At 58.2% G+C, this 54,640-nt stretch carries 57 protein-coding genes and 7 pseudogenes (1 of these 64 cut by a window edge); 23 read left to right on the top strand and 41 right to left on the bottom strand.

From position 1 onward, the window contains the following. Positions 1-479 carry the 3' portion of an LTA synthase family protein gene (locus ACIO0C_RS23800; RefSeq protein ID WP_401315657.1) on the top strand. Its footprint begins 1,555 nt before the window's first position, so 479 of the gene's 2,034 nt are visible here — the last part of the coding sequence; its start codon lies off the left edge, out of view; its stop codon occupies positions 477-479. Between the two features lie 11 nt (positions 480-490). Here the strand turns inward: ACIO0C_RS23800 and ACIO0C_RS23795 are convergent, their stop codons facing one another. From ACIO0C_RS23795 to ACIO0C_RS23780, 4 genes are all read right to left on the bottom strand, one after another. Next, positions 491-970 (bottom strand): DUF6130 family protein, encoded by a 480-nt coding sequence (locus ACIO0C_RS23795; protein WP_401315656.1) that lies wholly within the window; start codon positions 968-970, stop codon positions 491-493. 11 nt (positions 971-981) lie between these two features. Further along, complete coding sequence (locus tag ACIO0C_RS23790) at positions 982-1,656, bottom strand: NADPH-dependent F420 reductase (RefSeq protein WP_401315655.1); 675 nt, start codon at positions 1,654-1,656, stop codon at positions 982-984. Positions 1,657-1,870: 214 nt separating this feature from the next. Further along, positions 1,871-2,350, bottom strand: coding sequence for a hypothetical protein (locus ACIO0C_RS23785; protein ID WP_401315654.1), 480 nt, complete (start codon positions 2,348-2,350; stop codon positions 1,871-1,873). A gap of 95 nt (positions 2,351-2,445) precedes the next feature. After that, entirely contained in the window at positions 2,446-2,907 is a 462-nt protein-coding gene (locus ACIO0C_RS23780) for an anti-virulence regulator CigR family protein (protein WP_401315652.1), read from the bottom strand. Positions 2,908-3,074: 167 nt separating this feature from the next. Here ACIO0C_RS23780 and ACIO0C_RS23775 point away from each other — a divergent pair, with 167 nt between their 5' ends. Next, positions 3,075-3,812 carry a metallophosphoesterase gene (locus tag ACIO0C_RS23775; protein ID WP_401315650.1) on the top strand — a complete coding sequence of 246 codons (738 nt, stop codon included), beginning with the start codon at positions 3,075-3,077 and terminating at the stop codon, positions 3,810-3,812. A gap of 114 nt (positions 3,813-3,926) precedes the next feature. Then, a complete protein-coding gene (locus ACIO0C_RS23770; RefSeq protein WP_401315648.1) occupies positions 3,927-4,235 on the top strand; it encodes a hypothetical protein in 309 nt (102 codons plus the stop codon). A 66-nt stretch (positions 4,236-4,301) separates the two neighbouring features. Here the strand turns inward: ACIO0C_RS23770 and ACIO0C_RS23765 are convergent, their stop codons facing one another. After that, positions 4,302-4,484, bottom strand: a complete 183-nt coding sequence (locus ACIO0C_RS23765) for a hypothetical protein (RefSeq protein ID WP_401315647.1) — start codon at positions 4,482-4,484, stop codon at positions 4,302-4,304. A 243-nt stretch (positions 4,485-4,727) separates the two neighbouring features. Between ACIO0C_RS23765 and ACIO0C_RS23760 the strand changes: the two genes are divergently transcribed. Both ACIO0C_RS23760 and ACIO0C_RS23755 read left to right on the top strand, forming a co-directional pair. Continuing rightward, positions 4,728-4,931, top strand: a complete 204-nt coding sequence (locus ACIO0C_RS23760; protein WP_401315646.1) for a hypothetical protein — start codon at positions 4,728-4,730, stop codon at positions 4,929-4,931. A 259-nt stretch (positions 4,932-5,190) separates the two neighbouring features. Further along, positions 5,191-5,427 carry a hypothetical protein gene (locus tag ACIO0C_RS23755; RefSeq protein ID WP_401315645.1) on the top strand — a complete coding sequence of 79 codons (237 nt, stop codon included), beginning with the start codon at positions 5,191-5,193 and terminating at the stop codon, positions 5,425-5,427. 39 nt (positions 5,428-5,466) lie between these two features. On the opposite strand, the gene ACIO0C_RS23750 is transcribed toward ACIO0C_RS23755, so the two are convergent. Next, the gene (locus ACIO0C_RS23750; protein ID WP_401315644.1) at positions 5,467-6,318 is read right to left on the bottom strand and encodes a sugar phosphate isomerase/epimerase family protein; all 852 of its coding nucleotides are present in this window, start codon (positions 6,316-6,318) and stop codon (positions 5,467-5,469) included. 1 nt (position 6,319) lies between these two features. Continuing rightward, positions 6,320-7,396, bottom strand: coding sequence for an NAD(P)/FAD-dependent oxidoreductase (locus tag ACIO0C_RS23745; protein ID WP_401315642.1), 1,077 nt, complete (start codon positions 7,394-7,396; stop codon positions 6,320-6,322). On the opposite strand from ACIO0C_RS23745, the pseudogene ACIO0C_RS23740 reads away from it, so the two are divergent. After that, a pseudogene (locus ACIO0C_RS23740) lies at positions 7,350-8,291 on the top strand (Gfo/Idh/MocA family protein); the annotation flags it as partial. The gene ACIO0C_RS23745 and the pseudogene ACIO0C_RS23740 overlap by 47 nt on opposite strands. A gap of 139 nt (positions 8,292-8,430) precedes the next feature. Here the strand turns inward: ACIO0C_RS23740 and pobA are convergent. Beyond that, on the bottom strand, positions 8,431-9,618 hold the full coding sequence (gene pobA, locus ACIO0C_RS23735) for a 4-hydroxybenzoate 3-monooxygenase (protein ID WP_401315641.1): 1,188 nt from the start codon (positions 9,616-9,618) through the stop codon (positions 8,431-8,433). A gap of 202 nt (positions 9,619-9,820) precedes the next feature. Here pobA and ACIO0C_RS23730 point away from each other — a divergent pair, with 202 nt between their 5' ends. Together ACIO0C_RS23730 and ACIO0C_RS23725 are read left to right on the top strand one after the other, a co-directional pair. Then, positions 9,821-10,702 carry a helix-turn-helix domain-containing protein gene (locus ACIO0C_RS23730; RefSeq protein ID WP_401315639.1) on the top strand — a complete coding sequence of 294 codons (882 nt, stop codon included), beginning with the start codon at positions 9,821-9,823 and terminating at the stop codon, positions 10,700-10,702. A gap of 15 nt (positions 10,703-10,717) precedes the next feature. Continuing rightward, positions 10,718-10,857, top strand: a pseudogene (locus ACIO0C_RS23725) (DNA cytosine methyltransferase); the annotation flags it as partial. Here ACIO0C_RS23725 and ACIO0C_RS23720 read toward each other — a convergent pair. The 6 genes from ACIO0C_RS23720 to ACIO0C_RS23695 all read right to left on the bottom strand — a co-directional run bounded on the left by ACIO0C_RS23720 (position 10,854) and on the right by ACIO0C_RS23695 (position 15,782). Then, entirely contained in the window at positions 10,854-11,093 is a 240-nt protein-coding gene (locus ACIO0C_RS23720) for a hypothetical protein (RefSeq protein ID WP_401315638.1), read from the bottom strand. The pseudogene ACIO0C_RS23725 and the gene ACIO0C_RS23720 overlap by 4 nt on opposite strands. A gap of 106 nt (positions 11,094-11,199) precedes the next feature. Continuing rightward, positions 11,200-11,439, bottom strand: coding sequence for a hypothetical protein (locus ACIO0C_RS23715; RefSeq protein WP_401315637.1), 240 nt, complete (start codon positions 11,437-11,439; stop codon positions 11,200-11,202). A 120-nt stretch (positions 11,440-11,559) separates the two neighbouring features. After that, the gene (locus tag ACIO0C_RS23710; protein ID WP_401315636.1) at positions 11,560-12,369 is read right to left on the bottom strand and encodes a helix-turn-helix transcriptional regulator; all 810 of its coding nucleotides are present in this window, start codon (positions 12,367-12,369) and stop codon (positions 11,560-11,562) included. A 76-nt stretch (positions 12,370-12,445) separates the two neighbouring features. Then, positions 12,446-13,795: an MFS transporter gene (locus tag ACIO0C_RS23705; protein WP_401315635.1), complete on the bottom strand. Its 1,350-nt coding sequence runs from the start codon at positions 13,793-13,795 to the stop codon at positions 12,446-12,448. An 87-nt stretch (positions 13,796-13,882) separates the two neighbouring features. Further along, positions 13,883-14,071, bottom strand: a complete 189-nt coding sequence (locus ACIO0C_RS23700) for a DUF2783 domain-containing protein (protein ID WP_401315634.1) — start codon at positions 14,069-14,071, stop codon at positions 13,883-13,885. A gap of 10 nt (positions 14,072-14,081) precedes the next feature. Continuing rightward, positions 14,082-15,782, bottom strand: a complete 1,701-nt coding sequence (locus tag ACIO0C_RS23695) for an FAD-dependent monooxygenase (protein ID WP_401315633.1) — start codon at positions 15,780-15,782, stop codon at positions 14,082-14,084. A 255-nt stretch (positions 15,783-16,037) separates the two neighbouring features. Here ACIO0C_RS23695 and hisN point away from each other — a divergent pair, with 255 nt between their 5' ends. Then, a complete protein-coding gene (hisN, locus tag ACIO0C_RS23690; RefSeq protein ID WP_401315632.1) occupies positions 16,038-16,829 on the top strand; it encodes a histidinol-phosphatase in 792 nt (263 codons plus the stop codon). A 152-nt stretch (positions 16,830-16,981) separates the two neighbouring features. Here hisN and ACIO0C_RS23685 read toward each other — a convergent pair whose 3' ends face one another. From ACIO0C_RS23685 to ACIO0C_RS23675, 3 genes are all read right to left on the bottom strand, one after another. After that, positions 16,982-17,431 (bottom strand): hypothetical protein, encoded by a 450-nt coding sequence (locus ACIO0C_RS23685; protein ID WP_401315630.1) that lies wholly within the window; start codon positions 17,429-17,431, stop codon positions 16,982-16,984. A 91-nt stretch (positions 17,432-17,522) separates the two neighbouring features. Continuing rightward, a complete protein-coding gene (locus ACIO0C_RS23680; protein WP_401315628.1) occupies positions 17,523-18,812 on the bottom strand; it encodes an ATP-binding protein in 1,290 nt (429 codons plus the stop codon). Next, positions 18,809-19,492, bottom strand: a complete 684-nt coding sequence (locus tag ACIO0C_RS23675; protein ID WP_401315626.1) for a response regulator — start codon at positions 19,490-19,492, stop codon at positions 18,809-18,811. The genes ACIO0C_RS23680 and ACIO0C_RS23675 overlap by 4 nt, the downstream gene beginning before the upstream one ends. Before the next feature lie 225 nt (positions 19,493-19,717). Here ACIO0C_RS23675 and bamA point away from each other — a divergent pair, with 225 nt between their 5' ends. Together bamA and ACIO0C_RS23665 are read left to right on the top strand one after the other, a co-directional pair. Beyond that, positions 19,718-22,084 carry an outer membrane protein assembly factor BamA gene (gene bamA / locus ACIO0C_RS23670; protein WP_401315624.1) on the top strand — a complete coding sequence of 789 codons (2,367 nt, stop codon included), beginning with the start codon at positions 19,718-19,720 and terminating at the stop codon, positions 22,082-22,084. A 238-nt stretch (positions 22,085-22,322) separates the two neighbouring features. Further along, positions 22,323-22,452 (top strand): annotated as a pseudogene (locus ACIO0C_RS23665) (erythromycin esterase family protein); the annotation flags it as partial. Positions 22,453-22,508: 56 nt separating this feature from the next. Here ACIO0C_RS23665 and ACIO0C_RS23660 read toward each other — a convergent pair. Then, the gene (locus ACIO0C_RS23660) at positions 22,509-23,399 is read right to left on the bottom strand and encodes a universal stress protein (protein ID WP_401315623.1); all 891 of its coding nucleotides are present in this window, start codon (positions 23,397-23,399) and stop codon (positions 22,509-22,511) included. Between the two features lie 345 nt (positions 23,400-23,744). Between ACIO0C_RS23660 and ACIO0C_RS23655 the strand changes: the two genes are divergently transcribed. After that, positions 23,745-24,311 (top strand): phosphoribosyltransferase family protein, encoded by a 567-nt coding sequence (locus tag ACIO0C_RS23655; protein ID WP_401315621.1) that lies wholly within the window; start codon positions 23,745-23,747, stop codon positions 24,309-24,311. A 123-nt stretch (positions 24,312-24,434) separates the two neighbouring features. Further along, positions 24,435-25,400, top strand: a complete 966-nt coding sequence (locus ACIO0C_RS23650; protein WP_401315620.1) for a ribose-phosphate diphosphokinase — start codon at positions 24,435-24,437, stop codon at positions 25,398-25,400. 34 nt (positions 25,401-25,434) lie between these two features. Here the strand turns inward: ACIO0C_RS23650 and ACIO0C_RS23645 are convergent, their stop codons facing one another. The 3 genes from ACIO0C_RS23645 to ACIO0C_RS23635 form a co-directional block, all read right to left on the bottom strand. Beyond that, a complete protein-coding gene (locus tag ACIO0C_RS23645) occupies positions 25,435-26,322 on the bottom strand; it encodes a universal stress protein (protein ID WP_401315618.1) in 888 nt (295 codons plus the stop codon). A gap of 335 nt (positions 26,323-26,657) precedes the next feature. Continuing rightward, the gene (locus ACIO0C_RS23640; protein WP_401315616.1) at positions 26,658-28,046 is read right to left on the bottom strand and encodes an MBL fold metallo-hydrolase RNA specificity domain-containing protein; all 1,389 of its coding nucleotides are present in this window, start codon (positions 28,044-28,046) and stop codon (positions 26,658-26,660) included. Between the two features lie 97 nt (positions 28,047-28,143). Further along, positions 28,144-29,064 carry a universal stress protein gene (locus tag ACIO0C_RS23635; protein ID WP_401315614.1) on the bottom strand — a complete coding sequence of 307 codons (921 nt, stop codon included), beginning with the start codon at positions 29,062-29,064 and terminating at the stop codon, positions 28,144-28,146. A 440-nt stretch (positions 29,065-29,504) separates the two neighbouring features. On the opposite strand from ACIO0C_RS23635, the gene ftsH reads away from it, so the two are divergent. After that, positions 29,505-31,310: an ATP-dependent zinc metalloprotease FtsH gene (gene ftsH / locus ACIO0C_RS23630; RefSeq protein WP_401315612.1), complete on the top strand. Its 1,806-nt coding sequence runs from the start codon at positions 29,505-29,507 to the stop codon at positions 31,308-31,310. Between the two features lie 55 nt (positions 31,311-31,365). Here the strand turns inward: ftsH and ACIO0C_RS23625 are convergent. Further along, a pseudogene (locus ACIO0C_RS23625) lies at positions 31,366-31,759 on the bottom strand (hypothetical protein); the annotation flags it as partial. On the opposite strand from ACIO0C_RS23625, the pseudogene ACIO0C_RS23620 reads away from it, so the two are divergent. Next, a pseudogene (locus ACIO0C_RS23620) lies at positions 31,754-31,894 on the top strand (alcohol dehydrogenase); the annotation flags it as partial. The pseudogenes ACIO0C_RS23625 and ACIO0C_RS23620 overlap by 6 nt on opposite strands. Here ACIO0C_RS23620 and ACIO0C_RS23615 read toward each other — a convergent pair. Beyond that, on the bottom strand, positions 31,884-32,795 hold the full coding sequence (locus ACIO0C_RS23615; RefSeq protein WP_401315610.1) for a universal stress protein: 912 nt from the start codon (positions 32,793-32,795) through the stop codon (positions 31,884-31,886). The pseudogene ACIO0C_RS23620 and the gene ACIO0C_RS23615 overlap by 11 nt on opposite strands. Positions 32,796-33,020: 225 nt before the next feature. On the opposite strand from ACIO0C_RS23615, the pseudogene ACIO0C_RS23610 reads away from it, so the two are divergent. Further along, positions 33,021-33,131: pseudogene (locus ACIO0C_RS23610) on the top strand (GNAT family N-acetyltransferase); the annotation flags it as partial. A gap of 27 nt (positions 33,132-33,158) precedes the next feature. On the opposite strand, the gene ACIO0C_RS23605 reads toward ACIO0C_RS23610, so the two are convergent. The 4 genes from ACIO0C_RS23605 to ACIO0C_RS23590 all read right to left on the bottom strand — a co-directional run bounded on the left by ACIO0C_RS23605 (position 33,159) and on the right by ACIO0C_RS23590 (position 36,823). Next, on the bottom strand, positions 33,159-34,082 hold the full coding sequence (locus ACIO0C_RS23605) for a universal stress protein (protein ID WP_401315608.1): 924 nt from the start codon (positions 34,080-34,082) through the stop codon (positions 33,159-33,161). Positions 34,083-34,182: 100 nt separating this feature from the next. After that, positions 34,183-35,421 (bottom strand): MgtC/SapB family protein, encoded by a 1,239-nt coding sequence (locus ACIO0C_RS23600; RefSeq protein WP_401315607.1) that lies wholly within the window; start codon positions 35,419-35,421, stop codon positions 34,183-34,185. Between the two features lie 45 nt (positions 35,422-35,466). Further along, complete coding sequence (locus ACIO0C_RS23595; protein ID WP_401315606.1) at positions 35,467-35,709, bottom strand: hypothetical protein; 243 nt, start codon at positions 35,707-35,709, stop codon at positions 35,467-35,469. A 40-nt stretch (positions 35,710-35,749) separates the two neighbouring features. Continuing rightward, a complete protein-coding gene (locus ACIO0C_RS23590; protein ID WP_401315604.1) occupies positions 35,750-36,823 on the bottom strand; it encodes an NAD(P)-dependent alcohol dehydrogenase in 1,074 nt (357 codons plus the stop codon). Between the two features lie 273 nt (positions 36,824-37,096). Here ACIO0C_RS23590 and ACIO0C_RS23585 point away from each other — a divergent pair, with 273 nt between their 5' ends. Further along, on the top strand, positions 37,097-38,017 hold the full coding sequence (locus tag ACIO0C_RS23585) for a universal stress protein (protein WP_401315696.1): 921 nt from the start codon (positions 37,097-37,099) through the stop codon (positions 38,015-38,017). Positions 38,018-38,750: 733 nt separating this feature from the next. Here the strand turns inward: ACIO0C_RS23585 and ACIO0C_RS23580 are convergent. Both ACIO0C_RS23580 and ACIO0C_RS23575 read right to left on the bottom strand, forming a co-directional pair. After that, positions 38,751-39,047: a hypothetical protein gene (locus ACIO0C_RS23580; RefSeq protein WP_401315694.1), complete on the bottom strand. Its 297-nt coding sequence runs from the start codon at positions 39,045-39,047 to the stop codon at positions 38,751-38,753. 857 nt (positions 39,048-39,904) lie between these two features. Beyond that, positions 39,905-40,879 (bottom strand): TerC family protein, encoded by a 975-nt coding sequence (locus tag ACIO0C_RS23575; protein ID WP_401315602.1) that lies wholly within the window; start codon positions 40,877-40,879, stop codon positions 39,905-39,907. A gap of 385 nt (positions 40,880-41,264) precedes the next feature. Here ACIO0C_RS23575 and ACIO0C_RS23570 point away from each other — a divergent pair, with 385 nt between their 5' ends. The 5 genes and pseudogenes from ACIO0C_RS23570 to ACIO0C_RS23550 all read left to right on the top strand — a co-directional run bounded on the left by ACIO0C_RS23570 (position 41,265) and on the right by ACIO0C_RS23550 (position 44,650). Continuing rightward, complete coding sequence (locus ACIO0C_RS23570; RefSeq protein ID WP_401315600.1) at positions 41,265-42,167, top strand: universal stress protein; 903 nt, start codon at positions 41,265-41,267, stop codon at positions 42,165-42,167. A gap of 234 nt (positions 42,168-42,401) precedes the next feature. Beyond that, positions 42,402-42,685, top strand: a pseudogene (locus ACIO0C_RS23565) (pyridine nucleotide-disulfide oxidoreductase); the annotation flags it as partial. Beyond that, complete coding sequence (locus ACIO0C_RS23560) at positions 42,609-42,914, top strand: cation transporting ATPase C-terminal domain-containing protein (protein ID WP_401315693.1); 306 nt, start codon at positions 42,609-42,611, stop codon at positions 42,912-42,914. The pseudogene ACIO0C_RS23565 and the gene ACIO0C_RS23560, both read left to right, overlap by 77 nt. A 28-nt stretch (positions 42,915-42,942) precedes the next feature. After that, a complete protein-coding gene (locus ACIO0C_RS23555; RefSeq protein WP_401315598.1) occupies positions 42,943-44,385 on the top strand; it encodes a permease in 1,443 nt (480 codons plus the stop codon). A gap of 22 nt (positions 44,386-44,407) precedes the next feature. Continuing rightward, positions 44,408-44,650, top strand: a complete 243-nt coding sequence (locus tag ACIO0C_RS23550; protein WP_401315596.1) for a thioredoxin family protein — start codon at positions 44,408-44,410, stop codon at positions 44,648-44,650. 42 nt (positions 44,651-44,692) lie between these two features. On the opposite strand, the gene ACIO0C_RS23545 is transcribed toward ACIO0C_RS23550, so the two are convergent. The 12 genes from ACIO0C_RS23545 to ACIO0C_RS23490 all read right to left on the bottom strand — a co-directional run bounded on the left by ACIO0C_RS23545 (position 44,693) and on the right by ACIO0C_RS23490 (position 53,242). Then, positions 44,693-44,911 carry a hypothetical protein gene (locus ACIO0C_RS23545; RefSeq protein WP_401315595.1) on the bottom strand — a complete coding sequence of 73 codons (219 nt, stop codon included), beginning with the start codon at positions 44,909-44,911 and terminating at the stop codon, positions 44,693-44,695. After that, positions 44,908-46,128 carry an organoarsenical effux MFS transporter ArsJ gene (arsJ, locus tag ACIO0C_RS23540; protein ID WP_401315594.1) on the bottom strand — a complete coding sequence of 407 codons (1,221 nt, stop codon included), beginning with the start codon at positions 46,126-46,128 and terminating at the stop codon, positions 44,908-44,910. Before arsJ ends, ACIO0C_RS23545 begins: the two co-directional genes overlap by 4 nt. A gap of 9 nt (positions 46,129-46,137) precedes the next feature. Continuing rightward, a complete protein-coding gene (locus tag ACIO0C_RS23535) occupies positions 46,138-47,142 on the bottom strand; it encodes an ArsJ-associated glyceraldehyde-3-phosphate dehydrogenase (RefSeq protein WP_401315593.1) in 1,005 nt (334 codons plus the stop codon). Between the two features lie 23 nt (positions 47,143-47,165). Next, complete coding sequence (locus ACIO0C_RS23530) at positions 47,166-47,480, bottom strand: tyrosine-protein phosphatase (RefSeq protein WP_401315592.1); 315 nt, start codon at positions 47,478-47,480, stop codon at positions 47,166-47,168. A 12-nt stretch (positions 47,481-47,492) separates the two neighbouring features. Beyond that, the gene (arsH, locus tag ACIO0C_RS23525; protein ID WP_401315591.1) at positions 47,493-48,209 is read right to left on the bottom strand and encodes an arsenical resistance protein ArsH; all 717 of its coding nucleotides are present in this window, start codon (positions 48,207-48,209) and stop codon (positions 47,493-47,495) included. Beyond that, positions 48,202-49,275 carry an ACR3 family arsenite efflux transporter gene (arsB, locus tag ACIO0C_RS23520; RefSeq protein ID WP_401315589.1) on the bottom strand — a complete coding sequence of 358 codons (1,074 nt, stop codon included), beginning with the start codon at positions 49,273-49,275 and terminating at the stop codon, positions 48,202-48,204. Before arsB ends, arsH begins: the two co-directional genes overlap by 8 nt. 17 nt (positions 49,276-49,292) lie before the next feature. Further along, complete coding sequence (locus ACIO0C_RS23515) at positions 49,293-49,763, bottom strand: arsenate reductase ArsC (RefSeq protein WP_401315588.1); 471 nt, start codon at positions 49,761-49,763, stop codon at positions 49,293-49,295. A gap of 36 nt (positions 49,764-49,799) precedes the next feature. After that, positions 49,800-50,162 carry a metalloregulator ArsR/SmtB family transcription factor gene (locus tag ACIO0C_RS23510; RefSeq protein WP_401315586.1) on the bottom strand — a complete coding sequence of 121 codons (363 nt, stop codon included), beginning with the start codon at positions 50,160-50,162 and terminating at the stop codon, positions 49,800-49,802. 8 nt (positions 50,163-50,170) lie between these two features. Then, a complete protein-coding gene (locus ACIO0C_RS23505) occupies positions 50,171-50,584 on the bottom strand; it encodes an arsenate reductase ArsC (protein WP_401315584.1) in 414 nt (137 codons plus the stop codon). Positions 50,585-50,808: 224 nt separating this feature from the next. Continuing rightward, complete coding sequence (locus ACIO0C_RS23500) at positions 50,809-52,164, bottom strand: NAD(P)-binding domain-containing protein (protein ID WP_401315582.1); 1,356 nt, start codon at positions 52,162-52,164, stop codon at positions 50,809-50,811. A gap of 11 nt (positions 52,165-52,175) precedes the next feature. Then, complete coding sequence (locus ACIO0C_RS23495; protein ID WP_401315580.1) at positions 52,176-52,679, bottom strand: arsinothricin resistance N-acetyltransferase ArsN1 family A; 504 nt, start codon at positions 52,677-52,679, stop codon at positions 52,176-52,178. A 65-nt stretch (positions 52,680-52,744) separates the two neighbouring features. Further along, positions 52,745-53,242 (bottom strand): MarR family winged helix-turn-helix transcriptional regulator, encoded by a 498-nt coding sequence (locus ACIO0C_RS23490; protein WP_401315579.1) that lies wholly within the window; start codon positions 53,240-53,242, stop codon positions 52,745-52,747. A gap of 194 nt (positions 53,243-53,436) precedes the next feature. Here ACIO0C_RS23490 and ACIO0C_RS23485 point away from each other — a divergent pair. Beyond that, positions 53,437-54,640 (top strand): MFS transporter (locus ACIO0C_RS23485; protein ID WP_401315577.1); only part of this gene is annotated, 1,204 nt, incomplete at its 3' end.

The raw sequence follows: 54,640 nt of genomic DNA, 5'->3' as shown, positions 1-54,640 counted from the left end.
GCGACCACAACACCCGTATCGCCCAGATCCCCTTCCTCGCACCGGCCTACGAGCAACTGGGCCTGGAAAGCAACGCGGTACCGATGATCATCCACGCGCCAGGCCTGATCGGAACGCGCAAGGTCGAGGAAGCCGTCGGCCTGGTGGACCTGCTGCCAACCGTAGCGGGAATGGCCGGCCTGGAGTTTCGCAACAGCGGCATGGGCCGCGATATCCAGCAGCCCGCGCCCGAAGGCGAACGTGTGGTGCCACTGGTGTTGCGTGAAGGCACCTTCCCGCTGATTGCCGGTGTGACGCAACACTACATGGTGCAGATGGAGCACGACGGCAGCTCGCCAACCCTGCATGACCTGGCCTCTGCGACGCCGCTGGACAACGTCGCCGAGCAAAACCCCGAGGAGTTCAAGCGACTGTCACGGTTGACCCGCGCCATGCATGAAACCTCGCGGTTGATGCTGTACCAGAACGTACGCGAGTAACCCGTCGACGATTACGGTTTTACCGCATGACCATCGTCAGTGTGAGGGGTGGCAGCGAGTTGCTTGTCCGGAACCGTAAAACTCACTGTCGTGCTGGTGAGGATCTTGTGCGTCGGGTCAGCCACTTCGAGCAGTACCTTGTGGGTGCCGGGCGTCAGTCCGACCAGGATGATCGGGTCTTCACTGGTGTGCGCCCATGTACCCTTCCAGTCGTCGACGGTCACGTGAAGGTGACCCAGGCGTGGGGACACATCGGCAGCTGCCTTACCGAATACCGGCATGATCCTGGCGTGCTCTGTTCGATACTGGATAATGACGACGCCGCGGGCGAGCGGCTCGGCAAGCGGCGCATAGGCAATGAGTCTTGGGGCCGTCTCGGATTCCAGTGGCAGTATTGCCGGTGGGTGATCGGTGTCTGCCGCCCCTTGGCCGAACGCTGTCGTGCAAAAGAACACTCCCCAGGCAAGGGCCAACAGGTTTGCGGGAGCCATGGTGTTTCCTCCTAAGGGTCCAGCCTGCGCTTGAGTTCGTCTTCGTTCCAAAGGCCGCTGAGCGGGCCGCCCGGTAAACCTTCATTGGCTCGCGCCAGCGGGAAAATAACCGGTAAAAACCCGGCGTCGCGCACCAACCGTGCGCCGATGTCCCGGGCCTGGGCGTCGTCAGCGAAAACCGCAATCGCCTGGTCTTTACCGGACTGGTCTTTCATCGATGCATAGCCTATGGCGTTGAACGCCCGCACCAGGCGTATGCCGGGCAGATATTGCTGGTCCGCCGAGGCGACGCCCATCTCCAGCGCCTTGCGCCCGACCTCTGCGTCACGGCCGCTGAACGGGTTGCTGGTACTCAACACCACCTTGCCGTCCAGCTTGCCCTGGAGCTGCTCGGACAACTCTGGCATCGCGCCATAGGGAACACTCAACACGATCACATCGCCCCATGCCGCGGCATCAATCACCGAGCCCGCCTGGGCGTTGGGGCCGGCGCTCTTGACCAGATCCGTCAGCTCCTCGGGGTGGCGTGAGGAAAACATGACCGAGTGCCCGGCCTTTACCCAGAGCGTACCCAGCGTACCGCCGACGTTACCGGAGCCGATGACGCCGATCTTGAGGGTGTCCGCCATTGCCTGGCTGGCGCAAATGACCATGCCGGCGAACATCAAAATGAGGATTCTGGACATACGCTGCGCTCCTGCGTTGGAAAGCAGCCTCCTGTCCACACGACAGGAGCCTGCAACACCAAGGTGAAGACTAGCTGCTTATTGCTGATCCTCGAGGACGCTGGGTAAAACGCTTACCGATCTGCATTACAAAAAAAAATCCCGGAAACAGACGTCTCCGGGATTTTTTTGGAAAGCCTGGCCGCTAAAAAGTCGCTTGCCTGGCCGTTTCCGCTCAATGGGATTTTTTTGGCGCGCCGGCTTTACTCAATCCCTTCGAGTTGTGATCGCCCGGCGTCGACGTTGAAATAGCCCTGGCCTTATCCAGGCCGCGCGTATCTTTGGACTGGGCAATGCCTGAAGTCGTGGTGCCGTGACCCTTGTCACTATTACGATCACTGCCGTAATGGTTGCCACTTATGCCGTGGTCGCGAACCGACTTGCCGGCATGATCACTGCTCAAACCCTCGCCGCGGCCGTTACTGCCAGAGTGACCGGAACCGCTGTGACCGCCACCATTACCGCCGCCATGACCACCACCGCTTCCGCCGCCATGGCCACCGCCATTTCCGCCACCACCACCACCACCACCACCACCACCTTCTTTCGCATAGGCGGCGTTCATGATGGACAGGTCAGCAGGGAGTAACGGGGCGGCTGCAAGCATCATGGCAAATGACATTACAGCTACGAGACTCTTGTTTTTAAAAAGCATGATAGCTTCCGTGAGGGTTGATTTCGCATTCCTTACGACGCGTAACCCCCCTGACAGTTCAACTCCGACGACGGACGGAATGCCCCCAGTCATCATCAATCGAAAGCGCCGTTGAGCACTTCATAGATAAGACCGGTAGCGATCGCCACCAATATCAAGTCGGTGCCCGCCTGCTGCCATTCATACCCGTCATAATGAGGCAGACTGCCGATCAGCCGGCCATCGAGCTTTTTGGCAATCCCCGGCGGAAGCGGTTTACCTCGGGCAAGGTTCTTTTGAATACCGGGTGGTAACGCAGGTCCGGGGCTCCAGTAGTCCCGATGCCCATCGACAATGCCAATAATGCTTCCCCGATTGATGCTTGGACCATTATCCCAATCACCGCCTCCTGAATGCTTTCCTTTGCTGCCCTGGTTGCCATGCTCCTGGCTGTTTGGCGAATTGCCCTTTGCATTTCCCTGCCCCTTGCCATTACCTGGATCGGCCAATGCCGGCGCGGAGCCAGAAACCAATGCAACACAGGCAATAGCGGCAATCAACGAGCGTTTTCTGAACATATCCGTTCTCTCAGAAAGGGAGTATCCCTTGGAATGTAGACGCTTCGAGGCGAAGCCATGGCAACATTTCAAGAAACATCTGTGACATGGGCCACACCCCTGGCGCATGCTTAAGCGGTGATCGACCAGTAACAAAAGCAACGCCTTCTGCCGTACCGGAGTGCCCCATGATCGCAACCATCGAGGTGCCGCGCATCCAGCGCTTCGCTGCAAACACCGCTGGTCGGGATTTCGCGGTAGGTGACATTCACGGTCACTTCACCCGATTGCAGGCCGCACTGGATGCGGCCGGTTTCGATCCTGTCGTCGACCGCCTGTTCAGTGTCGGAGATCTGATCGATCGTGGACCCGAGTGCCGAGGCACCCTGGGCTGGCTTGCCAAGTCATGGTTTCACCCGGTGTGCGGCAACCATGACGACTTCGTGGTCCACTTCGACACGTGCGACATCGTCAGCTGGATCTGCAACGGCGGGTCATGGTTCACCCAACTTTCGCCGTTCGAGCAACAAGCGTTCGCGCTGCAGTTCACTGAGCTGCCGATTGCCATCGAGATCGAGACGCCTGGCGGATTGGTCGGGATCATCCACGCCGATTGCCCCGTGCCATCATGGGATCAACTGCGCACCGAACTCCAATCACCTGAAAGCGACAAGCAGCTGCGACTCGTGCAGCTGCGCTGCATGTGGTCACGCACCCGGATTCTCGCCGGTGATACCGGCGGCGTCGAAGGACTTCGCGCCCTGGTGGTCGGCCATACACCACTTAAGCAAGCTGTAGTGCTGGGCAACGTGTACCACATCGACACAGGCGGCTGGATGGACGGTCATTTCACACTGCTGGATCTCGCAACCCTGCAGTGCTACCCGCCGATTGATCCTGAGCCGGGTTTCGATTGGGAGCGTTGAAAGCCTTCCGGTCTAGACCAGACTCGCCGTTCGTCCAAAGCCCGGCACTCGCAATGCGCCGCGATCTCTCATGTACAGGCACGGACATCCCGCGCATCAGAACGGAGAACCAGCATGGACATTGACGAGAATGCACTGGGCAACAGGTCGCAACAGGACGTGACGCGAACAACGGACAACGAAACCGGCCATGACCCAAGGAAGGATGAGCCCGAGGTGCCATTGCCGCCGGACGATGAAGCGCCTGTCGATGAAGAGATGACAGATGTGAATGCCAATGACTCAGTGTCGAGTGAGCATCCGGTCGCAGGACAAAGCGGTCGCGTCGACGATCCTGACGCCGCCCCACAAATGAACGATCAGGACGAAAATGACAAGGAGGCTCGCGGCTTGCCCGCGAGCGATCCTGAATCAGGTGCCTGAATCGGTTCGGAACATTCAGATGCCCGCTCAGCGCGGGCTTTTTTAAATCCCGGATTCATCAAACTGTTAGATATTGTCGTCCTGGTCTTCTTGATCAATCGAATCAAGGTAGTCCAGGTCATCATCTTCTTCGTCTTCATCGTCAAGAATGCCTTGAGCGTCTACTTCAACCCAGGGTTCCTCATCGTGGAATTCGTGATCGAGCAGATGGTCGTGCTCGGGCTCTGGAATATCAATCTCATCGCTCATTTACATTTCCTGCATTGACTAAATTGCGCATAGGGCACCGGAGCGCCTTTTGCCAAACTCTACAAACCGAATCACCCCTTATCTTGCTAGCAACTATGCCACGTGGCGGCCTTGCAAGGCATCATGAAGATTCAAAGATGAATTCGGCAACACCAGACAGCAACCCAGCTTATCCTTATGGGATGTGCGCCGAAAATTCCGGATCGTCGGCGTTGTCGATCCCTTACTACAGAAATTTTGACTATGTCAAAGAAGCGCCAGGCAGAAACTCCAACAGCAACCGCTGCGGACATTGAACGAGCTATCCAGGCCCTGAACAAAATGGCTGAACGACTATGGGGGGATGACAGGGAAGCTGAGGCCAAAGCCCTCCTCGATGCCTTGGACGCATTAAACCGGGCGCTTGACCGGATCAGGATTGGAGAGAGTCGCAAGACTCTCCATTGAGACAAAATCGGGCCTGCACGTGATGTGCGCACTCCCGTCACGCCTTCGTCACACTGGCCATGCACACTGCAGTCAGCCAAAGGGATTTGGCTACGTGATTGGAAAGCCCGACCCAGTGTCGGGCTTTTTCTTTTGCGGTCAGATCCACCCATGCACTGCACAGTGCTGTTTGCGTTGGATCCTTCGCCCAGGTTATGCGAGACATTTGCCTGCTAAGCTTTCTTCACTAAAGCAGACCCCACCCGCTGGAGGAACGGCCATGCCTGACGATCCCACCCCCGCCCTGCTCTATCGCCTCAACCAGAACATCATGGCCTTAAGCTGCGCCGTTGAGGAGATCAGCATCTGGATTGATCAGCGCGGCGCTTCGCAAGTGTCCAACCGTATTGAGGAACATCTGGCGGTGATTACCGGAAACGCGGACTTCATTGCCGAAACCCTCGCAGAGCTGATTGCCCGGTGTAAACCTGAAGAAGAGACTGACCCTGAAGACTGAAGCCCATGCTCGCGGCAATCGATGATCTGATCAGTGAAATCAAACTTTTGACGTGGCCGATCTCACTTGGCAATCGTTCCAGACCCCACGCATCAGCGCCTTCAACATCAATGCCTCTGCCCAGCGATCCGTGATGTCATGCCCATCAGCCCCCGTGATCGCATAAGGCGGCGGACCGAGTTCGCAGGTGAAGGACAGGCTGGCGGGTGTATCCGGGCGGGCCAGCCAATGTTCGATCCCGTAGCGCCACCAGCCCAGGAACCGGTCCAGCCAGGGTCGATGCTGGGCGAAGCTCAAGGGCACCTGGACCTGCTCGCCGTTGGCGACCCGACCGTGAAAACCCCAACTGTGGTGCAAGATGGCAAGGATCTGTTCCTCGTCTTCAGGGGTAGCCGACTCAGGCAATTCCCGGCCCACGACGTAGTGGGACAAGTCGGCCAACAGCTTGAGATCAGGCATTTGCGCGAGAATGTCGAGGGTGAACAACAGGTCGCTGGTGAGGCGATAACGGTGGGTCTCCAACAGGATTGGAAAGTCCACCTGCTCGGCCAGACGTTGCCAGCCTTCGATCAGCTCGATGGCTTGGTCCAGCGAACGCGGCCGGACGTCTGCCTGTAACGTGAGGTGGTGACAGCCGTAGCGGGAGGCGACATCGAGCGCGGCTGCCAGATCATCCACGGTCCGGGGGAACAGCTGACCTTCGATTTGCAGGCCTTGCGCCTTGGCCGCGGCGCTCAGGCGTGCCACCTGTGGTGCCACCCAGAAATGGTCGGTGATCCCGTCGAAACCGGCGGCGGCGATTTTCTCCAGTTGCGTTTCAAGGGAAAGGTCGCATTGGCCACGGTGATCCTGCATGGCCCACAGGGACTGAAATACCAGGAATTCGCGCATGTCAGTTCCTCAACAAATGCTTGAGCGAAACATCGGCATCGGCTAAAGCGACCACGGAGAGCGCGGTTTGGCTGGCGATCAGCCGTTCGCACAATTTGATGTCCTTGGCCACGCTATTGCCCTGACCCCAGCCGCAAGCCCCTAGCAGGCGTTGTTCGGCATCGAGGTAGAACAACAGGAAACCACCACCCGGGGTTTCCCGGCTCGCCGTCGGTTCAGTGTTGGCGATGGCGCCTACGGTTTGCAGCCCCCAGTCGTACTGATCGGACCAAAAGCCGGGAATGACGTCGAAGGGCCGCTCGCCCCCCAGCAGGTTCAGCGCGGCGTGACGGCCCTGGATTTCGGCGTTACGCCAGGTTTCCTGACGCTGGAACCCCCCTTGCGGGTGCAGAGGAAATTCACAGACATCGCCTGCCGCAAAGATGTCCGGCGCACTGGTGCGCAGCTGCGCATCGACGCGAATGCCCTGACCCACTTGCAGCCCGGCGGCCACGGCCAACTCGGTGTTGGGTTGCATGCCGATGCCCACCACGACCAGGTCGCAGGGCAACAACTGGCCGTCGACCAGCTGCACCGCTTCAGCGCGGATTGCGCCCTGCACCGTTTCAATCGCCACGTTCAGCCGGACATCCACGCCCTGACGGCGATGCAGTTCCAGCAGGACATTGGACAATCGCTCCGGCAGGACGCGACCTGCCAGGCGCGGCCCGGCTTCGAGCAAGGTCACCGTGCAACCCAGGGCACGGGCCGTCGCGGCGACCTCGAGGCCGATAAAGCCACCGCCGATGACCACCAATCGGGCGCCTGGCCGCAGCGAATCGCGCAGTGCGATGGCCTCGTCATGGGTGCGCAGATAAAGTACGTTGGGCAGATGCCCGGGCACCGAGGGCAGCAGCCGCGCCCTGCCCCCGGTCGCGAGCAACAGGCGGGCGTAATGCAACCAACTGCCGTCGGCCAACTGCAATCGATGTCGCTGCGGGTCGAGGTTTTTCACCGGGTTGCCGGCCAGGTGCTCGATGCCCAGTTCGGGCAACTGGCAGCAATTGATCGACGACCCCAAGGTCACCTTGATCGCCATCACCACCCCCAACCACCTGCACTACCCCATGGCCATGGCCGCCATTGCCGCTGGCAAGGGGGTGTACTGCGAAAAACCGCTGGCGGTGAGCCTTGAACAGGCCAACGCCATGCACCTGGCAGCCAAGGATGCCGGTGTGGTCACCCGTGTGGGCTACAACTACCAGCACAACCCGATCATCGGCTTGGCGCGGGAGTTGATTCAGAGCGGCAGTCTCGGTGAGATCATCAGCTTTCAAGGCGAATTCAGCGAAGACTTCATGGCCGATCCAGCGTCCCCCTGGTCATGGCGCTGTGAGGCCGAACATGCCGGTGGCGCGCTGGCGGACCTGGGCAGCCACTTGCTGGGCATGGCGCGCTATCTGCTCGGTAATGTCGAAGCGGTATGCGCCGATTCCCAGACCGTACACCGCCAGCGCCCGGCCACCGCCGGTAGCCAGGAACAACGCAGCATTGGCGTCGACGATCAGGTCCATGCGTTGCTGCGCTTCGCCAGCGGCGCGCGCGGCACCTTCAGCAGCAGTTGGCTCAAGCACGGCTACAAGAATCATCTGAGTTTCGAGATCAGTGGCACCCAAGGGACCCTGTCATTCGATCAGGAGCGTCTGAATGAGTTACGCCTGTGCCGCGTTGGCCAGGATGGTTTCCAGCGTTTACTGGCCGGGCCGAACCTGCCCGGGTATGCCGCGTTCAGTCCAGCGCCGGGGCATCAGCTGGGCTACAACGAGTTGAAGACGCTGGAAGTGCATGAGTTGATCATGGCCCTGGCCGGCCGCGGACAAGCCGGCACCGATTTCGAGCAAGCCCTGGAAGTGGAGCGGCTGGCGACGGCGATTCGATTGGCGGCGCGGGAACAGCGCTGGGTCAACGTCAGCGAGGTGAGTACGGCAGATTGAACGGTGTGACGGCCTGACCTTCCACAGCCGATGAAATAGCAGGCTATGCAGGAACACGTGGCGAGCATCGATCAGCAGGTTGTGATCGATGCGCGGCGTATTCACTTCACAACCTGGCGGCGGGTGATGTAGAAGCGGATTACTCGATCGCTTCGTAGGGCAGCCCCACGTAGTTTTCGGCAATGTTGACCAAACCTGCATGCGAGTTGAAGAAATATTCGCGGTCGGCTCGCTGCATCTTCTGGTCCCACGCGTCCTTGTGCTCGCCGAAGTCGTGTAGCAGGTTGGTCATGAACCAACTGAAACGCTCACCCTTCCAGACACGGCGCAATGCCAGTTCGGAGTATTTCTCCAACAAGTCGGTACGACCCTCCTGGTAAACCTTGACCAGGATGCGATACAGGTAGCACACGTCCGAGGCGGCCAGGTTCAAGCCCTTGGCGCCGGTTGGCGGTACGATGTGGGCGGCGTCGCCGAGCAGGAACAATTTTCCGTACTGCATCGGCTCGACCACGTAGCTGCGCAGCGGCGCGATGCTCTTCTCCAGCGAAGGACCGGTCACCAGTTTGTCCACCACCTCGTGTGGCAGGCGTGCCTTGAGTTCTCCCCAGAAACGCTCATCGGACCACTCCTCGACCTTGTCGGTCAGCGGCACTTGCAGGTAGTAACGGCTACGGGTCAGCGAGCGCTGGCTGCACAACACGAAACCACGGTCGTGGTGGGCATAGATCAATTCGTGGTTGACCGGAGGAGTGTCGGACAGCAAGCCCAGCCAGCCGAATGGATACACGCGCTCGTAGTGGGTGAGAACCTCGTCGGGAATGCTCTTGCGGGCGACACCGTGGAAGCCGTCGCACCCGGCGATGTAATCGCAGTCGATCCGGTGGGTCTGGCCATCTTTCTCGTAGGTGACGTAGGGGTTGGCGCCCTTCATGTCGTGGGGCTGCACGTTTTCGACCGAATAGATGATCGGCGCACCCTGGGCGCTGCGGGCTTCCATCAAATCGCGTGTGACTTCGGTCTGCCCATAGACCATGACGGTCTTGCCACCGGTCAGCGCCTTGAGGTCGACATGAATACGCTTGCCGGCCACCAGCAACTCGACGCCCTCGTGGACCAGGCCTTCGGCATCCATGCGTTCAGATACACCTGCTTCGCGCAGCAGGTCTACGGTGCCTTGCTCCAGCACCCCGGCACGAATGCGGCTGAGGACGTAATCGGGTGTCTGGCGTTCGAGGATGACGTTGTCGATGCCGGCGTTATGCAGCAATTGGCCGAGCAGGAGTCCGGAAGGGCCGGCGCCGATAATAGCAACCTGAGTTTTCATTATTTTTAATCTCTGATGTGCGCTCCAACCGCTGGCAAACCGCGACCGGATTTAGTTGTTATATTTCTCTCCTGCATTTTTACTGACAAAATCTGGAATAAAAGGTGATTTTCCAGAGGAAAATTGCACTTTTACAAATCCGGTTCGATTATCGAACGACTCGACACACGATGCATTTCCACTCTCAAGGTCGCCGAGCACGATGAAAACCAGCGTCAATAACATCCCGGTCTTCAAGCTGTATGGTGAAAACAAGGCGTGGTCCACCCCGGACTTGCTGCACTGTGAATCCATACCCAAACGCAGCAGCCTGCACCATTGGGAGATCAAGCCTCACCGTCACGCCGACCTGTTCCAGCTGCTCTATGTGCAACGCGGCCAGGCGGTGGTCGAGATCGAGGGCAAGCGCAGTGACGTGCTGGAAGCGGCCATCCAGGTCATTCCCCCGCTGACCGTGCATGGTTTTCAGTTCTCGGAAAAAATCGAGGGTTATGTGCTCACCCTCGCCGCGCCGCTGGTGGCCCGGCTGGAGTCGCAACTGGGCGCACCGCTGACCGTCCTGGCGTCTTGCGGGTGCTACCCGGTCGGGCGTGATCGCCGCTATATCAACACCCTGTTTGCCGCTCTGCTTCAGGAATACGAAAGCAGCGCACCGGCGCGCGACGTGCTCATGCACTCGCTGGTCAGTGTGCTGATGGTCTGGACCAGTCGCCATCGTCAACTCAGCACGCCGCCGAGCAATCGGGGCGAACGCGACCAGCACTTGCTCAGCCACTTCATCAAGTTGGTAGAGCAACACTACCGCGAACACCTGTCGGTGGAAGTGTTCGCCCAGCGCATCGGTGTTTCCAGCGTGCACCTGAATACCCTGTGCCGCGAACTGGCCGGGCAGACCGCGCTGCAGATCATTCACCAACGCCTGCTGCTGGAAGCCAAGCGCAATCTGACTTACACCAACATGAGCATCAACCAGTTGTCCGACAGCCTGGGCTTCAGCGACCCGACTTATTTTTCACGTTTCTTTCGCCGCCTCGCTGGCCAGTCACCGAATGCCTTTCGCAGCGTCGGGCAAAGCGGCACGTGAGTCTTCAGCTTCACCAGCGAGGCCCTTGCCGCTGTGTCGTTTCCCGCTGACTCGAAGCGACCGGGAAACCACCGACTGACTATGTACATGGCTGGCAACGCATGCCGCCGTTAGCCGGGCAACGGATCATCGAGGCAGTGATGGCGACAGCTTAAACCTGGATCAGAACGCTCGCCTGCTGCGAGTCAATAGTCGGGATCAGCCCCGAGCCCTGTTGATGTGCGAGCCATTCCCGAGTCAACTTCACGTTGAATCGCCAGCCATGGGTATCCATCCACACTAGTGCTGTATGAGTAATTCGATAGTGGCCGCACTTCGCGCAGGCTCTTTCCTGGTAATCATCACCCACATCGACGTTCGAAGCAGGCTCATCGCAAATCAGGCACTCCATATCGACCTCCATTGGCTCAACACCTAACTTTAGACGATTCCCCCCCCCCCTCCACCGCCGAGGCTTGACCCCGTCTTTCGCCAAACCGCCGCAGCACCATGAAACGCTAAACGTCGATCAAGCGAGCCGCCTGGTGCGAATCGATGGTTGGAATCATTACAGAACCTCGTTGATCCGCGAGCCACTTGCGAGTCAGTGCTACGTCGAAGCGCCAGCCATGGGCTTTCATTAAAACAATTGCCGCACCGGTGATCCGATAGTGTCCGCAGTTTTGGCACACCCTTTCCAGATAGTCAGCATCCACATCAATTGCCACTGCGGGGTCGTTGCAAATCAAGCAAGTCATGAACCTCCCCCTTTTTGGCTGATTGCTCAACTGTAGATGATACCAACAGTCCCTTCACTGAACAGGAAAGCGGCCAGCGTATCCACGAACCGCAAAAAAACGTGGCCCGTGTCAGCGGGTTCAGGCCCACTCCGCCCGAGTGGCCAGCCCAAACAATTCACGCAGGCCATTGATGCCCAGCTTGCGGTACAGGCGTTTGGCATAGGTCGCGGCGCTGACGGGACGAACGCCCAGTTGTTCGGCGATGTCTTCCACAGCGAGACCGCTCAACATCAGGCGCAGCAACTCCTGCTCACGAACGGTCAGCGCCACGTGCTGCTGCCTGATCACCCGCTCGGCCAACAACAGGGGCATTTCGTTGGCCTGGAGGTACGCGTGGTAATGCAGGCGCACGGACTGAATCAATAGCGGTGCGATGGTTTCCAGGTAGTTCATTTCCCGTTCGGAAAAACGTCCATGCTCACGGCCACGGTAGAAGTTCACCGACAGCCAGCGGTTACTTTCGCAGTGCGTCAGCAAGGCCACCCGCTCGGAAATCTGCGGCTGCTCGTAACAGATGCGCCGGTACTCGCCATGGGTGATGTCATCGATGGACTGGCGCTGCACGATGGTGCTGTGCCCGCCGTTGCTCTGGCTCATGGCCAGCTGGTTGCCATCCTGGCCAAAGAAGCGCTGCACATATTTGTTGGAAATCACTGGCAGCGACACTTCCCGCGCCCGATCCGCGAACGAGAACACCTGCGGGTTACGGCGCTTGGGATAAGCGAAGATGGTGCACTGGGCCAACGGTACAGCGGGGCCGATGACCTGCAGCAGATCAGCCGCCAGGAATCTGCTGCGGTTCAGGCCAATCCTGGCGAGCAGATTGGCCGTGTGGCCAATATTGAGGCTGTGTTCACTGCTGCCGGGGCGTAACGGCCAGTACTGCATGACGAATACTCTCTGAGTGTCGGGCACAGGTTTTGTCGTGATTGCCAAAAGCTCGTGCCCGGTACTTTATCATCCTTCAGCGTTCAGGCTCTGGCGCCTCTGGCGTTGCAATGGGCAGGCGCAAGGCCAGCAGCGCCCCGAGTATCATCAGAATAGCCGCATAGGCAAAGCCTGAGCCGAAACTCTGGGTCAGGTCTTTCAACCAGCCCACCACCAGCGGATTGACCGCCGAGCCAATATTGCCCACGGCATTGATGACGGCGATGCCCACGGCACGGGCACGGAAACTCAACGCCTGGTCGGGCGTGGTCCAGAATATCGACATGGCGCTGTATGAGCCGCTGGCGGCCATGCACACACCCAGCAGTTGCAAGGGCGCTGCGCTCGACAGCGCCGTGAGTATCCAGCCGGCCCCGGCCAGCAGCATGGGCAGCACCAGGTGCCAGCGTCGCTCACGGGTACGGTCCGAATGCAGGCCCCAGACGATCATCAGGATGATGGTGCAGACTTGTGGGATCGCCGCCAGAAAGCCAATCAGCTCGTTGCTGTTGGCGGTGTTGAAGCTTTTTACGATCAACGGCGTCCATACCGCAATCATTGCCAGGGTGTTGACCAGGCAAAAATAGACCAGGCAGAACAGCAGGATTGGCGGTGAAACCAGTTCGGCCCACACACTGCGAGTATCTCCCGAGACGGCGGCCGGTGCAGCGTTACGATCCGCCTCCAGTGCGTGGTGCAGCAGTTTTTGTTCTTCGCTATCGAGCCACTTCGCCTGTTGCGGACGGTCATCCAGGTAACTGAACACCACGCACCCCATCAGCACCGAGGGCAGGCCTTCGAGCAGAAACAGCCATTGCCAGCCCTTCAACCCCCATGTGCCATCCAACCCCAGGATCAGCCCCGACAATGCCGCGCTGAAACCCGCGGTAAACGGCATCGCGATCATGAAAAGCGCATTGGCGCGGGCCCGATAGGCGGCGGGAAACCAGAAGGTCAGGTACAGCAACACGCCAGGCAGGAAACCCGCTTCGGTCACCCCGACCAGAATGCGCAGCAGGTAGAGCGAGGTGGCGTCCGTGGCGAACAGGGTGCAAGTGGACGCCAGCCCCCAGGCAATCATCAGGCTGCCGATCCAGCGGCGCGCACCGATGCGCGCCAGGGCGATGTTGCTGGGGATGCCACAGGCAATGTAAGCGATGTAGAAGAAGGTGGAGGCCAGGCCGAACTGAGTGCCACTCAGGCCCAGGTCGCCCATCATGGTCAGGCCGGCGAAACCGATATTGATGCGATCCAGAAACGACAGCACGAAGCAGACGAATAAAAAGCCGATCAGTCTTTTCGAGACCTTTTTACAGACCTGCTGGTAGCGGTCTTGAGCACTCGCAACCGCCGAGGGGGTCGCGCTGACACTATGACTGCGAGTCATTGGGGGACTTCCCGATTTTTGTTATAGGAAGGCTCGCCGGCTTGAACAGACAAGCCGGCGGCAATTGCACGAATGCAAGGATGCTGATTACAGGTCCTGCAACGCCGTGCGAGTCAGCGCCAGGAATTGCTCGGCATCCCCGAGCGCGTGAGCACTCAGCAGCGCCAGTTTCACCAGGAACATTTCGCGCTTGCCCAAAGCGGCTTGATCAAGGGCATCGGCGAGCTGGTCGTAGATGTTTTCAATCTCGGTAATGCTCAGTTGCTTGTGTTCCATGCTCTTGTCCTCACTCATTGCCCAAGGCCGTTTCGATGGCCTCGCGCAGGGCCTGGCCGTTGAGTTGATGCCAGCGGGCGCAAACGTGTTGATCCGGACGCACCAGATACGCACTGCCCGCCATTGCGCCATATTTGTTGCGCAGGTGCGCGCTGTGATCGTCGATCAGCCCGTCCGCCCCGCGGATCCCGGTTTGCCGATTGCCGGCAACGGCCAGTATTTGCAGCGGTACACCTTGCTCGCGCAGCGATTGCGCCTGGGCCTGGATATCGCTCGGTATCTCAGTGGCATCGGTGAAGTACAACAGGTAGAACGACGCGCCCAGCTTGTCGAACAGGAACTGGTCATCACCGAGTCGAATGTTCAGCAGCGGTGCGCCCTGGTGTGGACCGCTTGTGTAGCGACCGTTGTCGTCGACCTTGCAGTTGAGCGCCGAATCAACGTAGTCATGGGGCCGCGAGGTGCGCCAGTGGTAAAGCGGGCGGACGAATTCCTGCGTCAGCGACAGTGACAATACCGCATCCCGGACGAGGCAATGGCCCGGGGTTGGCGGGGTCATGAAACGCGTGCTTTTCCCTGCTTCGGCGATGATCTCGCGCGCGGCCCCCACCCGTTCCGCGCTGTAGGAGGCGAGCAGGCCAGGGCCGGCCACGCCCTTGATGGTCAGGGCCAGTTTCCAGCCCAGATCGTGGCAGTCCTGGAAACCGGTGTTGGCACCGCGAACACCAAAGATGGGCAGCAGGTGCGCGGCATCGCCGGTGAAGATCACGCGATCATGGATGTACTCGGGCAGGGTCAGGGCTCGCGCCGAATACACCGAGCACCAATCCATTTCCCATTGCGGGTCTTGCACCCCGACGATGCCCAGCTGTGCATTGATGCGCTCGCGCAGGGAGTCGGCGGACAAGGCCTGCTCTGGCGTTTCGTCGCGCGGCAACTGATAGTCGATGCGCCAGATATTGCCCGGCTCGCGGTGCATGAGCACGGTGTTGCCGGGGTTCCAGTGCGGGTCGAAATAGGCCAGGCGCTCGGTGGGCAGGTCGAGGTCGATCTTGATATCGGCAATCACGAAGCGCCCTTCATAGGACGCCCCTTCGAGTTGCAGGCCGAGCAGACTGCGAATGGCCGAGCGCGCACCATCGGCGGCAATCACCCAGTTGGCTTCCAGTACGTATTCACCGGCCGGCGTATCGATATCCAGGGTCGCGTAGCCCTCGGCCTGAAGCAGTGCATTGACCTTGTTGCCCCAGCGCAATTCGATCAGCGGGTTGGCTTGACAGGCATCGACCAGAAACTGCTCCAGGCAAGGCTGTTGCAGGTTGGTCATTGGTGGGAAGCGGTCGTCCGGATCCTGTGGCGCCTCCATGCGAAACACCCGCTGGTTGCGGTAGAACGAGTTGCCAAAGCGCCAGCCCAGTCCCGCTGCCGTGACACGTTCGGCGACACCGACTTGCTGCAGGATCTCCAGGGAACGGCGAGTGAACACGATGGCGCGGCTGCCTTCGCTGACCTGGCGCTCTGACTCCAGCACGATCGACGGGATGCCGTATCGCGCCAGGTCCAGGGCCGTGGTCAGGCCGATGGGCCCGGCGCCGACAATGACCACGGGGCGACGCTCGACTCCGTCGGCATTCACACTGGCGGTGTGGGCAGGGAAAACCTGGTAATCGAAATAAATTGAGCGGCGAGGCTCGGCGAGTGGTGTGTGCATCGCAATGCATCTCCGGTTTTTTATGTTTATTGGCGTGAGCCGGTTCGCAATTGCAGAGGACTTTAAGGGGTGTCGCACCAAAGGCATGTCCCCTTGAGGAGACAACTTTTCGCCAGGGCCAATCGTGGCCAACACTTCGCACCCCCGCGGTTGAATCGAGCACTGAATTCTGCCGCCCATGCGTCACTCGAGTGATTGAGCGCGCTGCGCATCGGATATGATTCCAACCATTCCCACCAATGGAGGTGACATTCGATGCCCCTGACCGTAGATCAACTCGCTGAGTATCAAGCCTTTGCTGAACAACTGGCCGATGCCGCCGCGTCGGCCATTGCCCCCTATTTCCGCGCATCGCTGGAAGTCGAGGACAAAGGCGGTCGGCGTTTCGACCCGGTGACTGTCGCCGACAAGGCCGCCGAACGGGCCATGCGCGAGTTGATCCGCAACCATTACCCCACCCACGGCATTCTCGGCGAAGAAGAAGCGGCAACCCTTGGCAGCAGCGAACTGACCTGGGTGCTGGATCCCATCGACGGCACTCGCGCCTTCATCACCGGCTTGCCGCTGTGGGGAACACTGATTGCCCTCAACGATGGCCAACGCCCGGTGCTGGGGGTGATGAACCAGCCCTTCACCGGTGAACGCTACATCGGCACGCCGGTAGGCGCATGGCGCAATGGCACGCCGCTCAAGACCCGACCTTGCACCGGACTCTCCTCGGCCAGGTTGATGTGCACCACGCCCGACATGTTCGATATACCTGAGCAGCGCAAGGCTTTCGAGGCCGTGGCGTCTCAAGCGCAATTGCTGCGTTACGGCGGCGATTGCTATGCCTACTGCATGCTGGCCTCGGGGTTCGTGGATGTAATTGTCGAAGCCAGCTTGCAACCTTACGACGTACAGGCGCTGATCCCGATCATCGAAGGTGCGGGTGGTGTGATGACCTCCTGGGACGGCGGGCCCGCCCACAATGGCGGTGCCGTGGTGGCCTGCGGTGATCCTGCCCTGCATGCGCAATTGATCGAATTGTTGCGCCACGCCGCGTAACGAAGTGATGCCGCTCGCGTCACCTGTTCGGGGTACGGTGACGGACTCAAAGGCATGCCAGACTGATCCGCGGGCCGGCAAAACCGTCGGCTGGCTGGCCGTTACCCCCTACCAGAGCGTAACGGAAGCAGGGGGCGAACGGTTTCAGCTCGTTACTGATCCGCCGCATAGATGATGGTTTGCGTGCTGTCTGACGCAGCAGGCGGGCGGGTGAAGTAGGTGTCGCCTTCGTCCGTCTGGATCTCGTAATGCGCTTTGCTGGCGACTCGGCCCGACGCACCGATATGCTTGATGATTTTCAGCACCCGCTGGAACTTCACGCCCTGGGTGCCGTTGTGGGCTGGCCCGGTGAGTACATTGACCTTTTGAAACCAGCCGATATTTTTTTTGTTCGACACCAGCGTGCTGGTCAACGCCTCGAAACGCTCCAGACGGGTAAAGCCCCAGAGCGTCTGTTCTTCGACCGCGTTGCCCTGCGTGGCAGAGCCGGTAAACACGAACAGGTTGATGGCCGGGTTGTCTTCGCAAAAAAAATCATAAGGCACCAGCCCATCGACCATTTTCTTGCCGGACACGAATCCCTTTTTATGGACCAGAAACATCACCACCTCCGCTCAATGACTTCACTAGAACATCAGCAAACGCTGAGTACGTTTGAGCGCGAAGTCTACTGAGGTGATACGTACAGGGCCGTCAAGCCAATGTAATTTCGTGTAAAGACCAGGTCAGGCCGGGCAAGCTGATTTCCACAGTCAGGCCCCCGGATGGCTCGTTACGCGCCTTGATCGTGCCGCCATGCATTTCCACGGCTCTTGCGGCGATCGCCAGGCCCAGTCCGAAACCGGCACACGCTTCGTTCACACCGCGCTCGAACGGATGGAAAATGCTCTGCAGCCGTTCGCTTTCGACACCCGGCCCCTGATCGGTGATCCAGACCCTCAGGCAGTGTGCGTTGGGATTGACCTCAGCCGACACGACAACCGTCGTTCCGGGCCGGGTATAGCGCACCGCGTTTCGGATGACGTTCTCGAAACACCGGTACAACAGCTCGCCGCTGACTCGACTGACAAAGGCTGGACACGCTTGCAGGCTGACCCGGCAGCCTTTCATGGCGGCCTCGAATTGAGCGTCCTCGACAATCACCACCAGCAGTTCAATGATATCGAGTGGCTTGCGCTCGATACTGTCGGGGCGACCCTGCACGCGTGCCAGGGTCAGCAATGCCTCGATCAACGTGTCCATGCGCACCAACTCACGCTCGATACGCTCCACCATTTCCTGGCGTGCAGGGTCTTGCTGTAGCAGCCCGATGGCCGCTTGCATGCGCGTCAACGGTGAACGCAGTTCGTGAGAGATGTCGTGCAACAGGTGTTGCTGGGCCGCCACCAGCAGTTTCAGCTGATTGGCCATTCGGTCGCAGTCCTCGGCCAGATCGACGATTTCATCGCGCCGCCCACCCATCATCGGCTTGACCCGGGTTTCGAAACGCCCCTGCGCCACGTCGCTCATCGCCCGCCTCAGATAGGCCAGCGGCCACGCCAGGTAGTACGCCAGGTACCCGCTGAACAGGGCACTCATCACCGTGCCGATGATCAACGGGATCGAGCGCCCGGGCCCTCTGCCACCGTCATTGCCGGGAGACTGTGAGGATCTGAGCGACAGCGCGAAACCCTCCTTGCTGATGACCGATCGTTCATAGGCCGGATGCGGAACCAGCGATCCCGCCAGCAGTTGACCTGCCGGGTCGTACACGCCGATCGCCTGGTCATCCGGATGTTCCCACACCGTCAGCAACTGTCGGCCCGACTCGACACCAAATTGCTCAAGCACCTGTTTTTCGCTGGCCAGGATCGCCTCCAGATGAGGATCCCCGGGCCCGAAACTCCCCAGCACCAGAATGCCCAGCCCGACCAAAAACGTCAGGCTGGTAGCCAGCCAGAACGCCAGGAACAGTTTCCAGAACAGGCGACCAGGCTTCATCATTCTGCAATCAACAGATAACCGAGGCCACGTACGCTCTGAATCCAGGCCTTGGCGTCGGGGCGCGGGCCCAGCTTCTGGCGAATGCTGCTGATGTGCACGTCAATGCGCCGGTCGTAGCGGGTCAAGGGACAGCCCAGCGCATTGAGCGACAGATCCTGTTTACTCACTACCTGCCCGGCGTTTCGCGCCAGCTCTTCAAGCAAGCTGAATTCGGTGCTGGTCACGCCCAACTCGCCCCCCTGCCAAAGGGCCTGTCGCTTGCCGGGCCACAACACCAGCGGGCCGGTCCTGATCACTTGCGTGACGGGCTGGTCCGCCGGTTGCACCCTGCGCATGATCGCCCGCAAACGCGCCACCAGTTCACCCGGCGAGCTGGGCTTGGGCACATAGTCATCGGCGCCCAGTTCCAGGCCGGTGATCTTGTCGATGTTGTCGCCACGGGCCGTCAGCAGCACCACCGGCACCTGGCTGACGGCCCGAATGCGCCTGAGCACCTCGATGCCCGACAGACGTGGCAACATCACGTCCAGCACCACGATGCTGTAGCGCCCGGAAAGCGCATGAATTTCACCCTCCTCGCCCGAGTGCACCGCCGTCGCCTCGAAGCCTTCGCGCTCCAGGTATTGGCTGAGCATTCCAGTCAGTTCCTGGTCGTCGTCAACTAGCAATACGCAAATCATGGAGAGCTCTTGGGTGGGTATCGGCCCATTATCGCCCGCGTACCGCGCAGCGTCATTGCCTTACACAAACCTTTACCTAACTTGACACTTGGTTAACCGCACCAAACGCACCGAGCTTTTATGCTTGCGCTCCACCAGCCTGCCCGCTCAGCGGTACCTCGTCTTGTCTTGAGATATCCGCGCCCGCCTACGCTGCTTGTCGATGTGTCCTGGAAAAAGATCTTGATGAATTTTTCGCGTCTGCTCTGCTCGGTTGCCCTCTTGCTAAATGCCACACTTGCGCACGCCCAAGGCTTCAAAATCTCCGATATTCGCATCAACGGCCTGCAACGGGTCTCCGCTGGCAGCGTGTTCGGCGCATTGCCGTTGAACGTCGGTGATGACGCAGACGATCAGCGATTGGTGGAGTCCACCCGCGCACTGTTCAAAACCGGTTTCTTCCAGGATATCCAGCTGGGCCGTGACGGTGATGTCCTGATCATCACCGTGGTCGAACGTCCATCGGTCGCCAGTATCGAGATCGAGGGCAACAAGGCGATCTCCACCGAAGACCTGATGAAGGGGCTCAAGCAATCCGGCCTGGCCGAAGGCGAGATCTTCCAGCGCGCCACCCTCGAAGGCGTACGTAACGAACTGCAACGCCAGTACGTCGCCCAGGGCCGCTACTCGGCATCGGTCGACGCCGAGGTCATCACACAACCGCGCAACCGTGTGGGCCTGAAAATCAACATAGATGAAGGCTCTGTCGCGGCCATCCAGCACATCAACGTGGTGGGCAATACCGTCTTCAGCGAAGAGCAATTGACCGATCAGTTCACCCTCAAGACCAGCAACTGGTTGTCGTTCTTCAAGAACGACGACAAGTACGCCCGCGAAAAACTCTCCGGCGACCTGGAACGCCTGCGCTCCTACTACCTGGACCGCGGCTACATCAACATGGACATTACTTCGACCCAGGTATCCATTACCCCGGACAGGAAACACGTCTTCATCTCCGTCAACATCAACGAAGGCCATAAGTACAGGGTGGGCGACATCAAGCTCAGCGGCGACCTGAAAGTCCCTGAAGAGCAGGTCAAGTCCCTGCTGCTGGTGCAGAAAGGCCAGGTGTTCTCGCGCAAGCTGATGACCACCACGTCCGAGCTGATCAGCCGTCGCCTGGGCAACGAGGGTTACACCTTCGCCAACGTCAACGGCGAGCCTCAACCCCACGATGACGACCAAACGGTTGATATCACCTTCGCCATCGATCCAGGCAAGCGCGCCTACGTCAACCGCATCAACTTCCGTGGCAACACCAAGACCGACGACAAGGTACTGCGCCGCGAGATGCGCCAGATGGAAGGTGGCTGGGCATCGACCTACCTGATCGACCAGTCCAAGACCCGTCTGGAGCGCCTGGGCTTCTTCAAGGACGTCAACGTCGAAACGCCGGCGGTGGCGGGTGTCGATGACCAGGTGGACGTGAACTACGGCGTTGAAGAACAGGCGTCCGGCTCGATCACCGCCAGCGTCGGTTTCGCCCAGAGCGCGGGCCTGATCCTCGGCGGTTCGATTACCCAGAACAACTTCCTGGGGACCGGTAACTATGCCAGCGTAGGCATTACCCGTTCGCAATACCAAAGCAAGTACAACTTCGGTTTTACCAACCCCTACTTCACGCCCGACGGGGTGAGCCTGGGCTACAACGTGTTCTACAGCGCGACCGATTACAGCGACTACTACGATAACGGCGTTTCGTACTACGCCATCAACAGCTATGGTGCCGGTACCACATTCGGTTACCCCATCAATGAAACTTCACGGATGAGTTTCGGCCTGACCGCGCAACATGACAGTATCGAGCCAGGGACCTACAGCGCCGATGAGATCTACGATTTCATCGAACGTGAGGGCAAGCAATTCACTAACTTCAAGGCCAGCCTCGGCTGGTCGGAGTCGACCCTGAACCGCGGCGTACTGGCCACCCGCGGACATTCACAGAACTTGAACCTCATGGTGACGCTGCCCGGCAGTGACCTGAGTTTCTACAAGATCGATTACACCGGGCAGGCTTTCCTGCCAGTCAGCGATTCCACCTCGCTACGTTTCCATACCAAGCTCGGCTATGGCAGCAGCTACGGTTCAACCGACGGCCTGCCCTTCTATGAAAACTACACCGCCGGTGGCGAGGGTTCGGTGCGCGGCTTTACCAGCGGCACCCTCGGCCCGCGCAACACCCCGGCCACCGGTACCTATGCCAGTGCCGGGCAGACTTATTACTCAGACCGGGACACCGACGCCCTGGGCGGCAACATTCTCATCACCGGCGGATTGGAATACCTGTTCCCGATGCCCTTCATCAAAGACAACAAATCCCTGCGCACCTCGGTGTTCTGGGACGTCGGCAGCGTCTATTCCAACAAGTGCTACCTGAGCACCACCCAGGGGTGCGACGGTGTCGACCTCGACCAGATGGCCAGCTCCGTAGGTATTGGCGTTACCTGGTACAGCCCGTTGGGTCCCTTGAGCGCCAACCTGGCGTTCCCGATTCGAACGCCCGAGGACGCCGACACGCAAGTGTTCCAGTTCTCCATGGGCCAAACCTTTTGACTCCATGCTTACCTTGCGCCACGCCTCGCTACGCACCGAAGTGTCCACGCAACGGGACAGCGATGGGCATAGAGCAATCATCAGCTACCCGTTGAACATCCTGTAGAAGTCGGACGCACTGGATGATGCGCATCGTCACCCAGTGCACTCAGGCGATACAGTTGTCCGCACAACAGGAGTGATCGAAATTGGCGTCAGTCGTTATGTCGCCGCCGGTGATCATAAATTCGAATGCCTGTTAGCCGTCGCCGATGACTGGGACGCCGAGATGTTGATCAAGGACGTGCGCCCCTCCCGGCCGGACAGCTGGGAACACCAATTTCTCAAGGCTGGCGTTCCGGCGTCGTTGACCGACTGGCGGGATAGGGAATCCTCCTCAGGCCATTACACCCTTTCGTTTCGTCATATCAGGGCCCTGTCCGCTCTAGACCGCCAAAATACTGCAAGGAGCCTGATACAGGATGTGTTCGGTCGTGCTGCCCAGGAGCTTGTCCAGGCCACGAGACTGGATTCGTCCCATCACGATCACATCCACACTGTGCGCATGGGCGAACTCACTCAGCACCGAAACAGGGTGCCCGTCAATGAAATGCCAGCGGTCGGCGGGCACACCGTATTGATCAGCCAGGTCGAGGAACGATTTTTCCAGTTCCTCGCGCAACTGATTGCCAAGGTCCGCAAGCGTCAAGCCACCACCGCCCATGTCGCCCAGATAGGCCGACGAAATGTCGCAGGCGAACAGCAAATGCAATTCGGCCTGGCACTGCAAGGCCAGCCCAGACGCCTGTTTGATGATCCGCTCATTGAGCTCGCTGCCCTCTGGCTCCGTGTTGGCAGCGTCAACGGCTGCCAACACCTTGCGCGGCAAGGCAAGTCCGCCTTCACCCACCAGATAAACCGGGATCGGGCAATGGCGCAGCAAGCGCCAGTCCAGTGGAGTGAAAAACGCACGCTTGAGCACCGGCTCATGCTGCACTTGCTTGATTAACAAATCGGGCTGCATTTCCGTGACGTGATCAAGAATGTCTTGCTGAATGTCATCGACCCAGGTCACCTCCGTCGTCACCTCGATCCCCCTGCCGCGCAGGTTTTTTGCCTGGTCCTTCAACCAATCGCGATGGTCCTGCAGGAAGCACTCGCGAGCCTTTTCCCGGTCGCCCTCTTCGAGCAGCGACAACAGCTTCCACGACGCAATCAAGGCAGCAATATGCAAACTCGCACCACTGGCCTTGGCCAGGGCCGCCGCGTGGTTGATGGCCTGCGAAAGGCGCAGGGCCGGGTTGATGATCAGTAATAAGCGTTGATATTGGCTCATGATCCGACTCCAGATGGGGCTTGCCGCCTTCAGATACCCTCGACGGGAACAGTTGATGTCTCTCTGCGTAACAGACACCGGCGTTTTCATTTCAGCGTCCTCCGTTGAGGCCACCCTGGCGTTGATTTATATCAAGTGCCCGCGCAAGACCGCCCAATGACCCCACATCTACCGGTCTCTGGAGCACGTTCTGCGCAGGCGAACGTGGGATTGGCGCTCCCTGGATAGGTCCGTATTTCATTTCATCGTGGTTGATCCAGATCAATCGAGCCAGGGTCAATGGGGTTACCTTGACCAAACCGTACTCGCACGGGGTGCAGTGCACAGGGCTCACAGGAGGTTGCTATGTCGACCGTGTTGCCGAGTCAGCGGTTGCGCTTGTACGACAGCGATGAACTCGATGACGTGCTACAGGCGATGGCACGACAGGCCGCGGCGCTGCTGCCACCCAGCCAAGCAGCATTGATTGGCATCCAGCGCCGTGGCGAGCCGCTGGCTGAGCGCTTGCGCCTGCATCTTTCACATCAAACCGGTCAGCCGGAACTGCCCCTCTACCCCCTCAAGGTCAAGCGCTATGCCGATGACCTCCAGGTGCTGCACGCGCAAACGCAATTAACCGAGAATCCGCTTTTGGGTGAATTGGACCTTGCCAACACCACTCTTCTGGTGGTCGATGACGTGCTTTACGAAGGCCATTCACTCCTGCGCACCTGCGCGTATCTGGCACAACTCGGGGCGCGTCGGGTCTACACTGCGGTATTGGTCGACCGCCATGTTTGCCAACAGCCGATTCATGCCGACATTGTCGGGGTGCATCTGCAAGTGGCGGCCGGTGACATCGTCGAATGCAACGTACCTCCCTACGAAACGGAGTTTTGCATTGACGTTGTTCGTCATGGGGCCGCCCGCTGACCCAGCGACCGTTCGAGGGTCGTCCCGTCACTCAGGCTCTCTCACGGCAATGCGGTATAGATGATGGATACGTGGCATTTCAGGTGAGGCGAATTTCAAATCCGGCCTCCAAGGAGCCCATGCATGCTGACCCGGCCCCCGCTTCTTTTTGCCCTCAAAGGCACCGAATGTTATGCAAGTCGCGTCGCTCAGCGGCTTGGCTGTCAACTGGCGCGCCACGAAGAGCGCGACTATGAAGACGGCGAACATAAATGCCGACCGCTGGACCCGGTCAGCGGTCGTGACGTGGTGGTGTTCCACTCCTTGTATGGGGATGGTCAGCAGAGCGCGAACGATAAGCTGTGTCGCCTGCTGTTCTTCTGCGGCGCACTCAAGGATGCCGACGCTCGTCGTGTGCAAGTGGTGGCTCCCTACTTGTGCTACGGACGCAAGGATCGCCGCAACCAGCCTCAGGACCCGACCATTACACGATATGTCGCCGCCTTTTTTGAAGCCAGTGGCGTGGATCGCCTGATCGCCCTGGACGTGCATAATCCGGCAGCGTTCGACAACGCCTTTCGCATTCCGGCCTGGAATCTGCAGTGCAGCGAACTGTTCGCCGGGCATTTCGCCGGGCTCGTCGGCGATGCCGAAGTGGTTGCCGTTTCCCCGGACTCAGGGGGTACCAAGCGCGCCGAGCAGTTTCGTCAGGCCCTGGAACGGCAACTGGGACGTCCGGTCGGCAGTGCCGTGATGGAAAAGCACCGCGATCATGCCACGCTGACGGGTACTCTCTTGATCGGCGAAGTCTCAGGTAAGACAGCCATCGTTTTCGACGACCTGATCAGCACGGGTGAAACGCTGACCCATGCCGGCCTCGCCTGCCAAAAGGCCGGTGCCGCCCGACTGTTCGCAGCCGCCACCCACGGTTTGTTTACCGCAGGCAGTCGGCTGTTCGACCAGCCTCTTTTTGAACACATTGCGATCACTGATTCCGTGCCGCCGTTTCGCCTTCCGCCAGACTGTGTCACGCGTCACCTGCAGGTACTCGACAGCACGGCCCTGACCGCCACCTTGCTGGCGGAAAATGGCGCCTTTGATCATGTCTGAGCTTTGCCCGTGCCAATGTGCGGCCGGGACCTCTCTAGACCGCCAGTACACTGCAGGGCACCTGATACAGGATATGTTCGGTCGTACTGCCCAAAGGGTGCTCCAGGCCCTGGTACTGGGCTCTACCCATCACAATCACATCTACATGATGCTCGCTGGCAAATTCACTGAGTGCCGTGACGGGGTGACCCAAAACGAAATGCCGGCGGTCGGCGGGAACACCGTACTGGCTGGCAAATGCCAGAAACGACTTTTCCAACTCTTTGCGCACCCCTTTGCTCAGCGCTGACAGTTTGAAGCTATCGCTCAACTCTGCCAGATAGTCCTCTGAAATGTCGTGGGCATAGAGCAGGTGCAACTCGGCGTCACACTGTATGGCCAGGCTGGAGGCCTGTTGGATGATGCGATCATTGAGTTCGCTGTGTTCAGACTCGCCAGCCGACGCGTCAACGGCCGCCACCACCTTGCGGGGCAAGGCGTGACCGGACCCGCCCACCAGATAAACCGGTACCGGACACTGGCGCAGCAAGCGCCAATCCAGCGGGGTAAAGAGCGCGCGCTTGAGCGCCGATTCATGTTGAATTTCCTTGATCAACAGGTCGGGCTGCAATTGTGCGACGTAATCCAGAATGTCTTGCCTCATGTCATCAGCCCAGGCCACCTCGGTGGTCACGTCGACCCCTGTGCCGCGCAGCAGTTTTTCCTGATCCTTGAGCCAATCGCGATGGTCCTGCAGGTAGCGCTCCCTTGCTTTTTCCCGGTCGCCATTTTCGAGCAGCGACAACAAGTTCAACGATGGAATCAGGGCGGCGATATGCAAACTCGCGCCGCTGGCCCGGGCCAGCGCTGCTGCATGGCTGATGGCCGGAGAATGGCCCAGGGCAAGGTGGATGATGAGTAACAACCGTCGATACTGGCTCATGATTCGACTCCAGACAGATGGGGCTCAACGCCGGATTCAGCACCCGCGTTGAATCAGACTGCGCCGGCGCAATGTCGCTGGCGTTGATAAATATCAAACGGGCCGGGACTTCCCTTTTCCACACGGCCCAAAGGTCGGTGGATCGCCTGCATCGACGTGTTCTAAGGTTCAACGCTGCCCCCCTTCAACGACGACCTTTTTCAGCGCGACGGGCGAGACAAGTACCAACAAGCCTGGCGGCAATGGTTATGCACCCAGGATACGAAGGATCGATAATCACTCGATTGCTGGCCGATCAGCCCCCGTCTCGACACTGGCCGGGGGCTGTTTTTTTGTCAGCGTAGCGAGTTTTCAGGGGAGTTGATTTGGCTCAGGTCGACGCTATCGCGATACTCCGGCACCGAAACCGACCACCCAAGCTCCAGGCTGATACGACGGCGCAGCACATCCGATGCGTTTGGCTCGCCATGCACCACAAATGTGTGTTTGGGTGCTCGCTTGAACCCACGCAACCACTGCATGATTTCATCGGCGTCAGCATGCGCCGACAGGGTTTGTATCGGCACCACCTCAGCGTTTATCGGCACGTCCCTGCCATGGATGCGAACGGATGGACTGCCTGCGATAATTTGTGCCCCACGGGTGCCACCGGCCTGAAAACCCGGCATCAGCAGCGTATTGACCGGGTTGGGGGCCAGCGCCTTGAGGTGATGGACCACCCGCCCTCCGGTCGCCATGCCGCTGGCGGCGATTATCACCGCCGGTGTGCGTTGCTGATCGAGTGCTCTGGAGTCCTGTACGGTTCGCACGAATTGCGCCACATGGCACATACCTTCGCACTCCTCCAGGGACAATCTGTGCTCGCTGCGAAATCGTTGATACAGACACGTGACATCAGTGGCCATGGGGCTGTTCAGGTAGATGGGAATATCGGGAATGGCCCCTTTTCGTTTCAACTGATACAGGTGATACATCAACAACTGGGCACGTCCCACCGCGAACGACGGCACCAGCGTAATGCCTCGGCGCAACGCGGTACGGGTGATGACCTCAGCCAATTGCTCCTGTGGCGAGTCGACTGGATGTTTGCGGTCACCGTAAGTCGACTCCACCAGCAGGTAGTCCGCCTGCTCGACGGTTTCCGGAGCGAACATCAAAGGATCGTCGGGCCGCCCCAGATCCCCGGAAAACACCAGGTCCATGCCATTGGCGCTCACTTGCACCGTTGCCGCACCCAGGATATGCCCGGCGCATCGAAACTCGATGGCCATGTCCGAGACAATATTAACCTTGTGGTGCAACTCCACTGGCCGCAACAGTTTCAGGGCTTGCTCGGCATCCTGCTCGGTGTAAAGCGGCAGCGCCGGGCTGTGTTTTGAAAAGCCATGCCGGTTGGCGAACTCAGCCTCTTCTTCCTGCAACCGACCACTGTCCAGCAGCAGGATTTTCACCAGCTCACAGGTCGCCGGCGTGGCATAAACCGGGCCGCGATAACCATTGCGCACCAGTACGGGCAGATAGCCGCTGTGATCAAGATGGGCATGTGTCAGCACAATCGCATCCAGGTCGCTGACCGGAAGCTGGAACGGGTCGCGATTGTGCATTCGCAGTTGCTTGTAGCCCTGGAACAGACCGCAATCGATCAGCACATGTTGGTCACGATGCTCCAGCAAATACTTGCTGCCCGTGACCGTGCCCGCGGCACCCAGAAATGTGATTCGCATGGCCGTTTCCTTGATCATTCAGGGGAGCGCTATTGATTGCGCCTTTTGGCGCAAGGCCAGTTGATTTTTATCAACTGCAAGCTCGACAGTGTTCCTTTCAATCAGGCGCAGGCGAAGGTTTTACGATCATCAAACTGCACGGTGCCCGGTTCAACACGTTCTCGACGGTACTGCCGATAAACCCGTTTTTACCATCGGGATACCTCGTACCCAACACCACCATGTCAAAGGCATTTTGTTGAGCAAAAAGGCCAATAACCTTATGGGGGGTGCCGGCCAGTGAATGTCGGCATGAAGCCTGGATGCAATAGCGTTCAGCAAGTACATCGAAGGCTTCTTGCTGGGCATCCTCGATCGCGCCCCTCAAACTGTCGGTCAGACTGCCTGTCGGCACGCTTCTGGACGCATCGTTCATCACTGACCAACGACTGACATTGAGCAGGTGCAGTGCGGCACCGCAACTGGCCGCCAGCGTGGAAGCAAGGTCGAGTATTCGATCATTCACCCCCTGAGTCAGTTCTTCCAAATGGGACAGATCGATCGTCGCGAGAATTTTCAACGGCTTGGGGTTCGTGGCGCTGGTCACCAGGTGCAAGTGCGCCGGACATTCGTACAGCAAATGCCAGTCCAGGGGGCGATGAAAGGCCCGCTCGAGTGCCGGCACGTAATGAGTGTCCTTGATCACCAGATCCGGATAAAAGTCATTCACGTACTCAAGCACATGCGTCACGCTCGATCGGGCCCAGACCACTTCAGTCGTCACCTGCAGGCCGATGCAACGTTTAAAGCGGGCTTGCTGTTCCAGCCACTGCCGATGCACCTGTAAATACCCTTCCCGCGCCTGGGCCATCGCATCATGGTCAAGCAGACCCGCCACCGCCAGAGCCGGGACATAATCGAACGCGACAATATGCAAAAACGCACCGGTTGCACAGGCCAGTGCATACGCACGTTCAAATGCCGGAGTAAGGGTCATTTCGCCAGGGGCTATCAATAGAATGCGCTTGAGTTTGAGCATCACGTGCCTCTCCCTGAAACGTTTACCTGAATGATTGCAATTCTAAAATCTCCTGCCGGGGGGATTGAGGCTGTCGCTTGTCAATTTCGACTTGCCTTCTCCAGCATCCGCTTCAGGCGTTCATGGGCCTGCTGATGACTGCAACCGGCTGTCATCGCCAGCAAAATGCCAAGTAATGCGATGGACAAGCACTTGTTCATGATCTTCGCCTCGGCGCGTGCAACTGCAAATGCAAATGCAAATGCAGAGGTTCAAGTATCTGGCGGTATCCGTTGGTAGCACTGACTTTTATCAACTAAATCGGTGGCCGTACGTCCCTTGCGTGCTCATCGGGGGATTGTTGATTTACCTCAACGATTTTCCTGTGCCCAGGCGTAGAAACACAGTGACCGGCAATCATCGTTCGCCCCTGGTCGGCGCCACGACCCAGAGCCACGACCATGAAAAAAAATCACCAATGGAACCTGTCTTACTTCGCGATTGCGTTTGTAGTGCTGACCCTGGTTCAAATACTGTTTTTCGAACGCAATGCCGTGCAAAGCATTCCGTACAGTCAGTTTGTGCAACTGCTCAACGAGCAGAAGGTCAGCGATTTACGGGTCGAGAAGGATCAGATCAGCGGCAAACTGCAAGAACCCATCAATGGGCATCAGCAGTTTTCCACGGCGCGGGTGGATCCGGCGCTGGCGGCTGAGCTGGGTCGGTCGGGCGTCGGCTTCACCGGGGTCAACGAAAACACGGTGCTTAATGGCCTGCTGGGCGTGCTGCTGCCTTTTGTCCTGATCATGGTGATCTGGCATTTCCTGTTTCGCGGGCTGGCGGAAAAACAAGGTGTCGGTGGGTTGATGAGCATCGGCAAGTCCCGGGCCAAGGTGTTTGTGCAGCGCGAAACCGGCGTGACCTTTGCCGATGTCGCGGGCATCGATGAGGCCAAAGCCGAACTGGTGGAAATCGTCTCTTTCCTCAAGGACAAAGCCAAATACTCACGCCTGGGGGCGCACATACCCAAGGGCACCTTGTTGGTTGGCCCTCCGGGAACCGGCAAGACCCTGGTGGCCAAAGCCATCGCCGGTGAAGCCGGCGTGCCTTTTTTTTCGATATCGGGATCCGAGTTTGTCGAAATGTTCGTGGGGGTGGGAGCCGCCCGGGTGCATGACCTGTTCGAACAGGCGCGGCAGGCGGCACCTTGCATCATTTTCATCGACGAACTGGATGCACTGGGCAAAATGCGCGGCGTCGGTGCATTTGGCGGCAATGACGAAAAAGAGCAAACGCTCAACCAGCTATTGTCAGAGCTGGACGGATTCGATCCCCGTGAGGGCGTGGTGCTGCTCGCCGCGACCAACCGGCCAGAGATTCTGGACCCGGCGCTGCTTCGGGCGGGTCGAATCGACCGGCAGGTATTGATCGACCGCCCCGACCGAAAAGGTCGTCAAGCGATCCTCAAGGTTCACCTGCAAAAAATCACCACGGAACCTGCCCTCAATGCCGACCCTATCGCCGACATCACCACTGGTTTCACCGGCGCTGACCTGGCCAATCTGGTCAATGAAGCGGCCATCGTCGCCACCCGTCGTGGGGCCGAAGCGGTCAGCCTCGATGATTTCACCGCCGCTGTGGAGCGTATCGTCGCCGGGATTGAACGCAAAAGCAGTGTGCTACGCCCCGAAGAACGCCAGGTGGTGGCCTATCACGAAATGGGGCATGCCCTGGCCGCCAGCAGTCTGCCGGCCATGGATCCCGTGCACAAAGTCTCCATCGTGCCCCGTGCCATTGGTTCGCTGGGCTATACCCTGCAGCGTCCGACCGAAGATCACTTCCTGATCAGTTGCCAAATGCTCAAGGATCGAATCGTCGTCCTGATGGCCGGACGCGCTGCCGAATTCCTCGCCTATGGCCAGATTTCCACCGGAGCTGCCGATGACCTGGCCCACGCAACGGATATCGCCCGCCAATTGATCACCCGGTTTGGCATGAGCACCGAGCTCGGTCAGTCCGTGCTGGAGCGACAAAACATGACTTACCTGGGCGAACGCATGCCGGGGCCTGGTGAGAAAGACTACTCGGAACAGACCGCCAGGGAAGTCGACCTGTGCATTCGTGCCCTGCTCGATGAAGCCTATGGGCGGGCCAGGGCTTTGCTAGAGAGTCGCCGGGCCGATCTGGACGCCGGCGCACATCTGTTGCTTGAGAAAGAAACCCTGACACCCGAAGACTTTCCAGCGCTCATACCGTATCGCACTTGAGTGTTACCAGGGCGCAACAGGGTCTAGACCGCCAGCACACAACAGGGCACCTGGTACCATGGGGGTGCTGGAAGGATGGCTGAAGCACCATCAAGTCGACAACATTGATCACCCTCACCCGCAAGTCCGGTATGTACTCGCGCAACAGGGTCACGGCGGCCAGGGTTTCCAGGGTCGGCACGTCACCGGCGCAGGCCATCACCACGTCCGGGTCGTCATCCTCGCGGCAGGCTGACATCATAAACAGCGTCGAGGCGGTCCGAGGCGGTTTCATCCGGGCCGAACAACCGAAAGTTGCTGGCGCTCAGGTCGTTCTTCATGACATCGCGCAGGTATGTGCCCATGACCCGAGTCGCTTCGGCACGCACAGTAGCGGGGATGTCGCATTTGACGGCATAGTCGGTGAAACGCGGCAAATCCAGAGGGCGCAACAGCAAGCCGCCAATGGCACAGCGTTTTTCGAGGCGTTGCAGCACACGCCTGTACACTGCGACGTCACGCGCTTTGCCTTGGACGATGCCAACGCGGCACTGGAACGGCTGCGGACCGGGCAGTTCAACGGCGCGATCGTGCTTATTCCCTGACGCGCTGCCTGACCGCCAGAATACTCCCCGGCACCGAGTACAGCGCCCGTTCGGTATTGCTGCCGATCAGCCGGTCGATTCCCACCCGATGCACAGCGCCCATGACCACCACGTCGGTCAAATATTCCTCGACGAATCCACTGATCACCGGTACCGGCAACCCCATGACGAAATGACGTCGTTCAGGCGGCACACCGTAGCGCTCGGCCAATGTCACAAACGCCTGGTGCAAGGACTGGCGCAGCTCCTCGATGAGGTCCATGCCCCACCCACCCCCGGCCAGTGGCGCATCGCTGTTGAAGACGGGCGTCAAGTCATAGGCGTACAGCAGGTGTAACGGCGCATCACATTGCAGGGCCAGGGCATTGGCAGTCTGGATGATGGTGTCATTCAAGCCGCTGATTTGCGTGGTCGGATCGAACGGGTCCACTGCCGCCACGATCCGGTGAGGCAAACTGTAGCGGACGTGGTTGACCAAGTGCATGGGTATCGGGCATTCACGCAACAAATGACAATCGAGTGGGGTAATGAACACGCGTTTCAGCACAGGTTCAAGGGTGACATCCTTGATCAACATATCGGGCTTGAGATCTTCGACCGTCCGCAAAATGTCCAGCAGCGCATGGGTGGTGAAGACGGCCTTGACCGTCACCTCCAGATCCAGGTCGCTGAGCCGGTCGAGTTCTTCGGCCTCCCAGCGGCGGTAGCGACGCAAATAGCGCTGTTGCTCAGCGTCGTCGACTTTTTCGTCCCACAAATGCACCACGGGTGCCGGTTCGACAAAGGCCCGTACATCCAGGATGGCGCCGGCGGCCTTGGCCAGCGCGACGGCACGCTGCATGGCGGGAGACTGCTGCAAGCTTTGATCGACGATCAACAGCAACCGTTGATATTGACTCATCACACACCTCCGTTCGACCCCGGTCTTCACGTGCCGGCACGCTATAACACTGCGCTCTGAGCCCTCATGCGATTTGATTTACATCAAACACGCGTGAATTGACGGAGCTGACACCGGTCTCTGGTCCAGATCAAATTTCAGTGCGGACAGCTTGCGTACAAAGGAGTCAAACACGGTTGTCTTTACCGCCCTTCACCCTGCAATAACGCACCGGAGGAATACCCCATGCTCACTGTCAAAGACCATAATGATCGGGCCGCGGCCGCCTACGCCGCCGTCGACGGCCAATACTGGGTCGAAGCGCTCAGGGACGGCCGCCACGTGCTGATCCGGCCAACGGTCCATCGCGGGGCGTTCCAGCCCTCAGGGTTGCAGCATTCGTCCCGGCTTGATCGCCAGCACACTGCATGGCGCCCGATGCAAGAGTTGCTCAGCCGTGGTCCCTAGAAGCTTTCTCAAACCCTTGTGCTGCACAGTACCCATGACGATGACATCGGTTTTGTGGTCCGAGACGAACTCACAAATGCGCGGCACAGGTGCCCCCTCGTAAAAGTGACGACGCTGCGCAGGCACGCCATGGCGTTCAGCGATGGCCGCAAACGCGTCATGCTGAGCCGTTCCCAACATTTCATGTAGGCCGGTGGCCAGCGGTAAGGCGCCAAAGCCCATGTCCTGAGCGTATACAACCGTCCAGTCATACACATGCAACAGCTCCAGGCTGGCATCACAGACAGCCGCCAGTTTCGCCGCGGCGTCGATAATCTGGTCATTGAACACAGGGGCCTGATCTTCATCACGCGACAAATCGATGATGGCCAGTACGTTGCGCGGACGGGGGTTCAGAGGCGTGGTCACCAGATGCACCGGCACCGGACAATCACGCAGCAGCTGCCAATCCAGCGGCGTGAAAAACACCCGTTTCAACGCCGATTCTTCCTGGGCGTCCTTGATGATCAGCGTCAGCGGCATCTCGTTGATGAAGTGCAGGATCTCGGCATAAGGATCCTGTACCCATACCACCTCGCTGGTGACCTCGACGCCATGCTTGCTTATCAAGCCGGCCTGTTCCGCGAGCCATTGCCGATGGGTTTGCAGATAGCCGTCCCGAGCCCGATCGAACTGTTCCGGGTCGAACAGTCCGGCTACCGCCAGGGCCTGTGAATAGTCGAACGCCACAATGTGCAATGGCAAATGCATCGCCAGCGCCAAGGCCGCGGCGCGGTCGAACGCCGGGGTACGGGTCATGGCGCAGGGAGCGATCAAGAGTAAGCGTTGAGTCTGCGACATGGGGAACCTCGGCACGCGCCATTTCAATCCAGTAGAGCTACAGATTGATTGCTCGGTGTTCTGACCACTTGATTTTTGTCAGTTACCCGCGCGATGTCTGTCAGGACACCCACATGCCCGCCCACATCGCCAGCGTCAGCAACACCTGGCCCGGAATCACGTAGGCGGCGAACCGCCGTCCACCGCTGACCCACGCCACCACGCACTTGCTGATGGAGTTGCTGCTGATTGCAATCAGCACAGGGCCGACAATGGCATCGAACGGCAACTGACCGGATTTGGCCAGCGTGGCAATCGACGCCGTCGAGGCATGCACATCCGCAAGACCGGCGAACGTGGCCGTCAACATGACCCCCACCTGACCGAAATGGCTGAGCATCATGGACGAAACAAAGGTGATTGCCGTCATGGCCAACGTGACGATCAGGGCCAGTTTGAGGTTGAACGCACCACCGACCTTAATTGGCTGGCTGGCGCCGGTCGCCTGCCTGGGGAACATTAGACACACGCCATATAGCGCTGCCGCGACGGTGCCGGCTATCAGAGGCCCCCACATGTGGCGCAGCAAGCCGGCGTCAACCGCCCCCAGGATCATCGCCACCTGAAAGAGGGTGGCCATGTTCGACAGGATCGCGGCCGCGCTCAGGACCTTCAGGTTGTCGAGCTGGCGTGTGACGAGATGGCCCATGACGGCAATCGTCACAGTACTGGAGGCAAACCCGGAGGCAATGGCGCTGATGGCATAACCATAACGGGGACCGAGCGTACGAACAGCGATATGCCCAATCGCCCCCACTGCCATCAGCAAAACCGTCAGGGTGCAAATGGTGCGCAAATTGATGCCACCGTAGGGGCCGATAAAGCGGTCCGGCGCCAGGGGAAGCACGACCAGCGCGGCAGTCAACAGGATCAGGCCGTCACCCAGCTCGGCATCGGTCAATTGACTGCGGGCGAAGTAGTGCAGCTTCTGTCGATAGGCCAGCAGCCCCGCGATCGCTACGCCGATGGCAATCGCCAACGCAGGCCTGGAACCACACAGCCCTCCCAGCACCAAGACACTGAGCAACGCCACTTCACTGGTCACACCGGGGTCATCGCCCAGGCTCCGCCAGTACGCTACGGTGACCAGCACCCCCAGGATGATCGCGACGATGCTTATCAGCAGGTTGCCACCGAGCTGCATCGCCACATAACCCAACAATGCCGTGATCGCGTACGTCCGCAAACCGGCACAAGCACGGGTCTCCTCCTGCCCCTTGTGTCGTTCGCGTTCAAGGCCGATGAGCATGCCAATCCCCAGCGCAGCCGCTGCACCCGCCATCCCGAAGGTTTCGTTCATTGGGCTGTCATCCGCCTGAGCCTCGTCCGATGCCGACCCAACGCATTACTCCACGAGGTCGGCGCGAACCTCTTTACCCTTGGGGCTGGCCGTTCGAAGGGCGGACATCGGTCTGGCAAGGGCTGCCGAACCAGGGGGTATGGGCCAGGCATGCGGTGCATCGATACGTGCCTTGAGTTGGCCAACGAAAGCCTGTGCCTGGCCAAGGCTTTTGAAGTTCACTTCCAAAGCATCCATGCGCACGACCCAGCAATGGCTTGTCGGTTTCTGCGTGATATCAATGATCATAGATACCTCCGTTCGACATCGAGATTCGCCCCGCATACCTTCACGGCGTAATGGCGACCTTCATTACACCGTCCCGTTGGTGAGCAAACAACTCATAAGCCGCCTCGATATCATCAAGTTTGAAACGGTGAGTCACCAGCGGCGACAGGTCCACACCACCGCCCTGCACCACCGCCATCAAGCGACGCATGCGCTCTTTTCCACCGGGGCACAGTGTGGTGACGATGCTATAGTCGCCCAACCCTGCGGCAAAGGCGTCGAGGGGAATATGCAGATCGCTGGAGTAAACGCCGAGGCTGGACAGTCGACCACCCGGACGCAGTACCCGCAGTGCGGATTCGAATGTCCCCTGAGTTCCCAGTGCCTCGATGGACACATCGACACCCCGACCGTCGGTCAGGGCCATGATCTGCTCGACCACGTTACCGTCCTTGAAGTTGACGACATGGGTCGCGCCCAATTGTCGCGCGACGTCCATCCGCTCAGCCACGGCATCGACGCCAATAATCGTCGTCGCGCCTTTAAGTCGAGCCCCCGCCACCGCACAGAGGCCTATGGGCCCAAGGGCAAACACGGCAACCGTATCGCCAATGGTCACTTCGCCGCGCTCTGCCCCGGAAAACCCGGTGGACATGATGTCCGGGCACATCAACACCTGCTCGTCACTGAGCCCGTCGGGAATCGGGCACAAATTGGCAATGGCATCCGGTACCAGCACGTACTCGGCCTGGCAGCCGTCGATAATGTTGCCAAACTTCCACCCCCCGATGGCACGGAAACCATGACGGGTGTCCGGACCGTCCTGTGAGCCGCAACCACACAGGCAGGCATAACTCTGTCCGCTGGGCGTGATAGCACCGACGATCACCCGCTGGCCTTCGACAAAACCTCGCACCTGCGAACCCAGCCGCTCAATGATGCCCACCGGCTCGTGGCCCACGGTCAGGCCTTTGGCTACTGGATACTCACCGCGCAGGATGTGCACGTCGGTGCCACAAATGGTCGTGGTGGTGATACGGATCAATGCATCCAGCGGCCCGACTTCAGGGATGGGCTTGTCTTCCAGCACAATCCGGTTTCGTTCAACGAACACAGCCGCTTTCATGGTTGCCATTGTGTTCCCTCCTTTGTCTCGCGTAAGCCAACGTTCTGCACGAACCCAAAGACTGCGCCGCGATGACAGGCGATAGTTTGATCATGGTCAACAAATCCATCACTCGACGAGACCTGGGCAACCGCATGTCGGGCGACATCGTTCCTCCACTATCTCAATTGACAAAGATCAAACCCGTCGCCCGGTCCTGCGCAGTATAAATGCAAGGCTTTACTGCCCAATGCCCCAGCCATGGGTACAGCCCATTGCGCGAATACCTACCGGAGATCTGTCATGTCTGATCAATCACGTTTCATGCTGATCGTTTCACCGTTGATGGAAAACAGCCCTGCCTTCGACCGGGCTGCCGCTCTGGCCAAGGCTTCGGATGCGGCACTGCACATCGTGGCGTTCGATTACCTCGAAGGGCTTGCGACGGCTGGAATGGTCAACGAACAAGCGCTGGAACAGATGCGGCTGGGCTATGTCGAGCGCCATCGCCAATGGCTTGAAGACCAAGCCAGACCGTTGCGTAAAATCGGGGTTCACGTCACCACTGAAGTGGTGTGGGTGGAGCGGCCGCTGCAAGAAATTCTCATTCATCTGAAAGAACAGCAGATGGCTGTTGTGATCAAGGCGCTGGAACACGAATCCCTGCTGTCACGCCTGATGTTTACTCCACTGGATATCCATCTGCTGCGCAAATGCCCGCTACCGCTGCATTTTGTCAGCCATGTGCACCACGCTTTGCCGCGCAAAATCGTCGCCGCCGTCGACCCTTTTCATCGTGATGACGAATATGAAGGCTTCAACGACAGGATCTTGCGCGAGGCGTCGAAACTGGCCACTACCTGCAACGCCGAGCTCGACGTGATCTACGCCCATGATCTCTCATCCATCAGCGCAGATGAATTCGGCTTCAGTAATGGTTCGGCATTCTTTTCTTCGAGCAAAGCCAAGACCCTGTTCGAGGCACAGGCTGATGCGTTCCGCAACCTCTCGCAGCGCAACGGAATCCCGCCGGAGCGCCAACACATGATCATGGGCAATCCGGCCAAGGTGCTTTCCAGCTATGCCGCGACTTATGACACTGATGTCATCGTTATGGGGCGCGTCGGTCATCGCGCCATGGAGCGGTTAATCGGCAGCACTGTGGAACATCTGCTGTACAAGATGCCATGCAGCGTGTGGGTGGTTTCACCAGAAGTAATTTGAACGATGGACAATCACCGCTCAAAAGAAATACGTGACGGGGCATGTTCCGCAACTGCGATTGGGTGTTTACACGGATACTTCAAGTTCGCATACAGACTGAGCAATCATGCCAAGCAAATCGCGCCAATAGTTAAACTTCGTCGCATAAATCGCGCGGAGCCAACCCGATGCGCATTTGTTCAGCCGGTGTCTTTTCTGACTGTGGACCTTGCGTCGGCAATCCTTTCGCAAACGGACTGATCGGCCGCAACGTGCACCGAGCCGCAGTCGTTTCCCGCCGGGACAACAACGACATATGGGCCATGGCCGAAAGCCTCGAAGCGATCGCCGAACGCATCAGCAAAAGCTACCACTGAACGTTTACTTCTACGATGTAACCGCCCCGTCAGCCGGTCGACCATCAAGAGCAGGCATCGGATCTGTTTGAACGCCGCTGAGGATTGACGTCCACGCGTCATAGGCAAGTTTCTGGCGTGCTACAGCTTCATCCCAACGACTTCCAGCAACCTCCCTCGCAACCACCAACATCATTAGATGATTAGTAGTTGCGTCGAGATCGAGTAAGAGGTGGTGGGCATTGAAGCGAAAATCATCAATCGAAGACATGAAATCACGCATATAGTCATAGTGAGTACTACAGGATCGTTTTCCCGACTCACATGAGATTATTGTGACACTACTGCATTACTAGTGCGCACGGCCTGACGGTCGGTTGCACATTTGCAGGATGCCTCTATTTCGAGGACGTTTTTTGAGTCTTCGCACCTGCAGCAGAAGCTAATTGGCGAGCTCGACCAACACCCCAAGCCAAAGCTCTGGTCATCGACTCACCACGACGTGGATCAACAGCTTCTTCATGCAACGCCATGCCATCGGCAGCATAAACACCGATGAACATTTGAGTCTCTCCGGCGCGGGATAGCCTGACCTCCACGTCAATGTGGGTTCCATCACTGAGCGTTTCAACGTGCGTCCTGTGGTGAAGCGAGGGGTCTGCCCACGCCCAGAAGATGTCGCCTCTAAATCTCATAGAGCCCTCCCGCTTGTTCATTGTGAGGGTCATTAAAGTCCAAAAATAGACCTATTCGAACGAAGTGAAACCGTGCCGAAACGGTATCGGACAACTGGTCGTAACAGCTGTACGAAATCAATTTCTCCGTACAACTTTAAGCCGCTATAGCGGCAAGGACGAAGTCATGCCTGAAGAAAAAAACAGGACGCGGCGGCAGATGATCGTGCGCTGCTCATCCTCGAAGCCAGGTCTGCCCGGATCGATATCGAGCCGTGCACCTGTAGCGATCTGAAGTGGCCATTTCGTCTGGTCGGGAACACTGGCGTCCGCGCTCACTGGAACCCTCTCATCAACGACGGCGACGCGCTGAGGCTGGCACTTCTGGAATGAATCCCGCGCTGCTGTGGTGATCGAGTTCCCGCTTCGCACACCGTACGTGGAGTACTTCGAGGATGTGGAAGGAGGCTGCTTCGACTATCCGAAATACCTGCCGAGATGAATTCAACAAAACGGTTCGGCCCAACGTGCGCGAATGCCATAGGAAGTGGCGAGATGCAGAGAAACGGCCGTGGTTGGATAGCGTGCACCACCATGTCTTCCTCTCCCCCTTCGCCCTGCATTTCTTTCAGGAACTGAAGACCCTGACGGGCGACTCAGAATGGTGCTTTCCGAACAATCAGGATGATGGGCATGTGGGTTACACCCGCTCCGCGGAATTTAACATCCGCGACAACCGATGTTGTGACCTTACATTCGCGATGAGCAAAGGTGACAGACTGCATGTACACATTCGTAAGCTTCACCGTTGCGGAACTAGGTCATTGATTTCCGGAATCCTGGGTCAAAACCCCATCAGCGCCAACATCTCTGATTCATCACTGCTCTCCCGTAACCCGTGTTTTGCCCTTCGTCAAAGTCAGGCTCAACAGTACCGAAATCAATATGATGCCGCCGACTGTGGTCAGCGACCATTGGATCGGCACGTGCCACCACGGCGAGACCAGCATCTTGCCGCCGATGAACACCAATACGATGGCCAGGCCATATTTGAGCAAGTGAAAGCGGTCGGCCATGTCGGCAAGCAGAAAATACAGTGCGCGCAGGCCCATGATGGCGAAGATGTTGGAGGTGAACACGATGAAGGGGTCGGTGGTGACGGCGAAGATAGCCGGGATGCTATCGACCGCGAACACCAGGTCGCTGGCCTCGATCAGTACCAGCACCAGGAACATCGGCGTCGCCCAGAGCAGGCCGTTTTGACGCACGAAGAAGCGCTCGCCGTGAAAGCCGTCGGTGATGCGAAGATGGCTACGCAGCCAGCGCAGCAAAGGGTTCTTTTCGAGGTCTGGCTGCTGGTTGGCGAAGATCAGCATCTTGATGCCGGTGATGACGAGGAAAGCACCAAAGACATAGAGTAGCCAGGCAAACTCATGCACCAGCCAGACACCGGCGAAAATCATACCGGCGCGCATAATGATGGCGCCGAGCACGCCATAAAGCAGGACGCGGCGCTGCAACTCTGGCGGCACGGCGAAGTAGCCGAAGATCATGACGAAAACGAACATGTTGTCGATCGACAGCGACTGTTCGATCAGGTAGCCGGTGAGAAATTCGAGCGTTGTACGCTGGGCCACTTCGGCACCAACATGGCTGTGCAGATACCACCAGAGCAGAGCGGCGAAGACCAGTGCCAGGCTGACCCAGGTGATGACCCAGGCCAGCGCTTCGCGGACCGAAACACGATGCGCCTTGCGCCCGCCGAAGACGAACAGATCGAGCGCCAGCATGGCAAGGACGAACACGATGAAGGCGGCCCACATCCAGGATTGGCCGACGCTGATGGCGGTCATTTACTGTCTCCGTATGAAGCAGCAATAGGCTGGAGGAGTCATGCTAGCGAGCCTGTTACCACAACAAAAATCGTTTATTCGTTGCGAATAGCTCGTTTTTTACGAAGTATTAATTCAGGTGCTCAACTACCAGCAACCGCATTGGTTATGCTCCGTGGTCAAGGCGCGTGGCGTGGCGCGCGTTTCCAGCAGTCCCGTCTCTTGCTCGATCGTGATGGAAAGGTCTGCTACACCCTTCGACAGTCTTGGCAACTGGTAAGCCGGTGATGCAGGCGTATATTGATAGTGTCGATCCAGGTAGTTGAGGCGATAAAGATCGCCAATGGTGGGACAAGCGAGAGTGCTGGGGGCGCTAGCGGATAACCCGGAACGTTGGAGGTGTCACATGAGGCAGTATCAACGACTCTTTCTGATCGCAGGTCCCACCATGCGTCACTCGCCGGCGATGGAGCGGGCAATCGCACTGGCCGACGCTACAGGCGCAGCGCTGCATATCGCGGTGTTCATCGAAGACTTCGACCTTATGCGGTTAATGAGCAACAGCGAACAACTTCGTGAGAGTTGCCGGCAGGAGAACCTGCAGTGGTTGACGGATGAGGCCGAACTCATGCGCAGGAAGGGCATCACCGTGACCACCGAAGTTGCATTGACCCGTGACCCGCTGCAAGCGATCCTTGGGCATGTGGCTGAAATGCAGCCGGACCTGATCATCAAGGACGTACATCATGAATCAGCGCTCAAACGCGTATTCGTCACGCCTTTGGATTGGCAGTTGTTGCGTGAATGTCCGAGCGCTGTACATCTGGTCAGCGAAGTCAGGTGTCCGCTTCCTCGAGTGATAGTGGCGGCGGTTGATCCATCGCATCCAGAGGGTCAGATCAGCGGAATCAACGACAGCATCATTCAGGCGGCGAGCGAAATGGCCACGCAATGTGATGCTGAATTGCACATGCTGTATGCCTATGAACTGACCCACACACATTTCTCTGATGCAGGTGCTGGCGCCGTGACGATGCCAGGCTTCAGCAACGACGTGCGCCGGTCACTTGAAAAGTGCTTCATTGCCTTGGCTGGACGCCACGGCGTGCCGCCTGAGCGACAACACTTCATTGCAGGGCCGCCAACCAAAGCGATGGCCAACTTTGCCACTCATACTCGAGCGGATATCTTCGTAATGGGAAATACCCATCACAAAGGGGTGGACAAGCTTATTGGCAGTACTACGGAGCATGTTCTGTATCAGGTACCCTGCAGCGTTTTGGCCATCAAGGGAGAAGCGGATCAATGAACGAAAAAACCGCCACTATCGCAGCCGGCTGTTGGTACTGATGAGGTTTTGACCCAAGCTGCTGACTTCCGCTGCCCCTTAGGCGGTCTGTGAAGACACGCATAAGTCCATCGATTACCGAGTATTCAGGTAGGTCAAGATCTCCAATAGCCTGGAGAATCAAAACCGCATCAGCGCCAACAACCGTCGTTATCAGGGAAAAATGCTTGGCGACTGGATCGTTGATTTGGCCCGTTCGAGGGCAAGAAGGTGTTGGTGGTGGGTGCGGTAATTCAGGGGCACAGATTTTGGCCGAGGTTTCCAAGGTCGCCGAGACCACCTGGGTGACCCCTGTCGAACCATTGTTTTTACCGGATGAAGTGGATGGGCGGGTACTGTTCGAGCGCGCAACCGAGCGCTGGAAAGCCCAACTGGAGGGGCGCGTCATTGAGCAGCCCGTTGGTGGACTGGGTGACATTGTCATGGTGCCGCCAGTTGTCGAAGCCCGTGAGCGCGACGTCCTCAAGTCTGTACGCCCTCCCATTTCGGAGGCGATGGTCGCAGCGATTCCGGTTGATCGTGATAGCCACCTTGGAGGCGCCCCTGAATCGGGCTTTCATCACCACACCCTTGACTCCAGCTCAGTGGGTGATCTGCTTTGCAGTGGGCAGCGCCGTGCTGTGGTCCAGCGAATTACGTAAAGTTTTACTGCGTGCAACTGATCGAAGTCAAACCCGGTCAACGCACAGCGGATACCATAAAAGCTGACCTTAACGCTAAGGATTGAGGGCCCTCCATGGACCTCGCACTTAAGCTATTCAATGGCGGAGCCGGCAGTCTGGCTTCCTACTTGGCGGCCCACGTCCTTCTTTGCCTGTTGCCGGCGTTTTTTATTGCCGGGGCCATGACAGCACTTATTCCGAAAGCCAGTATCACTCACTGGCTAGGTCGACATGCACCTGTCTACGTTTCCTACCCGGCGGCGGCACTTGCTGGATCGCTGATTGCCGTCTGTTCATGCACGATTGTTCCTTTGTTCGCGGGCGTTTACTGCAAAGGAGCAGGTATCGGCCCGGCGATCACCTTTCTGTTTTTTGCTCCCGCAGGAAACATCATGGCCCTGGCCTATACCGGCAGTATTCTGGGAGCGGAGTTTGCAATCGCCCGTCTGAGCCTCTGCCTGATCTTCGGCATCGGTATTGGCTTGCTGATGGCTACTCTATTCTGCAAAGACGACCTGGCCCACGACGCACAGGCGGATGCCCTGTTCGCAGAGAAGGCCAGCGTTTCCGGGCCTGCACTGGGCGTACTGCTATCTTTGGTGGCCTTGCTGATTGCGGGCACCTTGAAACTGTGGCCCCTGACCGCGGATCTGATCAGTTTCAAAGTCTCGTTTTTCTGGCCCCAGGCGTGGCAGGACACCTTGTTTGACTGGGTTCCATACGACGCCAGTAAGGGAGAAGAAGGCGTGAGCTTCCAAGGATCTGTTCTCATCGCCCTACTCCTGATGATTGCCGCCACGGCCAAGCGTGGTCTGGATAACATCACCGAAGGAGCCAACAACTGGACATGGGTTGCGCTGGGTCTGACCGCTAGTACCTTGCTGATCGCTTCGATGCGACTGACACCAGAACCTGGCACATTAGCCTTTACCTTCACGGGTCGTGTATTCGGTGTCGCATTGACCATACTGTCTGTTTGGTACTTTGCCCGAAAACTGCCAACCGAAGACTGGCAAGGCTGGCTGTGGGAAGCCTGGCGCTTCGTCAAGCAGATATTTGTTGTGCTGGTGGTGGGTGTATTCATTGTCGGCATGGTTCGCCAGGTTATTCAACCCGAGTGGATTGAAAGCCTTGCAGGCAGCAACACAGTGCTCGCCAATGCCATCGCGGTAGGGTTCGGCGTGTTCATGTACTTCCCAACCTTGGTAGAAGTGCCCGTCGCCCGCATGTTCCTTGATCTCGGTATGCATCCTGGCCCGCTCCTGGCCTACCTGATGGCGGATCCTGAACTTAGCTTGCAGAGCATGCTCATGGTGACGGCGGTGATTGGTCGCAAGAAAACCGCAGCCTACGTTGGGTTAGTCGCTTCGTTCAGCATCGTGGCAGGCCTTCTCTATGGTGCCTGGATCGATGGTACCAACTGGCTGACCCTTGGTGCAGGAATGGCGGCCTCGCTGGCCATAACTGGCGCAATTTACCAACTGATCCGTTATCAACGTAAACAGACAGCAAGCTGACTTACACACCAAGGAGCTTCCAATGCTGAACATCAAAATCCTGGGTTCGGGGTGCGCCAACTGCAAGAAGCTGGAGGCCGTAGCCCGTCAAGCCACGCAGAATCTAAATATCCATGCCGAATTCGAAAAGATCACCGATATGGGCAAGATGATGACTTATGACATCCTCGCCACGCCGGCTCTGGTGATCAACGAGAAGGTTGTAAGCAGCGGGAAGATTCCGACTGTTGCGGATATCCAGGGCTGGATTTCGACTGCGCAATGATATTGTCAAAGCCGAAACAGCTGAACGATCTCTACACTTCCACTATGTAGTGTTGACTGGACAGTCGCTGCCCTCTTTCACCACCAAGGATGCTCGCTTCTCCTCGCGGCTAATCAGGCTGCCAAACTCCGCCGTACAATCACCCCATTGCAGCGTGTCGGCGGAAAGCCGAATTGACGGTAGCGCCGAAGCATCCCCCTGGTTATTGCGCCATTCACCTATAAACCATGTCCCTTCAATCGTCTTGTCCATCGGTTTCATATCGACTCAGCATGCCTGGGTAAGGCGAGAGAAATCAGGGCGGCCAACAACACGAACGCGCTCGATATCCATAAGCACGCTTCCAGCCCATACACCTGATAAACCCAGCCGGAAAGCACTGTGCCGATCAACCGCCCCATGGCGTTGGACATGTAATAGAAACCCACATCCAGCGACACGCCGTCTTCCTTGGCGTAGGACACGATCAGGTAGCTGTGCAGCGACGAATTCACCGCGAACAGCGCGCCAAAAAACATCAATCCGCCGAGCAGCACCACCTGTTGCGACAGCCCGGTGTTCAGCCCTAGAGCGATTGCCGCAGGTAGCCCCGCCAGTGCCAGTGCCCACAGAAACGCCGCGCGACCATCCGGTACGTGCCCTCGTTTCTTACCGGTGATGTTGGGCGCGAAGGACTGCACGATGCCGTAGCCAATCACCCAGGCCGCCAGGAAGCCGCCAACCTGCCAGAAGTCCCAGCCGAAGACGCTGCTCAGGTAGACCGGCAAGGCCACCACGAACCAGACATCCCGGGCACCGAACAGGAACATCCGCGCCGCCGAGAGGATGTTGATCGCCGGGCTTTTGGACAGGATGTCGCGAAACTTGGGCTTGGCTTTCGCTTTGCCCAGGTCCTTTTTCAACAGGATCAAGCTGCTGACCCAGATCAGCGCCAGGACAGCCGCCATGGCCAGCAAGGCGCCTTTGAAGCCGATCAAGGCCAGCAAGGCTCCGCCCAGAAAGAAGCCAACGCCCTTGAGTGCGTTCTTCGAGCCGGTGAGAATCGCCACCCACTGGTAGAGCTTGCCTTGCTGCCCATCCGGAACCAAAAGCTTGATGGAGCTTTTTGCACTCATCTTGTTCAGGTCTTTGGCAATCCCCGACAGCGCCTGAGCGCCCATCACCCAAGGGATGGTCAGCCAAGCCACCGGAACCGTCAGCATCAGCAGCGCCGCGACCTGGAGGCCCAGCCCGATGTTCATGGTTCGGTTCAGCCCCAGCCGGGCGCCCAGGTAGCCACCCACCAGGTTGGTGATCACGCCAAAAAGCTCGTAGAAGAGGAACAATGCGGCGATTTGCAGTGGGCTGTAGCCCAACGCGTGAAAGTGCAGCACCACCAACATGCGCAAGGCGCCGTCGGTGAGGGTGAAGGCCCAGTAGTTGCCCGTGACGAGCAGGTACTGCCGCACTTGCGGAGCGAGGGCTGACAACGCTTTCATGACCGCTCCTTAGTCCGCCAGACTGACCAGTTTGGCCAGTTCGACGGCGCGATTGGCATAGCCCCATTCGTTGTCGTACCAGGCATAGATCTTCACTTGAGTGCCATTGATCACCATCGTCGACAGTGCATCGATGATCGATGAGCGCGGGTCGGTGCGGTAGTCGATGGACACCAATGGACGCTCCTCGAAGCCGAGAATGTCTTTCAGTTCGTTCTCGGAAGCGTCCTTGAGGAACTGATTGACCTCCTCGACAGTGGTGGCCCGCTCGACTTCAAAGACACAGTCAGTCAGCGAAGCGTTGGCCAGCGGTACGCGCACGGCGTGACCATTGAGGCGCCCACGCAGTTCCGGGAAGATTTCGGCGATAGCGGTGGCTGAGCCAGTACTGGTTGGAATCAGGCTCATGCCCGAAGCACGTGCCCGACGCAGATCCTTGTGCGGCTGATCGAGGATGCTTTGGGTGTTGGTCAGGTCATGGATGGTGGTGATCGAGCCGTGACGAATGCCCAATTTCTCGTGGATGACTTTCACCACGGGCGCCAGACAGTTGGTGGTGCACGAAGCGGCGGTAACGATGCGATGTTCCGCCGGTTTGAAAAGCTGATGATTGACGCCCATAACGACGTTCAATGCGCCTTTTTCCTTCACCGGAGCGCAGACCACCACACGCTTCACGCCCTGATCCAGGTAGGCCTGCAACACCGCCACGGTTTTCATCTTGCCGCTGGCTTCGATCACCAGATCGCAACCCGACCAGTCGGTGTCGGCAATCGCTTTGTTCGCGGTCACATTGATGTGCTTGCCGCCAATCACCACCTGATTGCCTTCAGCGCTGGCTTCGTGGTGCCAACGACCATGCACGGAGTCGAAGTTGATCAGGTGCGCATGGGTTACCGCATCGCCTGCCGGATCGTTGATCTGCACGAACTCAAATTCTGGCCAGCTCCAGGCTGCTCGCAGCGCGAGGCGACCGATCCGACCAAAACCATTGATACCCACTTTGATAGTCATGTTGTTGTGCTCTGTATCTGCTGTCAGTGGGAGTTCGACTGGGTGTCAAACTGGCCGATGTATTCAATATGGGCAGGATGCTGAATGGCGCGTGGGCGCAGCGACTGAACATCGCGGATGGCATCGCTGAATGGCACACCGCTCTCGATCAACAGTTGAGCCGCGATCAAACCGGTACGGCCCGAGCCGCCCTTGCAATGGATGGCAATGGTTTTTCCTTCGGCCAGCAGCTGCTTAAGTCGTGGATGGTGTTGTTCCCATGCGGCTTTAAATGCTTCGCCAGGCGCTTTGCCATTGAACTGAGCCAGCGGCAGTACGGAATAAGGGTGTTGTTGCACGGTGAAAAATCCTCAAATGGAGCGCTGATTGACACGTTTCATGAGTTCATCCGCCGACTCCTTGCGCTCGGAATAACGATCCACCAGATAGTCCTGACGGTCGCGAAGCAGCAGCGTGAACTTCACCAACTCTTCCATCACATCAACGACACGGTCATAGAACGGAGAAGGCTTCATCCGACCGTTATCGTCGAATTCCATATAAGCCTTCGGCACGGAGGATTGGTTGGGGATGGTGAACATGCGCATCCAACGTCCCAGCACGCGCAGCTGATTAACCACGTTGAACGACTGCGAGCCACCGCACACCTGCATGACAGCGAGGGTTTTGCCCTGGGTCGGGCGTACCGCGCCCATCGCGAGTGGCACCCAGTCGATCTGCGCCTTGAAGACCGCGCTCATCGAGCCGTGACGTTCCGGGGAACACCAGACCTGCCCTTCCGACCACAGCATCAGCTCGCGTAACGCCTTCACGCGCGGATGGTTGTCGGGGGCGTCATCTGGCAGCGGCAAACCGGACGGATTGAAAATCCGCGCCTCGGCGCCGAAGTGCTCCAGCAGTCGAGCGGCCTCTTCTACCATCAGACGACTGAAGGAGCGCTCACGGGTCGATCCGTACAGCAGCAAAATGCGCGGCTTGTGGATCGAGGTCTTCTCAATGCCCAGCTTGTCAGCCGATGGAAGATCAACCAGGTCGGTATCGAGTTGGGGGATGCGGTCATCAAACATAGTCTTTGTCCTGCGCAACAGCGCTCTTGGATTCATCGAACCAGCGGCGTTTCAACCAGAGGGCCACACCGACCAGAGAAATCAGTACCGGTACTTCCACCAGCGGACCCATCACCGTGGCAAAGGCGACCGGGGAAGCCAGGCCGAAGGTGGCAATGGCCACGGCAATCGCCAGTTCGAAGTTGTTGCTCGCAGCTGTGAAAGCCAGTGCGGTGGTGCGTGGATAGTCAGCCTTGAGCAATTTGCCCATCCAGAAGCTGATGAAGAACATCACCACGAAGTAGATCGTCAGTGGTATCGCGATGCGCAAAACATCCAATGGCAAATTCAGTACCACGTCACCCTTGAGGCTGAACATGGCCACGATGGTCAACAGCAGCGCCACCAGCGTCAGCGGGCTGATCTTGGGAATGAAGCGCTCCTGAAACCAGGTTTCGCCTTTACGGGCGATGAGGATCTTGCGGGTAAAGAAGCCCGCCAGGAACGGCACACCCAGATAGATCAGAACCGACTCGGCAATGGTGACAAAGCTGGTCTCGATTACACTGCCTTCCAGCCCGAACAGCGGTGGCAACAGCCCAAGAAAGACCCAGGCGTACAGGCTGAAAAACAGGATCTGGAAGATGCTGTTGAACGCCACCAACCCGGCGACGTACTGATTGTTGCCACCTGCGATCTGATTCCAGACCAACACCATCGCGATGCAACGAGCCAAGCCGATCAGGATCAGGCCCGTCATGTATTCCGGCTGGTCCCGCAAGAAAATGATCGCCAGTGCGAACATCAACACCGGGCCGATGACCCAGTTCTGGACCAGTGACAAGACGAGGATGCGCTTGTCCTTGAAGACTTCCGGCAGTTCCTCATAACGCACCTTGGCCAGAGGCGGATACATCATCACGATCAAGCCGATAGCGATGGGGATGTTGGTTGTGCCCACAGAAAGACTGTTGAGCCACTGTGGCCAGCCTTCGAACAGGCTTCCCAAGCCGATACCCAACGCCATGGCGAGGAAAATCCACAGGGTCAGGTATCGGTCCAGGAAGGAAAGGCGGCTTTTACTCATGATCATTGCTCCTGTGGTTACAGCGTGCCAATCAGGGCCAGCTCAGCCTTGAGCTGTTCGGCACTCAGTTGGGAAAGCGGTATTGCCAGGAAGACTTCAATACGGGTTCTGATCTGCTCCAAGGTGGCTTCAAAAGCCGCCTCAATCTCTTCTTGAGTTCCGTGGTATTCCGAAGGGTCAGCCAATCCCCAGTGGGCCTTGGTGGCCGGCCCGAAAAATACCGGACAGGCCTCACCGGCAGCCTTGTCGCACACCGTGATGACGAAATCAGGTGCCAGGTTCACGTGGACATCGCTGGACTTACTGAACAGCCCGAGCGTCGACATACCAGCGTTTTCCAGAGTCTTGAGACTCAGCGGATGCACTTCACCTTTGGGCTGACTGCCCGCGCTGTAGGCTTTCATGCCTTCCGGTGCCAAGTGATTGAAGACCGCTTCACAGAGGATGCTGCGACAGCTATTGGCAGTGCAGTGGAACAGGATTTTCATCGAGCGATCTCGTAGTCGAAGGCGGAATCAGGCTATCTAGCGTTCACAGCAGGCGAGTGCCCGTTCAGGACGGTCGCCCATTTCATCAAGGCGTTTGGCGTCAGGACTCAACCAATGCTTGTTGCTTTCGAGCACAGTGGTCAGCACTTGATGGACCCAATCAGGAAGATTTGGGTGCAGTCGGTAATACACCCATTGGCCTTGTCGACGGTCCGACAGCAAACCACAACTGCGCAGCTGCGCCAGGTGTCTGGAGACTTTTGGCTGACTCTCATTCAACGCGCAGGTCAGCTCGCAAACACAAAGTTCTCCTTCACGGGTGATGAGCATCATCGTGCGCACCCGAGTGTCGTCAGCCAGGCATTTGAAAAAAGTGGTCGGTGTCAGATGGTCAGCCATATCGTTTCTCAGTGTTTGTTTTTGACCAAGACGAACATCTTGATGCGCTCATGAATTTCGTGAAGGGTGTGACGGAACGCATTGTGTTTGATGCTGGTGACCGGATCTTCAAAACTCCAGGCCAATGCCTCACCGGCTGCAGGTAAAGACAGGCATTGCGCTGCGGCTTTATCACACAAGGTGATGACGTAATCGAAACGCTCACCACGGAACTCGTCTATCGACTTGCTACGTAATCCTTCGGTGCTCACACCGATGTGTGAAAGCGCCTCAAAGGTGCGTGGATCGACCTCAGTCGGAGTTGCGCCGGCGCTGAACGCCTCGAAATGCTCTGAGTCGGTATGCATCAGCAACGCTTGCGCCAACTGAGAGCGTGCAGCGTTGGCGGTACAGACGAACAGGACACGGGCTTTGCTGGTCATTGTGAAGCCTCAGCTCACATGCGGTTTAAAGAATATATGTTTTTTCATATATAAGGTAAAGAGCCAGCGCCACATTAATCCATCAAAACGATTGGACTGTGCCGCTAACCTTCAATGAAAGCCCTGTATTATGGCGTAAGCTACGTAAATCGCTTACCGAGCCTCTTCAAATATCTGCGGGAGCGTATATATGGTTTCTGGAGGTCGGGTTCGGCGACTGAGCACTAGACTTTGCAACAACCCGGCGAGGTACGAGGTGCGACCTCAGGGATTGTCCCTCCAGTGCCGCAACAAGACGCCTGACTTGCCGAAGCTTTCAAGCCATCATCGACTTCATCGAAATCCGAGTTGCAAATGCCAGTCTCCGGGAGAACCAGCTCAACCCTTTTGGCCGCATCCCAATCGCCCGCCAGCGCAGCGACGACAGACCGTACTTGCTCATACCCAGTCATCAACAAAAACGTAGGCGCTCGGCCATAGCTCTTCATCCCCACAATGAACAAGCCTTCCTCAGGATGGGCCAGCTCTACCGCGCCATGGGGCCTGACCGTACCGCAGCTGTGCTCGTTGGGATCAATCATGGGTGCGAGCAACACTGCGCTTTGGGTCGCGGGATCAAGTGCAATACGTAGCTCGCTGAGCAAGCTCAGGTCTGGGCGGAATCCAGTCGCCACGATGAGTTCGTCCACTGGTGGAAGTAGCTGCTCTCCCGCCTTCACGACCAGCCCTTGGCCATTGCTTGCAACATGATCGATAGCAACGTTTTTGAACAGCTCGATCACGCCGTCATTCAGCAACTGGCGAATCTTCAGGCCGAGCTTTGCGCGCTCTTCCAATTGGTCATTCGCACCACCACCCAGAATGCGCTCAAGAGAATTACCCCGGATCGCCCAGAGCACTTTGGTTTGTGGCGCCTGCGGAGTCAGTCGCACCAGATCCCGGAGGGCGTTAAACGCTGAGTGACCAGCACCCACTACCAGCACTCTTTTGTTGGCATAGCGATTCCGCGCACGACCCAGCACCTGCGGAATGCCGTACGCAATGTGCGCTGCATGCTCGATTTCGCCCAATGCAGGGATGCCATGGGCGCCCATCCAGTTTGGTGTCAGGTAGGTGCCCGAGGCATCAATGACAGCGCTGGCCAGCACATCTCGTTCACCCGATGGCCCTCTGACACGCAGCAAGAAAGGAGCTGCGGATCTGCCCTGAGTCTTCATCACATCCTGACCGACGCGGCTGACTGCCAGAACACGGGTATTGAGCTGCAAGTGACGCTTGATCTGTTCGAGGTCCGCGAGAGGTCGAACAAACCGGTCCAGTAGTTCACGACCCGTTGGATACTCGTTCTCCGGTGGTGGAGACCAACCATCGGCCAGCAGAAGTTTGGCCGCCTCCTTGTCCACATTGAACTGCCACGGAGAGAACATCTTCACATGCGCCCATTCTTCAATGCTGGCCCCAGCTTCCGGACCAGCTTCCAGGATCAGTGGAGTGATACCTCTGGCCAGGAGGTGAGCGGCTGCGGCGAGGCCCACCGGGCCCGCACCGATCATGGCGACGGGAAGGTGAGTGTTATCCATGATCGACTCCTTCAGGTTGGCTGATTGTTCGGGAACAGGCGCTCGACAATCGCGCAGTCGACCCAGCGTCCTTCTAGGCTGGCGTGTTTTTCATACACCCCCACTTGGCGGAAACCGCAGGCTTTGCACAATGCGAGGCTGGAGTGATTGAAGGTAAAAATGCGTGAAAGGACTTTCCAGAATCCGCGAGCTTCGGCTTCTGTCAGCAGTGACTGAAGTAACTGCTTGCCGAGCCCCTGGCCGCGAACACTGCGGTCCAGATAAATGGAAAAATCCGCAATGCCGTCGTAACAGGCACGAGCGCGATAGCTACTGAGTCCTGCCCATCCAACAACCTGATCCGTCTCATCGACCATAACCAACACTGGATAACGCTTCATTGAGTTGATGCGTTCAAGCATGTCTGCCGGGCTTCGAGGAGTCGTTTCAAACGTAGAGCTACGCTCCTCGATCCCCTGGTTGTAGATGGCGGCTATTGAAACAGTGTCGTTAGGTTCAGCTAAACGAACTCGCATTTTTGGAGCCCCATTACGTTGGTAGTAACAACATTATTGGCAAAAAAAGGGAATATCTTCCCTTTTCAATCCTTGCTCTTCTCGGCTGGGCAGCACTCACTCACGAGCCCGCAGCGAATCTCCGTGGCCCGCGTAATCTGCCTGAGTAAACTCAGCGCTCCCTGCCTGGCTTCTGCTGACAGGTTCTCAATCATCGCTCGCTCCTCAGCAATCAGATCAGCTCTGATTTTCGCGTATAGCTCACGTCCAGCATCCGTTACCTGGATTCGCACCGCACGTCGATCTTCATCATCTTCAACTCGGGACACATACCGTTTGCGCTCCAGGGTATCGATCACTCGACTCGCCGTGCTCTTGTCCAAGAACATTTCTTCAGCCAAGACCTGAAGGCGCAGTGCGCCCCTTTTGACCAGCGTTTCGACGGCATAGCACTGGGTTACAGATACGTCGTAACAGCAGATCCGATCTCGATCACGGAACTGATGAACGCGAACAAGCTGGTTCAATGCCTCATACAAGTCCTCGGAATCCTGAGTCAGTTGATCGTTTTTACGCTTCGTCATAACCGTCACAAATTAGTTGTTAGCTGCAACAGTAATCCTGATATCCCGAAATCGTCAACACCGATCTCCGATTGACGGTAGCCAGCAGAAGGCGCTAGGTTGTTGTTACTCACAACTAAAAAATGAGTGCGCCGGTCGTGACACTTCCAGAGCAGATTCATCCTCCGATCAATCGCTCCAGGCTCGTATGGGCCATGGGTTTTACCCAGATTCTTGCCTGGGGTACGACCTATTACTTGCCGGCAGTGCTTGCGGCCCCGATAGCCAAAGAAACAGGGTGGTCCATCACCAGTGTAGTGGGCGGCCTGTCCTGGGGAATGCTGGTAGCCGGAGCTTCCTCACCGGCAGTTGGTCGCCATATTGATCGTCATGGCGGACGCTCTGTCCTTGCCGCCAGTTCACTCCTACTGGCTCTTGGCATGCTGCTGATGGGGCTGGCGGGCAGTACTGCCACTTACTATCTCGCCTGGACCCTGATCGGCGTTGCCATGGCAGCGGGTTTATACGACGCAGCCTTCTCAACCCTGGGACGTCTTTTCGGCGAGGGGGCTCGAACGTCAATTACCGGACTGACCCTGTTAGGAGGGTTCGCCAGCACCATAGGCTGGCCGGTGATAGCGGGACTGGAGAGTTGGATCGGTTGGCGAAGCGCGTGCTTTGCCATCGCAACTGCTCACTTGCTAACAGGATTCCCTATTCATGCCCTGTTAATTCCCGGAAGCACAAAACAACCGCCTCACCCCGGCATTCCAGAAGCACCAAATGCATCAGAGCTTCGCCCCGACACCACCAACCATCTGTTCTTGCTGATTGGCGCGATGCTGACGATTCTGGCGCTGGTGGTATCAGGTATCTCAGTGCACCTGCTCAATGTCCTCAAGCAACTGGGGGTCGCGACTGCTGTGGCCTTGGCCATCGGCATGGTAATTGGTCCCTCGCAAGTCGTGGCAAGGGGCGCGGAGTTTTCCATAGGCAGGAACCTCCACCCAACCTGGTCCGCACGAGTTGGCGTGTTGCTTTGTTTGATTGGACTCGGACTGCTGATCTCAGGCCTGCCTTGGCTGGCCTTCGTGGCGATTGCACTCTATGGCGCTGGTAACGGCATCCTCACTATCGCTCGCGGCACTCTTCCATTGGCGTTGTTTGGGCCTCAAGGCTACGGAGCGAGAATGGGGCTTCTCGCCAGGCCGGTACTCGTGGCTCAGGCCTGCGGCCCGATAGCCGCTGCATTTGTTTTGCAAAACTTTGGAGCCTCGGCACTGCTTGTCGTTATGTGCGGTTTTGTTTTGCTGTGCTTCATCGCTGGGGATTCCATGCGCACTTGGACACCCATTCCACGAACACTTGGACAGCGATTCCACGCTGACTTGGACACTCATTCCACGGCCACTTGGACAC

This window comes from Pseudomonas sp. NPDC087336, assembly GCF_044744285.1.
Taxonomy (GTDB): domain Bacteria; phylum Pseudomonadota; class Gammaproteobacteria; order Pseudomonadales; family Pseudomonadaceae; genus Aquipseudomonas.
This window is presented reverse-complemented; position numbering and strand designations above follow the sequence as displayed.

Coding starts and splice junctions, on each gene's coding strand:
- ACIO0C_RS23570 (WP_401315600.1), top strand. CDS start 41,265: ATGAGGCAGTATCAACGACTCTTTCTGATCGCAGGTCCCACCATGCGT.
- ACIO0C_RS23685 (WP_401315630.1), bottom strand. CDS start 17,431: ATGTTTCTGGTCCATAAAAAGGGATTCGTGTCCGGCAAGAAAATGGTC.
- ACIO0C_RS23715 (WP_401315637.1), bottom strand. CDS start 11,439: ATGACTTGCTTGATTTGCAACGACCCCGCAGTGGCAATTGATGTGGAT.
- ACIO0C_RS23550 (WP_401315596.1), top strand. CDS start 44,408: ATGCTGAACATCAAAATCCTGGGTTCGGGGTGCGCCAACTGCAAGAAG.
- ACIO0C_RS23795 (WP_401315656.1), bottom strand. CDS start 970: ATGGCTCCCGCAAACCTGTTGGCCCTTGCCTGGGGAGTGTTCTTTTGC.
- ACIO0C_RS23710 (WP_401315636.1), bottom strand. CDS start 12,369: ATGCAGTACTGGCCGTTACGCCCCGGCAGCAGTGAACACAGCCTCAAT.
- ACIO0C_RS23585 (WP_401315696.1), top strand. CDS start 37,097: ATGTCTGATCAATCACGTTTCATGCTGATCGTTTCACCGTTGATGGAA.
- pobA (WP_401315641.1), bottom strand. CDS start 9,618: ATGAAAACTCAGGTTGCTATTATCGGCGCCGGCCCTTCCGGACTCCTG.
- ACIO0C_RS23745 (WP_401315642.1), bottom strand. CDS start 7,396: ATGGCGATCAAGGTGACCTTGGGGTCGTCGATCAATTGCTGCCAGTTG.
- ACIO0C_RS23760 (WP_401315646.1), top strand. CDS start 4,728: ATGTCAAAGAAGCGCCAGGCAGAAACTCCAACAGCAACCGCTGCGGAC.
- ACIO0C_RS23545 (WP_401315595.1), bottom strand. CDS start 44,911: ATGAAACCGATGGACAAGACGATTGAAGGGACATGGTTTATAGGTGAA.
- ACIO0C_RS23535 (WP_401315593.1), bottom strand. CDS start 47,142: ATGACTATCAAAGTGGGTATCAATGGTTTTGGTCGGATCGGTCGCCTC.
- ACIO0C_RS23510 (WP_401315586.1), bottom strand. CDS start 50,162: ATGGCTGACCATCTGACACCGACCACTTTTTTCAAATGCCTGGCTGAC.
- ACIO0C_RS23790 (WP_401315655.1), bottom strand. CDS start 1,656: ATGTCCAGAATCCTCATTTTGATGTTCGCCGGCATGGTCATTTGCGCC.
- ACIO0C_RS23695 (WP_401315633.1), bottom strand. CDS start 15,782: ATGCACACACCACTCGCCGAGCCTCGCCGCTCAATTTATTTCGATTAC.
- ACIO0C_RS23780 (WP_401315652.1), bottom strand. CDS start 2,907: ATGTTCAGAAAACGCTCGTTGATTGCCGCTATTGCCTGTGTTGCATTG.
- ACIO0C_RS23640 (WP_401315616.1), bottom strand. CDS start 28,046: ATGCGAATCACATTTCTGGGTGCCGCGGGCACGGTCACGGGCAGCAAG.
- ACIO0C_RS23675 (WP_401315626.1), bottom strand. CDS start 19,492: ATGATTTGCGTATTGCTAGTTGACGACGACCAGGAACTGACTGGAATG.
- ACIO0C_RS23705 (WP_401315635.1), bottom strand. CDS start 13,795: ATGACTCGCAGTCATAGTGTCAGCGCGACCCCCTCGGCGGTTGCGAGT.
- ACIO0C_RS23655 (WP_401315621.1), top strand. CDS start 23,745: ATGTCGACCGTGTTGCCGAGTCAGCGGTTGCGCTTGTACGACAGCGAT.
- ACIO0C_RS23490 (WP_401315579.1), bottom strand. CDS start 53,242: ATGACGAAGCGTAAAAACGATCAACTGACTCAGGATTCCGAGGACTTG.
- ACIO0C_RS23645 (WP_401315618.1), bottom strand. CDS start 26,322: ATGAGCCAGTATCGACGGTTGTTACTCATCATCCACCTTGCCCTGGGC.
- ACIO0C_RS23500 (WP_401315582.1), bottom strand. CDS start 52,164: ATGGATAACACTCACCTTCCCGTCGCCATGATCGGTGCGGGCCCGGTG.
- ACIO0C_RS23595 (WP_401315606.1), bottom strand. CDS start 35,709: ATGATCATTGATATCACGCAGAAACCGACAAGCCATTGCTGGGTCGTG.
- ACIO0C_RS23785 (WP_401315654.1), bottom strand. CDS start 2,350: ATGCTTTTTAAAAACAAGAGTCTCGTAGCTGTAATGTCATTTGCCATG.
- ACIO0C_RS23580 (WP_401315694.1), bottom strand. CDS start 39,047: ATGAGATTTAGAGGCGACATCTTCTGGGCGTGGGCAGACCCCTCGCTT.
- ACIO0C_RS23635 (WP_401315614.1), bottom strand. CDS start 29,064: ATGCTCAAACTCAAGCGCATTCTATTGATAGCCCCTGGCGAAATGACC.
- ACIO0C_RS23765 (WP_401315647.1), bottom strand. CDS start 4,484: ATGAGCGATGAGATTGATATTCCAGAGCCCGAGCACGACCATCTGCTC.
- ACIO0C_RS23720 (WP_401315638.1), bottom strand. CDS start 11,093: ATGGAGTGCCTGATTTGCGATGAGCCTGCTTCGAACGTCGATGTGGGT.
- ACIO0C_RS23605 (WP_401315608.1), bottom strand. CDS start 34,082: ATGTCGCAGACTCAACGCTTACTCTTGATCGCTCCCTGCGCCATGACC.
- ACIO0C_RS23775 (WP_401315650.1), top strand. CDS start 3,075: ATGATCGCAACCATCGAGGTGCCGCGCATCCAGCGCTTCGCTGCAAAC.
- ACIO0C_RS23495 (WP_401315580.1), bottom strand. CDS start 52,679: ATGCGAGTTCGTTTAGCTGAACCTAACGACACTGTTTCAATAGCCGCC.
- ACIO0C_RS23680 (WP_401315628.1), bottom strand. CDS start 18,812: ATGATGAAGCCTGGTCGCCTGTTCTGGAAACTGTTCCTGGCGTTCTGG.
- bamA (WP_401315624.1), top strand. CDS start 19,718: ATGAATTTTTCGCGTCTGCTCTGCTCGGTTGCCCTCTTGCTAAATGCC.
- ACIO0C_RS23700 (WP_401315634.1), bottom strand. CDS start 14,071: ATGGAACACAAGCAACTGAGCATTACCGAGATTGAAAACATCTACGAC.
- ACIO0C_RS23555 (WP_401315598.1), top strand. CDS start 42,943: ATGGACCTCGCACTTAAGCTATTCAATGGCGGAGCCGGCAGTCTGGCT.
- ACIO0C_RS23590 (WP_401315604.1), bottom strand. CDS start 36,823: ATGGCAACCATGAAAGCGGCTGTGTTCGTTGAACGAAACCGGATTGTG.
- arsB (WP_401315589.1), bottom strand. CDS start 49,275: ATGAGTAAAAGCCGCCTTTCCTTCCTGGACCGATACCTGACCCTGTGG.
- ACIO0C_RS23650 (WP_401315620.1), top strand. CDS start 24,435: ATGCTGACCCGGCCCCCGCTTCTTTTTGCCCTCAAAGGCACCGAATGT.
- ACIO0C_RS23730 (WP_401315639.1), top strand. CDS start 9,821: ATGAAAACCAGCGTCAATAACATCCCGGTCTTCAAGCTGTATGGTGAA.
- ACIO0C_RS23505 (WP_401315584.1), bottom strand. CDS start 50,584: ATGACCAGCAAAGCCCGTGTCCTGTTCGTCTGTACCGCCAACGCTGCA.
- ACIO0C_RS23755 (WP_401315645.1), top strand. CDS start 5,191: ATGCCTGACGATCCCACCCCCGCCCTGCTCTATCGCCTCAACCAGAAC.
- ACIO0C_RS23515 (WP_401315588.1), bottom strand. CDS start 49,763: ATGAAAATCCTGTTCCACTGCACTGCCAATAGCTGTCGCAGCATCCTC.
- ftsH (WP_401315612.1), top strand. CDS start 29,505: ATGAAAAAAAATCACCAATGGAACCTGTCTTACTTCGCGATTGCGTTT.
- ACIO0C_RS23600 (WP_401315607.1), bottom strand. CDS start 35,421: ATGAACGAAACCTTCGGGATGGCGGGTGCAGCGGCTGCGCTGGGGATT.
- ACIO0C_RS23750 (WP_401315644.1), bottom strand. CDS start 6,318: ATGCGCGAATTCCTGGTATTTCAGTCCCTGTGGGCCATGCAGGATCAC.
- hisN (WP_401315632.1), top strand. CDS start 16,038: ATGCCCCTGACCGTAGATCAACTCGCTGAGTATCAAGCCTTTGCTGAA.
- ACIO0C_RS23575 (WP_401315602.1), bottom strand. CDS start 40,879: ATGACCGCCATCAGCGTCGGCCAATCCTGGATGTGGGCCGCCTTCATC.
- ACIO0C_RS23615 (WP_401315610.1), bottom strand. CDS start 32,795: ATGAGTCAATATCAACGGTTGCTGTTGATCGTCGATCAAAGCTTGCAG.
- ACIO0C_RS23770 (WP_401315648.1), top strand. CDS start 3,927: ATGGACATTGACGAGAATGCACTGGGCAACAGGTCGCAACAGGACGTG.
- arsH (WP_401315591.1), bottom strand. CDS start 48,209: ATGTTTGATGACCGCATCCCCCAACTCGATACCGACCTGGTTGATCTT.
- arsJ (WP_401315594.1), bottom strand. CDS start 46,128: ATGAAAGCGTTGTCAGCCCTCGCTCCGCAAGTGCGGCAGTACCTGCTC.
- ACIO0C_RS23660 (WP_401315623.1), bottom strand. CDS start 23,399: ATGAGCCAATATCAACGCTTATTACTGATCATCAACCCGGCCCTGCGC.